This is a genomic window from Escherichia sp. KTE52 (genome assembly GCF_000408325.1).
GTDB lineage: Bacteria > Pseudomonadota > Gammaproteobacteria > Enterobacterales > Enterobacteriaceae > Escherichia > Escherichia marmotae.
Map to the genome: position 1 here is coordinate 15,566 of NZ_KE138679.1, position 53,806 is coordinate 69,371.

General features: G+C 47.1%; 73 protein-coding genes and 5 pseudogenes (1 of these 78 only partly in view). 40 read left to right on the top strand and 38 right to left on the bottom strand.

Features of this window, described 5'->3' with window-relative positions; all coding sequences use genetic code 11:
- The 7 genes and pseudogenes from A1SC_RS24630 to A1SC_RS11935 form a co-directional block, all read right to left on the bottom strand.
- A pseudogene (locus A1SC_RS24630) lies at window positions 1-1,854 on the bottom strand (phage tail protein); the annotation flags it as partial.
- A gap of 2 nt (window positions 1,855-1,856) precedes the next feature.
- Window positions 1,857-2,303: a hypothetical protein gene (locus A1SC_RS25865; RefSeq protein WP_016262351.1), complete on the bottom strand. Its 447-nt coding sequence runs from the start codon at window positions 2,301-2,303 to the stop codon at window positions 1,857-1,859.
- Window positions 2,304-2,419: 116 nt separating this feature from the next.
- Window positions 2,420-3,262: a hypothetical protein gene (locus tag A1SC_RS11955; RefSeq protein WP_016262352.1), complete on the bottom strand. Its 843-nt coding sequence runs from the start codon at window positions 3,260-3,262 to the stop codon at window positions 2,420-2,422.
- A gap of 9 nt (window positions 3,263-3,271) precedes the next feature.
- Window positions 3,272-4,702, bottom strand: coding sequence for a baseplate J/gp47 family protein (locus A1SC_RS11950; protein WP_016262353.1), 1,431 nt, complete (start codon window positions 4,700-4,702; stop codon window positions 3,272-3,274).
- Window positions 4,699-5,073, bottom strand: coding sequence for a hypothetical protein (locus A1SC_RS11945; protein WP_016262354.1), 375 nt, complete (start codon window positions 5,071-5,073; stop codon window positions 4,699-4,701). Before A1SC_RS11945 ends, A1SC_RS11950 begins: the two co-directional genes overlap by 4 nt.
- Window positions 5,074-5,078: 5 nt before the next feature.
- Window positions 5,079-8,873, bottom strand: coding sequence for a transglycosylase (locus A1SC_RS11940; protein ID WP_262353648.1), 3,795 nt, complete (start codon window positions 8,871-8,873; stop codon window positions 5,079-5,081).
- Window positions 8,874-8,990: 117 nt separating this feature from the next.
- Window positions 8,991-9,815 (bottom strand): hypothetical protein, encoded by an 825-nt coding sequence (locus tag A1SC_RS11935; protein ID WP_016262356.1) that lies wholly within the window; start codon window positions 9,813-9,815, stop codon window positions 8,991-8,993.
- 362 nt (window positions 9,816-10,177) lie between these two features.
- Between A1SC_RS11935 and A1SC_RS11930 the strand changes: the two genes are divergently transcribed.
- Window positions 10,178-11,062, top strand: coding sequence for a RepB family plasmid replication initiator protein (locus tag A1SC_RS11930; protein ID WP_016262357.1), 885 nt, complete (start codon window positions 10,178-10,180; stop codon window positions 11,060-11,062).
- Window positions 11,063-11,543: 481 nt separating this feature from the next.
- Here A1SC_RS11930 and A1SC_RS11925 read toward each other — a convergent pair whose 3' ends face one another.
- The 8 genes from A1SC_RS11925 to A1SC_RS11890 form a co-directional block, all read right to left on the bottom strand.
- Window positions 11,544-12,251, bottom strand: coding sequence for a hypothetical protein (locus A1SC_RS11925; RefSeq protein ID WP_016262358.1), 708 nt, complete (start codon window positions 12,249-12,251; stop codon window positions 11,544-11,546).
- A gap of 13 nt (window positions 12,252-12,264) precedes the next feature.
- Window positions 12,265-12,816: a hypothetical protein gene (locus A1SC_RS11920; protein WP_016262359.1), complete on the bottom strand. Its 552-nt coding sequence runs from the start codon at window positions 12,814-12,816 to the stop codon at window positions 12,265-12,267.
- A 51-nt stretch (window positions 12,817-12,867) separates the two neighbouring features.
- A complete protein-coding gene (locus tag A1SC_RS11915) occupies window positions 12,868-13,359 on the bottom strand; it encodes a hypothetical protein (protein WP_016262360.1) in 492 nt (163 codons plus the stop codon).
- A gap of 8 nt (window positions 13,360-13,367) precedes the next feature.
- Entirely contained in the window at window positions 13,368-13,940 is a 573-nt protein-coding gene (locus A1SC_RS11910) for a hypothetical protein (RefSeq protein ID WP_032141425.1), read from the bottom strand.
- Between the two features lie 63 nt (window positions 13,941-14,003).
- Window positions 14,004-14,750, bottom strand: coding sequence for a hypothetical protein (locus A1SC_RS11905; RefSeq protein ID WP_016262362.1), 747 nt, complete (start codon window positions 14,748-14,750; stop codon window positions 14,004-14,006).
- A 43-nt stretch (window positions 14,751-14,793) separates the two neighbouring features.
- A complete protein-coding gene (locus tag A1SC_RS11900; RefSeq protein ID WP_016262363.1) occupies window positions 14,794-16,449 on the bottom strand; it encodes a hypothetical protein in 1,656 nt (551 codons plus the stop codon).
- A 65-nt stretch (window positions 16,450-16,514) separates the two neighbouring features.
- On the bottom strand, window positions 16,515-16,793 hold the full coding sequence (locus A1SC_RS11895) for an Ig-like domain-containing protein (RefSeq protein WP_016262364.1): 279 nt from the start codon (window positions 16,791-16,793) through the stop codon (window positions 16,515-16,517).
- 141 nt (window positions 16,794-16,934) lie between these two features.
- Complete coding sequence (locus tag A1SC_RS11890; RefSeq protein ID WP_016262365.1) at window positions 16,935-18,632, bottom strand: hypothetical protein; 1,698 nt, start codon at window positions 18,630-18,632, stop codon at window positions 16,935-16,937.
- A 159-nt stretch (window positions 18,633-18,791) separates the two neighbouring features.
- Between A1SC_RS11890 and A1SC_RS25870 the strand changes: the two genes are divergently transcribed.
- Both A1SC_RS25870 and A1SC_RS11885 read left to right on the top strand, forming a co-directional pair.
- On the top strand, window positions 18,792-19,184 hold the full coding sequence (locus A1SC_RS25870; protein ID WP_024191213.1) for a hypothetical protein: 393 nt from the start codon (window positions 18,792-18,794) through the stop codon (window positions 19,182-19,184).
- An 11-nt stretch (window positions 19,185-19,195) separates the two neighbouring features.
- Window positions 19,196-19,654, top strand: coding sequence for a hypothetical protein (locus A1SC_RS11885; RefSeq protein ID WP_024214619.1), 459 nt, complete (start codon window positions 19,196-19,198; stop codon window positions 19,652-19,654).
- A gap of 153 nt (window positions 19,655-19,807) precedes the next feature.
- Here A1SC_RS11885 and A1SC_RS11880 read toward each other — a convergent pair whose 3' ends face one another.
- Together A1SC_RS11880 and A1SC_RS11875 are read right to left on the bottom strand one after the other, a co-directional pair.
- Window positions 19,808-20,266 (bottom strand): hypothetical protein, encoded by a 459-nt coding sequence (locus A1SC_RS11880; RefSeq protein ID WP_032141419.1) that lies wholly within the window; start codon window positions 20,264-20,266, stop codon window positions 19,808-19,810.
- 70 nt (window positions 20,267-20,336) lie between these two features.
- The gene (locus A1SC_RS11875; protein ID WP_016262368.1) at window positions 20,337-21,131 is read right to left on the bottom strand and encodes a hypothetical protein; all 795 of its coding nucleotides are present in this window, start codon (window positions 21,129-21,131) and stop codon (window positions 20,337-20,339) included.
- A 536-nt stretch (window positions 21,132-21,667) separates the two neighbouring features.
- On the opposite strand from A1SC_RS11875, the gene parM reads away from it, so the two are divergent.
- The 4 genes from parM to A1SC_RS11855 all read left to right on the top strand — a co-directional run bounded on the left by parM (window position 21,668) and on the right by A1SC_RS11855 (window position 24,207).
- Window positions 21,668-22,624, top strand: a complete 957-nt coding sequence (parM, locus tag A1SC_RS11870; protein WP_016262370.1) for a plasmid segregation protein ParM domain-containing protein — start codon at window positions 21,668-21,670, stop codon at window positions 22,622-22,624.
- A gap of 10 nt (window positions 22,625-22,634) precedes the next feature.
- Complete coding sequence (locus A1SC_RS11865) at window positions 22,635-23,000, top strand: plasmid partitioning/stability family protein (RefSeq protein WP_016262371.1); 366 nt, start codon at window positions 22,635-22,637, stop codon at window positions 22,998-23,000.
- A 285-nt stretch (window positions 23,001-23,285) separates the two neighbouring features.
- The gene (locus A1SC_RS11860) at window positions 23,286-23,927 is read left to right on the top strand and encodes an AAA family ATPase (RefSeq protein ID WP_016262372.1); all 642 of its coding nucleotides are present in this window, start codon (window positions 23,286-23,288) and stop codon (window positions 23,925-23,927) included.
- Window positions 23,920-24,207 (top strand): hypothetical protein, encoded by a 288-nt coding sequence (locus A1SC_RS11855; RefSeq protein WP_016262373.1) that lies wholly within the window; start codon window positions 23,920-23,922, stop codon window positions 24,205-24,207. The genes A1SC_RS11860 and A1SC_RS11855 overlap by 8 nt, the downstream gene beginning before the upstream one ends.
- Before the next feature lie 135 nt (window positions 24,208-24,342).
- Here A1SC_RS11855 and A1SC_RS11850 read toward each other — a convergent pair.
- From A1SC_RS11850 to A1SC_RS11820, 7 genes and pseudogenes are all read right to left on the bottom strand, one after another.
- Window positions 24,343-25,161 (bottom strand): annotated as a pseudogene (locus A1SC_RS11850) (DNA adenine methylase); the annotation flags it as partial.
- Window positions 25,162-25,252: 91 nt separating this feature from the next.
- Window positions 25,253-25,873: a hypothetical protein gene (locus tag A1SC_RS11845; protein WP_068981782.1), complete on the bottom strand. Its 621-nt coding sequence runs from the start codon at window positions 25,871-25,873 to the stop codon at window positions 25,253-25,255.
- A 43-nt stretch (window positions 25,874-25,916) separates the two neighbouring features.
- Window positions 25,917-26,822 (bottom strand): recombination-associated protein RdgC, encoded by a 906-nt coding sequence (gene rdgC, locus A1SC_RS11840; RefSeq protein WP_016262376.1) that lies wholly within the window; start codon window positions 26,820-26,822, stop codon window positions 25,917-25,919.
- 59 nt (window positions 26,823-26,881) lie between these two features.
- Window positions 26,882-27,436, bottom strand: a complete 555-nt coding sequence (locus A1SC_RS11835) for a head GIN domain-containing protein (RefSeq protein ID WP_369759144.1) — start codon at window positions 27,434-27,436, stop codon at window positions 26,882-26,884.
- A gap of 119 nt (window positions 27,437-27,555) precedes the next feature.
- On the bottom strand, window positions 27,556-28,536 hold the full coding sequence (locus A1SC_RS11830; RefSeq protein WP_016262378.1) for a hypothetical protein: 981 nt from the start codon (window positions 28,534-28,536) through the stop codon (window positions 27,556-27,558).
- Between the two features lie 3 nt (window positions 28,537-28,539).
- Window positions 28,540-29,307 carry a hypothetical protein gene (locus tag A1SC_RS11825; protein WP_016262379.1) on the bottom strand — a complete coding sequence of 256 codons (768 nt, stop codon included), beginning with the start codon at window positions 29,305-29,307 and terminating at the stop codon, window positions 28,540-28,542.
- A complete protein-coding gene (locus tag A1SC_RS11820; protein ID WP_016262380.1) occupies window positions 29,304-30,095 on the bottom strand; it encodes a hypothetical protein in 792 nt (263 codons plus the stop codon). Before A1SC_RS11820 ends, A1SC_RS11825 begins: the two co-directional genes overlap by 4 nt.
- A 163-nt stretch (window positions 30,096-30,258) precedes the next feature.
- On the opposite strand from A1SC_RS11820, the gene A1SC_RS11815 reads away from it, so the two are divergent.
- The 5 genes and pseudogenes from A1SC_RS11815 (at window position 30,259) to A1SC_RS0121905 (ending at window position 32,760) form a co-directional block, all read left to right on the top strand.
- Window positions 30,259-30,561, top strand: a complete 303-nt coding sequence (locus tag A1SC_RS11815; protein WP_016262381.1) for a type II toxin-antitoxin system RelE/ParE family toxin — start codon at window positions 30,259-30,261, stop codon at window positions 30,559-30,561.
- A gap of 71 nt (window positions 30,562-30,632) precedes the next feature.
- A complete protein-coding gene (locus A1SC_RS11810; RefSeq protein ID WP_000806445.1) occupies window positions 30,633-30,971 on the top strand; it encodes a HigA family addiction module antitoxin in 339 nt (112 codons plus the stop codon).
- Between the two features lie 56 nt (window positions 30,972-31,027).
- Window positions 31,028-31,388, top strand: a pseudogene (locus tag A1SC_RS0121895) (type II toxin-antitoxin system HigA family antitoxin).
- 61 nt (window positions 31,389-31,449) lie between these two features.
- On the top strand, window positions 31,450-32,187 hold the full coding sequence (locus A1SC_RS25465; RefSeq protein WP_016262383.1) for a hypothetical protein: 738 nt from the start codon (window positions 31,450-31,452) through the stop codon (window positions 32,185-32,187).
- Window positions 32,188-32,271: 84 nt separating this feature from the next.
- Entirely contained in the window at window positions 32,272-32,760 is a 489-nt protein-coding gene (locus tag A1SC_RS0121905; RefSeq protein ID WP_050571717.1) for a stationary phase growth adaptation protein, read from the top strand.
- 225 nt (window positions 32,761-32,985) lie between these two features.
- Here the strand turns inward: A1SC_RS0121905 and A1SC_RS11805 are convergent, their stop codons facing one another.
- From A1SC_RS11805 to A1SC_RS0121910, 6 genes are all read right to left on the bottom strand, one after another.
- Entirely contained in the window at window positions 32,986-34,191 is a 1,206-nt protein-coding gene (locus A1SC_RS11805; protein WP_016262384.1) for a hypothetical protein, read from the bottom strand.
- Window positions 34,184-34,513, bottom strand: a complete 330-nt coding sequence (locus A1SC_RS11800; protein ID WP_016262385.1) for a hypothetical protein — start codon at window positions 34,511-34,513, stop codon at window positions 34,184-34,186. The genes A1SC_RS11805 and A1SC_RS11800 overlap by 8 nt, the downstream gene beginning before the upstream one ends.
- 92 nt (window positions 34,514-34,605) lie before the next feature.
- Window positions 34,606-34,887, bottom strand: coding sequence for a HigA family addiction module antitoxin (locus A1SC_RS11795; protein ID WP_016262386.1), 282 nt, complete (start codon window positions 34,885-34,887; stop codon window positions 34,606-34,608).
- Window positions 34,884-35,183, bottom strand: a complete 300-nt coding sequence (locus A1SC_RS11790; protein ID WP_016262387.1) for a helix-turn-helix domain-containing protein — start codon at window positions 35,181-35,183, stop codon at window positions 34,884-34,886. The genes A1SC_RS11795 and A1SC_RS11790 overlap by 4 nt, the downstream gene beginning before the upstream one ends.
- Window positions 35,183-35,530 carry a type II toxin-antitoxin system RelE/ParE family toxin gene (locus A1SC_RS11785; protein WP_016262388.1) on the bottom strand — a complete coding sequence of 116 codons (348 nt, stop codon included), beginning with the start codon at window positions 35,528-35,530 and terminating at the stop codon, window positions 35,183-35,185. The genes A1SC_RS11790 and A1SC_RS11785 overlap by 1 nt, the downstream gene beginning before the upstream one ends.
- 105 nt (window positions 35,531-35,635) lie before the next feature.
- Window positions 35,636-36,289 carry a hypothetical protein gene (locus A1SC_RS0121910; protein ID WP_016262389.1) on the bottom strand — a complete coding sequence of 218 codons (654 nt, stop codon included), beginning with the start codon at window positions 36,287-36,289 and terminating at the stop codon, window positions 35,636-35,638.
- 124 nt (window positions 36,290-36,413) lie between these two features.
- On the opposite strand from A1SC_RS0121910, the gene A1SC_RS11780 reads away from it, so the two are divergent.
- Window positions 36,414-37,184: a hypothetical protein gene (locus A1SC_RS11780; protein WP_072770501.1), complete on the top strand. Its 771-nt coding sequence runs from the start codon at window positions 36,414-36,416 to the stop codon at window positions 37,182-37,184.
- Between the two features lie 43 nt (window positions 37,185-37,227).
- Window positions 37,228-38,049, top strand: coding sequence for a hypothetical protein (locus tag A1SC_RS11775; protein ID WP_016262391.1), 822 nt, complete (start codon window positions 37,228-37,230; stop codon window positions 38,047-38,049).
- Between the two features lie 39 nt (window positions 38,050-38,088).
- On the opposite strand, the gene A1SC_RS11770 is transcribed toward A1SC_RS11775, so the two are convergent.
- The 7 genes from A1SC_RS11770 to A1SC_RS0121920 form a co-directional block, all read right to left on the bottom strand.
- Window positions 38,089-38,439, bottom strand: coding sequence for a hypothetical protein (locus A1SC_RS11770; protein WP_016262392.1), 351 nt, complete (start codon window positions 38,437-38,439; stop codon window positions 38,089-38,091).
- Between the two features lie 131 nt (window positions 38,440-38,570).
- Complete coding sequence (locus A1SC_RS11765; protein ID WP_016262393.1) at window positions 38,571-38,891, bottom strand: hypothetical protein; 321 nt, start codon at window positions 38,889-38,891, stop codon at window positions 38,571-38,573.
- Between the two features lie 56 nt (window positions 38,892-38,947).
- Window positions 38,948-39,889 carry a Rha family transcriptional regulator gene (locus A1SC_RS0121915; RefSeq protein ID WP_016262394.1) on the bottom strand — a complete coding sequence of 314 codons (942 nt, stop codon included), beginning with the start codon at window positions 39,887-39,889 and terminating at the stop codon, window positions 38,948-38,950.
- Window positions 39,889-40,104 (bottom strand): host cell division inhibitor Icd-like protein, encoded by a 216-nt coding sequence (locus A1SC_RS11760; RefSeq protein WP_000201263.1) that lies wholly within the window; start codon window positions 40,102-40,104, stop codon window positions 39,889-39,891. The genes A1SC_RS0121915 and A1SC_RS11760 overlap by 1 nt, the downstream gene beginning before the upstream one ends.
- A gap of 18 nt (window positions 40,105-40,122) precedes the next feature.
- Entirely contained in the window at window positions 40,123-40,242 is a 120-nt protein-coding gene (locus tag A1SC_RS26240) for an ash family protein (protein ID WP_071587538.1), read from the bottom strand.
- Window positions 40,243-40,416: 174 nt separating this feature from the next.
- Window positions 40,417-40,584, bottom strand: a complete 168-nt coding sequence (locus A1SC_RS25470; RefSeq protein ID WP_000218500.1) for a hypothetical protein — start codon at window positions 40,582-40,584, stop codon at window positions 40,417-40,419.
- 331 nt (window positions 40,585-40,915) lie between these two features.
- Window positions 40,916-41,491, bottom strand: a complete 576-nt coding sequence (locus A1SC_RS0121920; protein ID WP_024214621.1) for a Ref family recombination enhancement nuclease — start codon at window positions 41,489-41,491, stop codon at window positions 40,916-40,918.
- A gap of 117 nt (window positions 41,492-41,608) precedes the next feature.
- On the opposite strand from A1SC_RS0121920, the gene A1SC_RS25475 reads away from it, so the two are divergent.
- From A1SC_RS25475 to A1SC_RS25880, 20 genes and pseudogenes are all read left to right on the top strand, one after another.
- Window positions 41,609-41,764 carry a hypothetical protein gene (locus A1SC_RS25475; protein ID WP_157209371.1) on the top strand — a complete coding sequence of 52 codons (156 nt, stop codon included), beginning with the start codon at window positions 41,609-41,611 and terminating at the stop codon, window positions 41,762-41,764.
- Complete coding sequence (locus A1SC_RS22895; RefSeq protein ID WP_016262397.1) at window positions 41,764-42,375, top strand: DUF4406 domain-containing protein; 612 nt, start codon at window positions 41,764-41,766, stop codon at window positions 42,373-42,375. The genes A1SC_RS25475 and A1SC_RS22895 overlap by 1 nt, the downstream gene beginning before the upstream one ends.
- 29 nt (window positions 42,376-42,404) lie before the next feature.
- Window positions 42,405-42,689: a DNA-binding protein gene (locus A1SC_RS11750; RefSeq protein ID WP_050571723.1), complete on the top strand. Its 285-nt coding sequence runs from the start codon at window positions 42,405-42,407 to the stop codon at window positions 42,687-42,689.
- Window positions 42,679-43,245 (top strand): hypothetical protein, encoded by a 567-nt coding sequence (locus A1SC_RS25650; RefSeq protein WP_016262399.1) that lies wholly within the window; start codon window positions 42,679-42,681, stop codon window positions 43,243-43,245. Before A1SC_RS11750 ends, A1SC_RS25650 begins: the two co-directional genes overlap by 11 nt.
- Window positions 43,242-43,517: a DUF4752 family protein gene (locus tag A1SC_RS11740; protein WP_016262400.1), complete on the top strand. Its 276-nt coding sequence runs from the start codon at window positions 43,242-43,244 to the stop codon at window positions 43,515-43,517. Before A1SC_RS25650 ends, A1SC_RS11740 begins: the two co-directional genes overlap by 4 nt.
- Complete coding sequence (locus A1SC_RS11735) at window positions 43,514-43,738, top strand: hypothetical protein (RefSeq protein ID WP_016262401.1); 225 nt, start codon at window positions 43,514-43,516, stop codon at window positions 43,736-43,738. Before A1SC_RS11740 ends, A1SC_RS11735 begins: the two co-directional genes overlap by 4 nt.
- Window positions 43,735-44,046, top strand: a complete 312-nt coding sequence (locus A1SC_RS11730) for a hypothetical protein (RefSeq protein ID WP_016262402.1) — start codon at window positions 43,735-43,737, stop codon at window positions 44,044-44,046. The genes A1SC_RS11735 and A1SC_RS11730 overlap by 4 nt, the downstream gene beginning before the upstream one ends.
- Window positions 44,043-44,729, top strand: a complete 687-nt coding sequence (locus A1SC_RS11725) for a metallophosphoesterase (RefSeq protein ID WP_016262403.1) — start codon at window positions 44,043-44,045, stop codon at window positions 44,727-44,729. Before A1SC_RS11730 ends, A1SC_RS11725 begins: the two co-directional genes overlap by 4 nt.
- Window positions 44,730-44,875: 146 nt before the next feature.
- A complete protein-coding gene (locus tag A1SC_RS11720; protein WP_016262404.1) occupies window positions 44,876-45,829 on the top strand; it encodes a DUF968 domain-containing protein in 954 nt (317 codons plus the stop codon).
- A 16-nt stretch (window positions 45,830-45,845) separates the two neighbouring features.
- Entirely contained in the window at window positions 45,846-46,412 is a 567-nt protein-coding gene (locus A1SC_RS11715) for an ASCH domain-containing protein (RefSeq protein ID WP_016262405.1), read from the top strand.
- A gap of 9 nt (window positions 46,413-46,421) precedes the next feature.
- Window positions 46,422-47,294, top strand: a complete 873-nt coding sequence (locus tag A1SC_RS11710) for a phosphoadenosine phosphosulfate reductase domain-containing protein (RefSeq protein ID WP_032141421.1) — start codon at window positions 46,422-46,424, stop codon at window positions 47,292-47,294.
- Window positions 47,291-47,494 (top strand): hypothetical protein, encoded by a 204-nt coding sequence (locus A1SC_RS11705; RefSeq protein ID WP_016262407.1) that lies wholly within the window; start codon window positions 47,291-47,293, stop codon window positions 47,492-47,494. The genes A1SC_RS11710 and A1SC_RS11705 overlap by 4 nt, the downstream gene beginning before the upstream one ends.
- Window positions 47,487-47,726: a hypothetical protein gene (locus A1SC_RS11700; RefSeq protein ID WP_016262408.1), complete on the top strand. Its 240-nt coding sequence runs from the start codon at window positions 47,487-47,489 to the stop codon at window positions 47,724-47,726. The genes A1SC_RS11705 and A1SC_RS11700 overlap by 8 nt, the downstream gene beginning before the upstream one ends.
- Window positions 47,723-47,989: a hypothetical protein gene (locus A1SC_RS11695; protein WP_016262409.1), complete on the top strand. Its 267-nt coding sequence runs from the start codon at window positions 47,723-47,725 to the stop codon at window positions 47,987-47,989. The genes A1SC_RS11700 and A1SC_RS11695 overlap by 4 nt, the downstream gene beginning before the upstream one ends.
- Window positions 47,979-48,707: an ead/Ea22-like family protein gene (locus tag A1SC_RS11690; protein WP_050571724.1), complete on the top strand. Its 729-nt coding sequence runs from the start codon at window positions 47,979-47,981 to the stop codon at window positions 48,705-48,707. Before A1SC_RS11695 ends, A1SC_RS11690 begins: the two co-directional genes overlap by 11 nt.
- A 74-nt stretch (window positions 48,708-48,781) precedes the next feature.
- A pseudogene (locus A1SC_RS25875) lies at window positions 48,782-48,994 on the top strand (DUF4014 family protein); the annotation flags it as partial.
- A gap of 253 nt (window positions 48,995-49,247) precedes the next feature.
- Window positions 49,248-49,376, top strand: a pseudogene (locus A1SC_RS26245) (hypothetical protein); the annotation flags it as partial.
- 453 nt (window positions 49,377-49,829) lie between these two features.
- Window positions 49,830-49,994, top strand: a complete 165-nt coding sequence (locus A1SC_RS26250; protein ID WP_410054397.1) for a hypothetical protein — start codon at window positions 49,830-49,832, stop codon at window positions 49,992-49,994.
- Window positions 49,995-50,266: 272 nt separating this feature from the next.
- Window positions 50,267-50,566, top strand: a complete 300-nt coding sequence (locus tag A1SC_RS11675; RefSeq protein ID WP_016262413.1) for a PerC family transcriptional regulator — start codon at window positions 50,267-50,269, stop codon at window positions 50,564-50,566.
- A gap of 249 nt (window positions 50,567-50,815) precedes the next feature.
- Complete coding sequence (locus tag A1SC_RS25880; protein ID WP_016262414.1) at window positions 50,816-51,226, top strand: hypothetical protein; 411 nt, start codon at window positions 50,816-50,818, stop codon at window positions 51,224-51,226.
- 48 nt (window positions 51,227-51,274) lie between these two features.
- Here A1SC_RS25880 and A1SC_RS25885 read toward each other — a convergent pair whose 3' ends face one another.
- Complete coding sequence (locus tag A1SC_RS25885) at window positions 51,275-51,625, bottom strand: hypothetical protein (protein ID WP_016262415.1); 351 nt, start codon at window positions 51,623-51,625, stop codon at window positions 51,275-51,277.
- A 32-nt stretch (window positions 51,626-51,657) separates the two neighbouring features.
- Between A1SC_RS25885 and A1SC_RS11670 the strand changes: the two genes are divergently transcribed.
- The 6 genes from A1SC_RS11670 to A1SC_RS11645 all read left to right on the top strand — a co-directional run.
- The gene (locus A1SC_RS11670) at window positions 51,658-51,909 is read left to right on the top strand and encodes a DNA polymerase III subunit theta (protein ID WP_001283837.1); all 252 of its coding nucleotides are present in this window, start codon (window positions 51,658-51,660) and stop codon (window positions 51,907-51,909) included.
- 25 nt (window positions 51,910-51,934) lie between these two features.
- Entirely contained in the window at window positions 51,935-52,285 is a 351-nt protein-coding gene (locus A1SC_RS11665; RefSeq protein ID WP_016262416.1) for a hypothetical protein, read from the top strand.
- 99 nt (window positions 52,286-52,384) lie between these two features.
- Window positions 52,385-52,774 carry a HumD family translesion DNA polymerase gene (locus tag A1SC_RS11660; RefSeq protein ID WP_016262417.1) on the top strand — a complete coding sequence of 130 codons (390 nt, stop codon included), beginning with the start codon at window positions 52,385-52,387 and terminating at the stop codon, window positions 52,772-52,774.
- Between the two features lie 134 nt (window positions 52,775-52,908).
- Window positions 52,909-53,331: a hypothetical protein gene (locus A1SC_RS11655; protein WP_016262418.1), complete on the top strand. Its 423-nt coding sequence runs from the start codon at window positions 52,909-52,911 to the stop codon at window positions 53,329-53,331.
- Window positions 53,332-53,439: 108 nt separating this feature from the next.
- Window positions 53,440-53,661: a type II toxin-antitoxin system Phd/YefM family antitoxin gene (locus tag A1SC_RS11650; protein WP_001190712.1), complete on the top strand. Its 222-nt coding sequence runs from the start codon at window positions 53,440-53,442 to the stop codon at window positions 53,659-53,661.
- Window positions 53,661-53,806 carry the 5' portion of a type II toxin-antitoxin system death-on-curing family toxin gene (locus A1SC_RS11645; RefSeq protein WP_016262419.1) on the top strand. It continues 235 nt past the right edge of the window, so only the first 146 of its 381 coding nucleotides appear in the window; its start codon is at window positions 53,661-53,663; its stop codon lies off the right edge, out of view. Before A1SC_RS11650 ends, A1SC_RS11645 begins: the two co-directional genes overlap by 1 nt.

A 53,806-nucleotide genomic window follows, 5' to 3' on the forward strand; every position in this document is an offset into this window, starting at 1 on the left:
CTGAAGTTTCGTTGCGGTTGCAGCATTGCCGGTAGTGCTCTGATTACCTGTTTTATTCACGCCTGGCAGGTCGATATTGGCGCTGCCATCAAATGATACTCCGCCGATCGTTCGAGCTGTCTTGAGCTTTGTGGCAGTATCTGCGTTTCCCGTCAAATTACCAGTAATACCACCGCCAACTTTTACGCCGTTACCGATGGACACCAACCCAGTTCTTAAGTTTATAGAAAATGGTCTTAATGGCCCGATGTCACCATTTTCACCCTCCCCTTCATTTGTCGGAATAAGATGAAGATATTCCTCGGATCTCCTGAAGATAAGGCCAAAGGCCTGGTTAAATATTCGAAGGGCATTTATTGTGCCAATTTTTAGCTGCCCCCCCATTGTGTCGCCAGAACGCTGAACTGCGTTACCTGCTTGAGAAGCAATATCCGTTAAGCCAAGATCTTCAGGGGTCAGAGTAATATCTGCCGACCCATCAAATGCCACACCGTTAATCTTTCTGGCTGTTTTTAATTTCGTCGCAGTATCGGCGTTCCCGGTCAGCGTACCAGTGATCCCCGCGCTGAAAGTCTGGCGTGCACTCCAGGTATTAGCTGTGCTCAACAGGGGGATCTTTTCTCCGCTGGTTCCGAGTTCTCTTAAACCAAGGTATTGGATAACAGCCAGAGTGCTTGTTTTAGCCAGAATATCGCGACCGACTGACGTTAAATCAGTCTGGGCTACAGTGTCTGTTCCGGTAAAGTACGGTAATTTATTTGCACCCGTCGCCAGGCCAGCGAGCGCGGTTAAGGTTGCGTCGAGAGGCTGCTTACCTGCAAGGGCATTTGTCATTGTAGTCGCAAAGTTCGGGTCATTGCCCAGCGCCGCAGCAAGCTCATTAAGAGTATCAAGAGCTTCTGGTGATGAGCCGACCAATGCAGAAATAGCGGCACGAACATAAGCGGTTGTTGCAATCTGAGTGTTGTTCGTACCTTGTGACGCTGTAGGCGCTGTTGGCACCCCTGTAAATGCCGGGCTTAATAACGGTGCTTTAAGAGCTAAAGCAGCATTAATCGTCTGGCTAAACTGAGGATCATTGTTAATTGCATCTGCAATTTTTTTCAGCGTATCCAACGCAGAAGGAGAACCATCAATAAGGGCGGTTATTGCGGCCTGAACAAAGGCAGTGTTTGCGATTTGTGTACTGTTTGTACCTTGTTCCGGAGTTGGAGATTTAGGTATACCAATAAACTCCGGGCTATCAACCGGAGCTTTTAGTTTGTTTAACGTGCTGATAGCAAGAGGCGTTGCGGCTTTATATTCTTCGTCACTATCCAAAGCACTGGAGAACTCAACACCAACAGCACGATTAGCGCGATATTTAGTGCTAATCATATCTGCGGTAACGGCTTGAGCATTGTCAGGCACGATCACGCGGCATAGCTCAATCTGGTTAGATGCTATTTCCTCATCAACGAGAGCAATAATTCTCGCTGCGCTAATATCCGATGAACTATCTACCTGGCTGGTTTTCACTCCATGTTCGTAATTAGCTTCAAGAACGATGATTGTCGTTACACCAGCTTCTACAGGAACAAGAACATCACTGACTTGCTGCACGGATATCTGACATTTACCCACATCAATTGAAGCCGCCCCTCTTCCCTCTGTTTTCTCGGATGTAATCCGCACAAACAGGCCATCCCCTGGCATCGGTTCAAACCCACAGTACACACCGGGGAGAACGATATTTTTCATCTTCCTGTTTAGAGCTTCGGTGCTATACAGCTCAAAGTATTGCATGTCTGCAATTAGTGGCGCGGAAATGTCCGAAGATAAGGTGACAATGTTCTTTACTTTATCTGCGCACATAATTATCCCTCGACCTGTTCAATGGTCATGAGCAAGCTGTATCGCTTACCTTTGAATAAGGTGTCCTGTTGAGTACAAACAACCCCAAAAGCCTGATCCTCTGCATCTACGAGAACCAGCGTATTGAAATCGTAAGGTGTATCGTCCGGCATCGTTTCTTGTGGAAAAGCGGCATTAATCGTAATGACACCATCGAGGCTGGAAAGAATGAGATTGGATTCAGCAAAATGCTGTGCATCACTTAACTTGAAGTCGAGCGGAATATCAGAAATAGTCCAGCCACCAGCACTATTTACCGTCACAAGCTCGGACTTGCACCAATAAGCCTTTGTCATAACAAAACGCTCACCTCTGCCGATTGCAGACTCTGCACGGCGAGAGTAGTAGTAAGAAAGGAGTTGCGCCTTGTAAATACTTGAATCGCTTTGAGATTTTAAAGTTTCAGCCATAAGAACATAGCCCCTTTAACAAGCAATAAATCGAAGGGCAGTATGTTCAGTTTGTGATTTCTGGTGGTCTTTTGTTTTGAGAAATGGCCCCACCCAGGTTGGCGGGGCCTGGTTTGCTAAGGTGCAAAATTATAATCCAGCGCCCAGGCGTCGAGCGGGAGTTCATCGAGATGAAGCACTCTTTCCGTCGTCCGGCCTGGCCTTCCTGCGAACTGGATGCCGTCTAATTGAATGATCGTATCGCTAATAGATAGTTCATCGACCATCTCTTGCGTCGTGTACACCCCCTCAATAAAGGACACTTCCGCAGATAAGCAATTCAGGATCTCCGCCATTTCCGGCAATGTTGCGCTCAACTGGAAAGAAACACCATCAAACACGATATGCAATGGCAATAGCGGCGCTATAACCGTATCAAAATCAGCAAGTAGCTTCTGTACAGCAACGTCTCTGTCATCGCTATCATAAGCTCGATACAGCTTATTTTGGTTGACGACAACCAGCCCTCTGGATGTCAGGAAAAACTCACCATATTGTGCCTGAGCGGTCGGTATTTCATTTGCGGTCGCGAAGAATGAACCATAGGGATGTTTTTCTGTATCGACAGGCGCATACAAAGGTTCCCATGAGACGGGGATTGTGCCAAATTCACGCCAGAACGTTTGCTCTATCGGCCTTACTGTTCCTTTGAAGTGCACCTCATCCAGTCGTTGAGCTAATAGCATTGGCCTGCGTGTTTTGTCCGTTTCTGTGATAACAAAGAAACGACCATATTCAGCAATGCGAGTGTCCATATCCTCGCTTGCCATTGTGAAAAACGATTTACGGTTGCTTATTCGCGTGAGAATAGGTTCAACCGATTCATTCCACACGTCCTGAATCGTATCAACAAAGGCGGCCCACAATTTAGAATCCTGTTTAAATTGCGTCAGACGCTCTTTTAGCCAGTTATTCTGCATTGTGACCTCTTACGGATAAGTTATGCTGAACGTTGATGATTTCACGTCCAGAAAAACAAAATCATTAAAGTACACAGCTTCTTTCATGTTCTGCGTAGCCACGTCATAAGACAGGAACATATCCAGCGATTCGATTACTCGCCAGATATCTTTCACTTTGACCTGTGCATAACATTGCTGTGAGTCGTCATCACTCTGCAATAGCTGGCTAAATGACATGGAGTCTTTACCGAAGTTCTCCTCCAGTGCCGCTTTAATTGCAGTTAGCGCGTCATCCACCAGCACACTCTTTTTTACGATACCGGTAAATTTGATGTTGAACGGCTGTTCATTGGTGGCGACGTATTCAAACTTCTTATTCAGCTCATTAGGGATACTCTCAAGGGCTGATAATATCTCTGTTTTCAGAGCTTCCTGTGTTACGCCGGGCTTATGCCCACAAAAGAAAATTTTGTTGATATTACGCACATCAAAGCCCGTTATTTTCTCCTGTAGCGCCTCCCCCCACACGTTAAGCCATGACGTGCCACTGACCACGTTCTGAATGAACTGGCGGTAATCACCGCCCCAAACAACCTGCTCATCGTAGGCCACATAATACTGCGCCCTGTTTCGGGTTTCCTCGGTAGTTTCCATGCCACCACCGCCAGAAATGATCGAATCGGTTTTTACTTCCAGTGATTCGACATACCCGGAGATGTTCCCTGCTGGTTCAAGTTTCTGGCCTTCAGCCAGCGTGTAATCACCGAGGCTTGCCATAATATCAATGCGTACCTGACTCCCTGCCGCTGGCATCATCCCCATTGATCCATCACCGAAGCGCACGCCGATCTGTTCTGTCGGCTTATAAACCAACACATAATGTTTACTGTTATCCCTGGACATGCGGAACAGGGGGTTATGTGTCCATTTTTCCTCGACACCATTAGTTATCACGACAACTTCCAGGCTGGCGACTTCTGCTGTTAACTCACGGGATAGTAACAGCGTCAGGAATGGTGTTTCTTGCACCACGTCGAACGTTACGCTGACTGCTTCATGCTGTTTTACTTCTATGCCGGATACTTTTTTACCAGCAGGGATAACAACACTACTGCTGGTTGCAATTGGTGTCTGGTCACTTGTCAGTAATTCAGCCCCGCCGGGTAGCGTAATATCCCTGTCGGTTTTGTTGGTGATGGAAACAGTGCCGTATGACGCATCGACCAAACGACCGACATAGCCACGGTCTTCCGCTGCCGCGAGAATACTTGCTCTACGCGTCGCGGTGGAAATGAATCCTTCTGTAAGTGCACGGCTTGCAAATGTACGCGCAATATAAACAATCTGCGCGCCCAAAACGGACTGCATTTGAATAAACTGGCTGTTTACAAATCGCGCCCACCAGGGGTTTTCGTTCAGCTTGGCATTAAACTTGTCCAGTAATTCGGTAATACTCACGCTGTATCTCCGCTATCTTTCTGCATAACAACATTCACAGTGCCTCCTTTTGCCTGGAAGCTAATTAGTAACTGGTCTTCCGAGACAGCCGAGCAGCGGATCGCCTGGAGTCCAAGTCCTGGCAAGTCCTGCTGTAGCTTTGTCATCATTCGCGCTTCAATTGCCACTTCAACAATGTGTGACGTATCAGAACCGAAGGGTTCGTGTTTGAACTCCTCCATCGGATTCCCCCATGACGGCAATCCGTAAACGCTGCCATTTGGTGTCCGTAGCCATTCATCGAGTCGGGCTATCCAGGCGTTTGTGTCGCCTTCAGCGATCACCACCCCGCTCTCGTTTGTCTGAAGGCGGGCATCAATCTCATAAAGCATCGGTCTTAATCCTCCAGTAATTTGTCAAGAGATGGGTCATTGATAGTCGTGCTGGCACGCTGACGAGGTTGTGGTTGTGATGTGTTCACAACTTTGTCCTGATCGCCTTTGCGGTTGTCTTTGCTTACGCCAAGAATCTCTTTAAGAACGGAATAAACGTTCTCCAGTGCTTTCAACATAGCCGGATCGTTATTTGCGGTATCTGTTGTTAGCATCTGCCTTATTCCGCTTCGTGCGAGGTCCGTGACGGTTGGTAGCTGAGGAGGCATTGCAAGGAACGGTTCTTTAGCAGCCACGCCCGAAGCAAACAGGCTTTGATTGATTGCGCCAGTCGTGTCCCTGATCGTATCCGCCGTTTTCTGTATGCCACCATTCAGCCAACCGCCAACACTCCTTGTTAACGGACTAATAGCGCGAGCAACATCGGTATTCTGTCCAGAGGACTGCAATACAAAGTCATTTAACATTCCGGTGCTATCAATACCGCCCACAAGTCGCGAGAGGTTATCTCCAACGGCGGGGAGGACGGCGGAGCCTACCTGGTTAAGCCCTGACACAGTTGAATCAAATAGCGAGCCAAAGAAGCCCCTGTCCTCACCTTCAACCACCTTGTAGCCGTTGTCGTAAATCTGCACACCCGCCGGTGTCGATGTGGCACGCTTCTCGCTGATGGTTGCCGGACTCTCCGGAAGCAGGTCAATGGTTTCTGTATCGCGGTTAACTTTGCGCTTTTGCTGTATAGCCGTAGTGATATCGGCGATCTGTTCCGCCTTCTGGAAACTAAAGTTTTTGCCCGTTGCTCTGGATGTTTTTTCAACAAGGAACTTATCCAATTGCTTGGCTTTTGCTGCTAACGAGGACATCTCTTCCGGAGAACTGACAGGGCCGAGATTTAGCCCCATATTCGGATCTCCCCCAACTATCCCGGCGATGACGCCCCCAACACCGGCTGCACTCATTAACCGCTCCGTCAATCCGGCTGCGGCGGAAGAATTGCCACTAGCTTTCGCGTGGCTGATCGCTTGGGCATTTTCCTGTTGAGCTGCCTTCGGTTTTTTAGCTGCCTGTGCGTGTTGAACCACGTCAGTAGGGCTAGGCATTACAGCCTGGGCTACGCTTGACGCAGGAATAGCAGAAGATGAGCCGTTGGCGTATTTGACTTTGCTACCGACACTATATTGGGAGTTGCGAGCGATTAGAGGACCGCCCTTTTCCTTCTGGATTTTATTAATGTGTTCCAGCGTTTCATCATTGAATTGCCCTTCCCAACGCCCAGTTTTAGCGTTGAATGAACCAAGAGCTGTTTTGATGAAATTGTTGTTAACCGCCGGGTTACCCCCCTCCTTCGTCGCAATAGCGCGAACAAGGTGCGTCATAACTTCAGGGTTGCTAACGTCTATTTTATCGTTGGGGGACACCCCTAGATATTTGCTGACGTTTTCAATGTACTGATTGGTGTTGTTCTCTGTTGGTGGTGCCCATTTTGAAATGATGCTGGATACTGTTTGCAGCTTCTGATACCCGGCGGCAGCACTTGTACCGTTGTAATAACTCGATACCTGGTTTGCCAATGCCCGAATCCCTTCTTCGGGCGTATTAAACCGCGCAAAACGCTGTTCGCCTTTCGCGTTCGGCGCTTCCAGTACCGCCCCCTCCTGATTTGCAAAAACCAGGTTCCCCAGGTTGTTATTCCGGTAATTCCTGTTCTTGGCGTTGCTTCCGCCTATATTCAGATCAGCCGTTATTGTATTTTTTTCAGGCGCTTTAAATTCGTCTGGCGATTTGTAGCCGTGTTCACCCACGCCATCCTCACCTCTGCGCCCGCCCTGTAGCTGTCGGGCCAGATCATTAATTGCGGCTACCGTTTGCTTGGTGCCATCTTCAACGGCTTTCTTAACCTGCGCAGTGCCTTCGCTGCTTGATGAGAACGATTCTTTTAGGCTGCTGAATGCGTTCTTCGACGCGTCGATAGAACTATTTATGCCGCGAGCGATATTGCTGGTATCAAGACTCTGAAGTTTTTGTCCGACACCTTCAAAGCCTAGCGCGGACATCCCCTCGCCAATGAGGTTAGCCGCTCCCGTCACCAGACCGCCCATATCCAGGACGTTAGCAGCGGCGTAGGCGCTCTTTTGCTGTGTTGTAACGTCCTGCCCTTCCTTCAGGTTATAAGTCGCCCTCTGCGCTTCTGTGTCGCTGTAGCCGTCTACGGCATCATAACCAACCATAGCCACCTGGCCGATGACTGGAATCGCCCTGAATCCGGCCCTTGCGGCAACACCTCCGGCAGCTTTGAGAGCCACTTTTCCAGCTTCTTTTTTCGCGATGTTTTCACCAGTGGCAACGGCAACCTTACCCGCCTCTTTCCTGGTAAGGCTTTCCCCAGCGGAAGTTGCCGCTTTACCAGCGTCTTTCCCTGCCGCTCCACCAGCCGCCGTTTTGGCTACGCTTTCTTCAGTGACCTTACCTGCTCTGGTTTTAACTGAAGATTTATCACCCGATGATTTTGGTGAGGTACTACCCTCGTTCCCACCAGCTTTTTTTGTCCGATTTTTTTCCTCGCCCGCACTGTTGTTTTTGCCTGGCTGATTTTTTTTCCCCTCTTTGCCTTCCTGACTCCTGCCCGTCTCAGTAGGTTTGCTGGTGTTTTTTCCCTTCTTGCCCTTGTTTTCTTTACTGTCTCCAGTGCGGCCCGTGTTGCCACCACGTGCACTGCTACGACCGCGTGTAGGGGATATTTTGGTACGTAATCTGCCACCGCCGAGGAGGTCGCTCAGTTTTAGCCCACTCTCCTGCGACTTTCGTAGCTTCCGGATCTCTTCGGATACAGTTTCCAGCTCATCAATTATCTGGCTGTCGTTGCGTTGAAGAACTTTCGTTTGTTCTTCGATCGCACGCACAGATTTTTCTTTAACGGCTTCAGTAAATGCCTTTGCTGAACCGGGCGCGTTATCTGGAGTCTTCCTTTCATTGTCAGGTGCCGGGTAAGTAATGGCGGGGGCTTTTGCGACCACCGGTGCGCCAGCCGCCTTGTCGTTGCCATTATCTATCCATTCTTTCAGTGATTTAGCCTTACCAGTAATCTCGCGGCTGATATCAAATACGCCCCGTGCTGCCATCCATAGTGGACCACCAGCCCCTACCCCGGCAGCATCGGTTACAGCTCCATCGTCAGCTTTCCCTGAACCATCAACCCCCATAATGGAACCGAGTTTTCGCAGGAACCCAACCTGTAGTTTTGCCTGTGCGCGTAGCTCATTCTGGCGTGCGAGATCCTCGTTTTTTTTCCGAGAGGCAAATCGTCCGTTGCTATCCCGTAACGGTGCACCAGCGATGCTCTGGTTTTCTCTAACTGGTTGTTCTTGCCTTGCAGGCTGAATGTCAGAAGTGAGCGACTGAATGCGCTCAGGTGATGACTTCGTGGCTTTGCCTTCAGCCAGCGGTGCTGTTTTTGATTCCGAATGAGCGGTGCGGTGATCTGCTGCTTTTTGCGGATTATCTATCTCGCTAGTGTTGTTTATACGTAATCTCTGTTTCTTGGCAGGGAGCCGGTCTTTATACGGCCCCTGTGTGAAACTGTTGCGTTGCGCCCCTGCTTTCCCTGTTCGGGCCAGGCGACGACTTACGCGTCCTTGTGGTGCGTCGCTGGTATCAGGATTGTGTCCGTAAGACTCAAGTGCTTTTTTTATTTCTGAAAGCGCAGCTAGCTCTTTCGCGTTTGCCGTTTGTATTGCGTCGATTATCGCTATTCGGTCTTTTTTATCGTTCAAAATAACCTCACTTACATCGGCGGTGATCACCCTGTTTTTTTGGCGTGGGCTTTGTATTTCTCTTCCAGTGCTTTTTCCATATGGAGTGCCCGCCACTGCGGTAATTGTTCAACGTCACTAACTGGCTGGTAGCCGTATAACGTCAGGTTATTGATAATGGTTAGCCATCCATTCAGATCTAATTGATGGGATAAACTCTCTATTGAGAAATGGGGCGTACAGCGTGGTAGTCACGTCTGCACCCTCCTTAGCGTTTTTGCAACGTTGTGGCGGTAGGATCAGGCGGCTTGTGCCTCGTTCAATAGCCATTTTTAAGCCGTGGCGAAGGTCTTTCTGCATGAGCTGAATGCGAGCTACCAGAGGGGTAAACTCTGTTTCCAGTGCCATGTTTTCAATGATATCGAATCGTCTGTTTGCAGCTTGTGTGAAGTCTTCTGGATCGTCGTTCAGAGATGTACACAAGGCCAACTCAGCTATGCGGAGACGAGCAACCTCAGCACTGTACTCTGGAGTTTTCATATCAGGCAGAGTGGCGCGCATACGCTCAAGCAATTCAGCACCTTTCCCTGTTAGTGGTTTAAGCGTCCACTCGGTTGGTACTCCGTTTATTGGGACCATAGTTTTAATAAACGGCGGGACAGTCAGGATTTCTACCGTTTCGGCAAGGTCGGAAAGGTTAATATCTGCGTGATGAACGCTTCCACAGTGACCACACTCGTATGAGTAAGTCATTACGGCATCAGGTCTGGAATTGACAAAGATCCACCAAAGTGCGGTTCTGCGATCCTGAACTGTCCAGTTTGAGCTGTCGTTAATTTCACCGTCTTGCATGGCATTGAGGTATTCTGTTGTGGTTGCCTCGTCTTCTGCCGGATTGATGTCTGAATATTTCAGGGCATCTTTCACAGTAGGTGCATGAAACTGAATTTCTATTTCAGGCTGTGAAGGCAATGGGAATTTGGGAATGTTCAAGGATTCCTCCAGAAAAGTCGGTACTCGTTTGGCTGGAGGATAGGGAGTGTGTGATTTTGACTTTAACCTATTTATCCACAGGGTAGATCCAATAAATAGATCCCAAAGAGAACCAGTAAGATCCAAAGAAGATCCCGGATCGCTGCGAGCCGCGCCATCACTGGCCTAAATGGCGATCAACATTGACTATGTGCGATTTAATGTTGACTATGTGCGATTTAATGTTGACTGTACGCGATTTAATGTTGACTATATGCGATATAAACATTGACTGTATGCGATAATTCTCTCAGCCGTCAGACGGCTGTGGATAAGTATCTTTCATTTGGCTATAAAGCCCCGTCAATCAAGGAAATAACAGGATGGTAGATGACAAAAAAGGCTTTCTGAACGTTGAGGAAATATCAGGGAATACCGGAGAAATCCACAGCTTAAAGCCTAACAATAATAGTACTATTCAGCCGATAGCTTTGTTGCGGCTTGGGGTGTTTGTTCCCACATTGAAATCTACCAGTGTTGCTTTACGTCGCAAGAACGCCGGTTTAACTAACTCAACTGATGCGACAGAAGAACTGTCCAGCCTGAAGATTGTAGAGCAGGAAGGGTATCAGGGTATTGAGATTCATGGGCCACGCCTGGATATGGATACTGATTTTAAGGTGTGGATAGGCATTACATCTGCATTGTTTGACTATAAACCAGACAATGATGGTGTGATCACCCTGACATTCTCTGAATTTGTGGATCGTTGCGGTTATCCAAGGAAGCGGCTGTCCAAGGCTTTTCGCAAGAGCATTGGCGACTCTCTAACGCGTATTCAGCAGACGTTGCTGAAGTTCAACTTGCCCACCAGCAAAGAACATGTTCGTTATATCCAGATGAATTTATTGGCATTTAGTGAACTTGATACTGAAAATGACATTATAAGAATCCAACCGCAGAAGCAGTTGTCTGAGTTGTACTACGTTGACTATAAGCGAATATTGAAGCTCAAAATGCTCGATAAACTTGGCAGGAAAGAGACAGCCAAGGTGCTTTATACGTTTTTCGAAGCGTTACCTTCAAACCCTGCGCCAGTGAGTATTGAGCGCCTTCGCGCCAGATTGAACCTCAAGTCCTCGGTTAGCGTTCAGAACAGTGTGATTCGTAAAGCCATGAAAGACTTAGAAGCTGTTGAATATCTTAAATTTTCAGAGATAAAGAATGGTCGGAAAATAGGTTTCCAGATCCATAAACGAAATCCATAACATTGACTGTGTGCGATTCTAAGCGTTGACTATACGCGACAAACATTGACGCTGGCGGATTTAGTTATTAGCTTTTTCACATGATCAATGGATAAACCAGCTATTTCATTGAGTATTTGTCGCTTATAGTCAATCTTTTCTCATTTCTTGTCGCGTGTAGTCAATGTTTTGTGATCGGGATCGAGTACAGTCAACATTAGTTGTAAGCCATTTCGCCTATAGTCAACATTTCTCCATCAGCAGTCTTAAGGGCAATTTCTACACCTCTCTGTAGGTGTAGGATTTGCCCTTAAAGATGAGAGATTGAGGGCAATTCTTACACCATTAGTGAGTTGGTTGGATCTTTAACGGCTAACATTATTAGTAATTTATTGATTAATAAGGAATGTGTAAAAAATGCCATCACTGGTGTAAATAGCTGGTGTAAAAATTGCCCTCAAGTTTGTCCTTTCCTCTCCTTCTCGCACTTTAATATTGCATTTCAAAACTTGATCACGTTGCTGGCGGCGCTTTTAAGTGCGCTTGTTGCTAAACCAGCAGCTCCATTGACTAATGCGGACAGGCCGGAACCAGCAGATGTGTATCGCTGGAACGTGATCGGATAGGACAAGAATTCGGACACCTGATCACGTGAGCGGCTGATCTCTCCTATCTGAGTCGGAAATACACGCATTTCCTCTTCCAGCTCTTTCCCGCCTTCCTGTGTAACGCGGTATAGCCTGATATTCATGAGATAATCTGGCGGCAGGTTTAGCGTACCATCGCTATTGGTTACACGGGCGCGGCGCTCCTTGAACCAATTCATTATTTTGCCGTCTTCTGTGTCTCTGACCGTCATTGTTACCGGTCCGGCGGTTACGTGCGTTGGCTTATTGAACTCGACGCTACCAATGATTTTGCTTTCTGTTTCAATATTCCCGCTACTGTAAGTGATGTCCTTAACGAACATATCAAAGCCGTTTAATCCGTCTACGTCTACCGTCCACTGCCAGCCCTGGGCATAGCGGATACGCATAGCCGTAGCAACTACGTTCTTTCCGTAAGCGATGTCATTGCCGTAGCTCCCGCTAACGCCACTGCCAGACAACGCTCTATCCAGAATGTCGCTGATAAGGTTGCTGGTGAACGATTTCGCGCTAAACGATACCGCACTGGCTAGCGTTTGCGTTGTAGCACTAAAAATACTCACGTAGCCCTCCGTGTTAAAAAATGGTAGCACCAGGGATAATGGCCCGGTTGGCTGCCATTTTTTCTTCTATCTCCTGAACACGCGCGTAGAGCGTCGCCTCATCAGGAAGATCGGAGTAATCAAACTTGCCATCAATCGACGCCCTTCGCTGCCGGGCAACGTTGCGGACATTGATAAGTGCTTCAAGATATTCCTCAAGCATTCCGATAATAGCAGGTGGCACTTGCCACTCATCCAGGTTGCGATCGCGGAGATTTACAAGGTATTGCATCTTGAAAGGCCAGCGTTCAGAACCGGTAAGCTCAAGTTCGACAAAACCGGCAATCTCGTCGGCGTAAACCAGAAGCCCGTTGTGGTCAGTGACGTGGACCAGAGACAGATAATCATCCGGAACAGGGATCGCCGTGCCGTCTGCTTTCTCCAGCTTTAACGCCTTAACTACTCCCGCTCTGTCCTGGTAAGTAGTCAACGCTTTGAGCAGGAATGCTTTCAGTGTCTCTTCCTCCCGTACAAGAAGAGGATTGAATCGCGCTTTAACGCTTTCTAATAGTTCAGAAGGTGTCATAAATACTCCGGACGGAGGGGGATAATCCCGCTCTTTTGAGCGGGATCGGTATTACTCAACCCAGTTGTACACAATACGCAGGGTCGGTCTGACAACCGCCGTTACATCTTCTGACGAGAAATCAACGGCATCGGAATACACTTTGCAGTGTGAGTAAGTGCGTGACAGACCTTTGCTGTCACCGCTGTTAGATTCAGCGGCAGCCTGGAAAGAGATATCCAGATATTTCTTCTCATAAACCATCTCTTTGACGGCAGCGAGTACAACACCTTCAATCGTCTCCGCACAGGTAACCTGAAATTCACCTGAGTTACGCAGTGGGCCGTGTTGGTTGAACTTCATACCGCCTGGAGCGTAATCTTCTACGTCTTCACGCGTCATTTCCGGTAACTGCGCGGTGCGGATCAGCACTGACAGATTTTCGTATCCCTTAATGGTCATCCAATATTCAGTGCCAATTAATTTTTCGCCTGCTGCCAGGTTCTTGTTGAATCTGGCTTTCAGGAAGGCGAGATCGGCTTTTGTGTTTGAAAAACCGGCCATAATTACTCCTAAACAAAAACAGATGAGATATTGCTGCGGTTAATAGATGTGTTACCACTGCATTGCAGAGTGACCGTGTTGTGGGTGAAATAGCCTTCCGATGTGCGCGGGGCGTCAAGCTGATAGCTGACGCTTTTGATCACAACGTTCGTTAACATCACGTTCCTGCCGATATTTATCGTTACGGCCTCCGGGACTCGACCAAAAGGCGTAATGTCGTTTAGTTCTGGAGATGCCATTTTCAGCAACGTCGTGATGGCGTCATTCACCTCAATTTTTGCGCTGGATGTAGCTAAAAAATCCAGGACAAGGGTAAATTCCGGCGGTTGTTGCCCTTCCCACACGAGGGTGGAGTTGAACCGGCTTTTACTCGTGTACCCTGATGATGTCTGCACGATGCCTGCAAGAGATGATGCCGCCTCGCTAATAGCGCCTAACATGCTGCCCATCGCTTTATCTTCAAATGGCGACTGCCACAGAGACGATAGTTCGGCAGAGGAACCTTCGCCGATATATCCGACTACCATATCCTCGCTTGACTTGATGTAGGCTTTCATTAGCGGGCTTATGCCGTCTGCCATGATCGCGCCGCAAATCACTGCTATTTCTCCCAAACAGGCCACCATTACAGGTGGCTTACATAATTACAGGCCGCGTTTTTTGCGAATGCGGATAGACTTCCGGCGGCGAGTGTTAGCTATCGACGTATGCGCCTTAAGGCGCGCTTTTTTCAGCGCCTGCTTTTGTAAGGACGTCATGCGACGCGGGCGCGGGCGTTTGCGGATGATAGTAACCTTGCCATCACGGACGACTTTTTTGCTTACAGCTTCGAGCATTGCTGTATTGCCACCAGCAACGGTGTAAATTGCAATGGCTTCTTCCATCATTTCGCTATCGCTTTCTGACAGTGCGTCAAATACGCGTTCTGCTGCCGCGTCATCTTCGTCATCGATCATCTCGGTGACGTCGTCCTGATCAGCGCCCAGGGCCACAGCCGCGTTAGCCAACGCCGCGAGTGCGTCGTTATATGCGTCAACCTGTTCGTCGGTCAGTTCTGTGTCTTCGTCAATGTCGGCCAGGCCAGCCATTGTGATTGCCAGCGCATCAAATGAATCCGCTTCAGGGTCGCCATCTTCTACCCAGCTCGCCAGCATTGAAGCTGCCAGACTGCGGATGTCACTTTGTGCACGGGATTCCACCGCTTCCATCATTGCGGCTTCGATATCCGCGCCATCGGTTCCATTCTTGGCACTTTCCAGGATGGCGTTATCGCCACTTTCAAAACAACCAGAATCTTTGGCGCTTTCCAGTATGGCTGTATCTGCGTTATCGGCTGTTTTGCCTGCAAATAGCGCGCGCATGAATGGATCAACAACAGAATAGTTTTTCATTAGGAAACCTCATTCATCCCCACGTTTCAGCGGGGAAGATAAATCAACGCATCAGGATTGGTTTGCCGAGGATTCGACGAGCAGTGCCTGTTGGGCACACGGACCATTCCACTTCCCACAAGTCGATGTCTTTTTGAGTTACCTTGACCACATAAGGGTCAGAACCTTGAGATTCATCGCGTGGTGTAACCAGCGCACCAGCCGCATAAAAACGGTCCAGAAGATCTGTCAGTGCGTTAGTCAGACTTTCCTGCGTTACGCCATCAGGTTCATGCTTGATTGCCTGAGCAACTTCATAGAAATTGCGGGCAATTGCATTCATCAGTGATGAAACGTGCTGGAATCGCAGATAGTTATTTTTGCTGTATGTCGTCAGGGAGTCGTCGATGTAGACAGAACCATCCGCTGCAACGCTTACAGGGTTAATACGAGCGGTCACATACGCTTCACGATCGATTGTGCCAATCCCGGAGAGTCTGGTGATGTTCTGGCGATCAATGATTGCGCGAGACAGACCAGCCGGGGCGTAATGCCAGCCGCCTACATCAGACACAAGCGCAACGCCTTTCGCTTTTGCCACGAACGCATCACAACTGATTCCGTAAACCACATTCATACCGCTGAAAGTGTCACGGCATGAGTACGGGAAGTGATAACGTGCAGCCTGGTGGGATTTGCCGAAACCATGTGATTTAGCTTCCGCGATAGCGTTATCACCAGTCTGAGCACATTTCAGGTCGTAGAACATATCCACGCGAACGTCTTCTGCCAGCGAATTAATTTTTGCCAGCACGGATGCGTCGTAGCAGCCCATAGAAAGCAGTGCGGTATAATTAACTTCTGATGCTTCGAGAACCTCTAACGCTTTCAGATAATCATCAGTGTCAATTGAGGACAGATCGCCATCTGTACCGCCTTCAAACGCTACATCTTCGAAAGTCAGCAAGTGAGCGGAGTCTTCGGCACCATCAGCCAGTACAGCTCCAAGCCTGGTGGACTGACTTTCTAACAACGCAGGAATCCATGCTGGCTGGCCCATATCGTTCGTTGCATCCGGATCGAAAGAAACCTGGTAGCTTTCCAAAGTTTCTACAGAACCATCGGTCTGTGTCTCTTTCAGTTCCAGAGTGAACAGGTCATTTTCTTCATCCTCACGGATCAGTGATAACGTGCGGTTGGTCGAAGCATCACCGTCCTTAATGTAAAAAATAGCCAGTTCATCCCCGGAAATTTCAGGTGTTTCGCTTGCAGCGAAAGTTACCGGAGAAGTGGCACCAGAAACGGCACGAACGGTCAGTGTATCGCCGATGTTTACCGTTGCTTCGGTCGGAGCAATTTGCAGAGTTTTTGCAGACTTAGTGCTTTTCGACCTGGCCTGAACAGAAACGGCAATGCCCGGTACTTTCATGTCTTTTGCGCATACGCGAACCACATAACCGGTGCCGCCTTTTACTGCGCGTTCAACGTGGCGATATGGTTCAAATGCGGCCCCAGTGCGCGGGTGAAGAGGTGAACCTAACACGCTCTGATAGTTGGCTGCTGTAACCTGCAAAACCTTGCCTGGTGCCCCTCTGCGGGAAATAACCAACCCGGCAAAGACGGAAGCACCGCCAGATGTGTTGGACAGACTAGCATCGGCATTTACGTCCGCTACCGCAACGCCCGCCGCCTGACCAACAGAAAAACCAATTTTATTCATGCTGCTCTTTTCCTCTTTATCGAGCGGATTAGAGAAGCCTCCCCATTTGCATGGGGAGACTTTTATCAGGCTTCGCCGACCGTGAAGCTGTCACCTACCGTCACTTCTTTGGTTGACGGTTCAACGCTGACGGCGCTTACGCTCTTTGGGGCTTCATTAACCGTTACGGTGCATGTTGCCGTTTTATTGCCATCGGTGGTCTTGATAGTGAGCACAGCCTGACCTGCTTTAAGTGCGGTACAGGTTTTGCCATCTACGCTCACAATTTCCGGATGATCTGACTCGATAGTGAAAGATTTATCTGTCGCATCGGAAGGTGTAATAGTTACCTGAATATCAGCCATTTTTTCCTCCATATAGCCCCCTATTCAGGGGCTGGTCTTACTTCTTTTTGGGTGTTTTTCGTGTCTTTGAAGTGCTCGCGGCGATAGTTTCACCTTCGTTTACTTCAATTGCCGTTGGTGAAACTGACACGTTCGCCACTGCTACTTTTTTTCGTTGATTTGCCCGCTCAACATGTCAATCGCACCTTCTTTCGAACGTGTCAGGCGAAGGCGAGTGAAATAGTTCTCACCGTTGCGCGGATGCACATCGTTGATTGCTGTACCCCAAAGAGTGGTGCGGTTTACCAGGGCTGGATTTGTTTCGTGGACATACGGAATAGCAGGCACAGCATCACCAGCGACCAGGCCAGCTTTACCAATGCCTTCGCCACGACCATAGAAGTAGATGTCGTCCAGGCCAAAGTCGTAGCCATGTTCCTGGAATTGTTTGCAGATAGGCTTCGGCACTTCGTAGATACGAATGGAACCAAACAGGGTGCCGATGTATTGAATGTACGGCGACTGTACATAGCCCGGTGCCAACTGGAAGTGCTGCGGCGGTAAGGAACGCAGGAAGTTAGCAGCATCGCCACCAGCAAAGCCACCACGGATACCGGTGGTCAGGGTGCGGTCAGCCATATCCTGTGACAGCGCGTTCACAACATGGCGAATTAAACCAACCCACGACTCGTAGTTCTGCGCTTCTGGCAGTGCCACATCAAATTCACGACCGTAAACTGTGTGGAATACCAGAGTGCGTAGGCGCATCATATCGATTTCGTGGGAAATCCAGTTGCGCATTGCGGAAAATTGCAATGCTGCCAGTTCGAGTCCGTGTTCACGGCTCAGGTCAGATGCTGTCATAACCGTATGTTCGGATGCGATCACGTACTGCGACGGGCGCAGGGCGTAATTGCGCATGGACTGGTTAATGACTGGTATCAGGTTCGGATTGCGTTCAATGTTGATTTCAACCTGAACAGCGATTTCTGTACCCTCTGCTGGTGCTGTACCAAATGTGATATCGATAACGCCGGTATCGTATTTAACTTTTGCTGTAACAGAGAAAGAGTTGCCGTTGACGTCTTTGTCGTTGAAATACAGGTTGCCGTCACCATCATCTACTTTGGACGGTTTGCGGTTAATCAGCAGTTTGTTGTAGCCCTGGCGTAGCGGGCAGGCCTGGCCTTCGAAGTTCTGGATATCAAACTGGAAGGTGGTTTTGCTGCCATCGCCTTTTTCGGTCAGGATGTACAGGCGTTTCATCTGCGAATACACGCCAGCAGACTGCATGTTCAGTTCATCGCCCTGCTCGAATGTACCGAATTTTGTACCAGCAACGTTGGTCAGCTCGTAAATATTGGTTTCATCACGATCACAAGGGATAAACGTACATGCGTCGCTGGTGGCTGCACCGAGAGAAGCAGGCAGGATCAGTGCGGCATATTGTGCAACCTTCATTACACCATCGGAGGTGCGCATGTCCTTGGCTACTGATTCAAACATGGCTTTGCCAGCGCCTTCATGCGTCTCTTTAGCGGACTCCATCATCAGGCGCTCAAGTGCTACATGGGCGTTGGCTAATACATCGCTTGCCGGATAATGCCCATGCTGGCGTTTGTATTCATGAATAGACATGGCCCAGCTACCAATGATCTGGCGAGCTGCTTCTGGTCCAACGCCTTCAAACATTGGCTCTTTCTGGATAGCTTTTTCCAGGTTAGCCATCATCACTTCGTTGTCGGTAATCATGTTACCGGCAGCATCAGTGGTTGGATCGACGGTCATAGCCATGACGCTTGCCGCCCGATTCATAATCTCGCGCTCGCGCTTACGAGCTGGCTCAATGTTCTTGTTCACGGTTAAACCCTAAATTCGGGCGCGGCGTGAAGATTCTTTTGACGAGGTGACAATACTCACTTTGTTATTTAGTCAATAGCATTAGAAAAATAATTTTCGTTAACAATCTTGTGTTAGTATGGTTTAATCTTAATTTTCTAACATAAAGCATTAGAACAAATGGCGTACAAGATCTTCGTTTCATACAAAAATGGTGCTAAAAGCCATTCTCTGAATACAAGCAGCAGATGCCTTGTAGAAGCTCAACTGTCATCAATCCTTACTGAAAGAGACATTCTTTCCCTGGCTGAACGGATCGTGATTCTCCATTCAGGAAAGGCTATTCTTAATGTTCCCGCGCTTACCCCGCCTTCTGACGTTTTGGCATCTGTTAAGTGGCCTCAAATTGGCACGCCTGTAAGAGTGGAAGATCCTGTAACGACCACTCTTTATATGCCGAAGTCAGTAAGGGATTGGCTTGCTGCGGTTGGTAATGGGAAGGTCAGCGCGGGGCTTAGGAAGCTGGTTGAAATGGCTGATATTCCGGAGCTGAAAAATGCATGGAGACAGTGAGTAGAGGAAACATGAGTCACGCGAACCCATCGAAAACACAATATCGTTTAATGCTGGCTATCGCGTCAGCTATACCAACCAGCCTGAATCCACCCGCTGGCTATCCCGCTATTGTTGATGATTGTTTTCAGTATTACGGTGAAGACATCCTGAGTCAGTCTAAGGCACTCAAACAGTTATGCAAGGCAGGCATTCTTCACTGCATAGGCGATCCAGATGATTTTGTAGTCATGCTGGCAGATCGTGACTCTTTTCTGCTGTCCTGGAAAGCCGGGGCGCGCGAAGCGCGTTTGGGTAATGGTATTGGCTACATCGACTATAGCGATTGTCCGCTGGCATTTGCTGGTGGATATATGCATTGGCATGAGCGAAATAGAGGCCGTCAGCGCCAGTATCGCTTGAGTGACTTTAACGTCTGTCACGGTTTCGAAGAAGCTGACAGCCAGGACATCTGGCTTCAGGAGCCTTAACCCCCCTTCCCTTCCCAAATCTCCCTATTCCTTTGGTTATTCAGTGCGTTTCGTTGGTTGCATTCATCGATAGTGCTGAATAACTGTTCAGCGTATGCCGGATACTTGTTTAACAGCACAGGCGTGTCCTCTGGCACTATGCAAGGGGTATAATCAATCAGATTTCCCTGCGGTTTGCTGGTGGCTTCTACGGTAATTTGCATTGGCACGCTGATTGATTTCTTTTGCCCGTTCCCGCTGCATCCTGATAACGTCATCAGGCACACGCACATCATTAACCCCGGCATTGCGTAACGCAGTTTCAAGACGATTGATTTCATTCTGGCTTTCCTCCCGTTGTTTGATCAGGCTGGTATTCAGTTCTGCTGTTTTGCGCTGGTACTCCTTCTCCAGTGTTTTAATTCTTTCGTTTTCAGCCATCATGGCAGATCGCGATTTTTCACTTAACTGCAATGCGGTAGAAAGCGTGTTGTTCTCGCTTTCAAGTTGTGATTTTGAGTCTTCCAGGGAACGGATATACCTGATGTGATCGATAACTGCCGCCGTAGTACGGTAAATTCCATAAATGGCTAAAAGCGCAACTACTATCAAAATTATCTTTTTCAAAACCATCCTCTTCAGATTTTTTGTTGGTGTGATATGTGTACCAATTTGTAACCATTTATGGGCTTAAATGGTGTGTTTATGGTTCCTTTTTAGTGTTGCTTTGGAGCGCATCGATCACACCTTGTGGCATGATCAAACTGATTGCCGGACTCATTACTTCATCGCCCAGTAGAGAACCGGTTAACGTAATAGCTACAGCATTCTCCAGTCCCTGTTTGGCTTTTCCGGTAGAGTCCTTAACTTGCTGTACAAGTGTTGAGAGACTACTGCTCGTGTTGTTTATTGCATTTATTTGTTCTGTTGCTGCTTCCACAGCGTCTTTTAGTGCTTTGATCTCTTCTTCTGTTAGTGCTGGTTGCTGTGTTGTTCCGGTGGAACTTCCGTTGCCTGAAGCCTCCCCGCTTGACGCCTGAACTTTTGCATTTATAGCGGTCATGGCTGAAGTGATTGGCACCAGTTCAAATGCTGCCAACGCGTCAATAAGCGATTGCGGATGCAGGGTATCTCCCATAACTGTTACGAGAGCAAATTCTGGCGCAGGAGATAACTCATTACCTTTGACGTAACATTCCCAGCCAATTTTCATCTGAAGTAATTCAGTTGGCGAAGTATACGGAGACAGCGAGTCGGCTAAATTGGTTGCTTCTGCACTGACAGTTTTCAGTTGTTCTGAAAAGACAGAAAGCTGATTGACCCATGAAACCACCGACGCCGGGTATGCTTTATCCTTCAGGATAAGAGCCTGGATATTCTCTTCCAGAGAACTGGCATTGGATGACGCTGTTTTACTTAGCGTGATAGATGCAGGCGTAGTTGTGCCTGATGCATTTAGAATTTTGAATGCATTAACTTCAGCGATTGAATCAAGCATTATGACACCTGAAAAATTGCCTCACCATTGGCGATGACTGAGCCACAAGAAAGGGGATCTCCCACACAAACAACTCCTTTCCCGCCTATTGCAAACCATGAGCGTGTCGATACGGCTGATCCGGGGTGCGCGCTATTTCCGTCTGTATGGCTGGGGAACGCTCCCCCATCTACAACCACTGGCTTTCCATTTACGGTAAACCAGGAAACTGTTTCTGCTACAGGTCGCGGAGGGAATCCTCCATGACCAGAACAAACTGTGTCACTGGTCGCTATTGCACTCATCTAACACCTCCTTTTTCTTAAATCTTCTCCACTTTGTGATTTTCACTCTTCAGATTTCTTACTTCTCATATTTGTCTCTGATTTGTCTCAAACTGGTATCGTGGGCACATCATGTATCATCTAAGTCTCTTTTGTGTCTCTCTTGCGTCTCTAGTTTGATGCTTTTTACGCTATCTAACTTCTGGTCTTATTTTGTTTTCTCATATAAAATTCAATTCTTTCTCAAATGTGTCTCAGAAGTGGAGCAATATGATGCGCATTTTTATCGACGATGGTTCTACCAATATCAAAATGCTGTGGGAACAAGACGGGGAAACTCGAACCCATATCTGTCCGAACAGTTTTAAACGTGGATGGTCCGCCACATTTGGCGCAGGAAAGCCGTTTAACTACATCATTGATGACGAAAAATATTCATATGACTTGATCTCGCCGGATGTGCTGCCGACGAATAACGTTGAATGGCAATACAGCCCGCTTAATGTGCTTGCTGTTCATCATGCCCTGCTTACAAGTGGCATTGAGCCTCAAGAAGTGGAAATAGTTGTCACGTTGCCACTGGCAGAGTTTTATGACGACGACGCACAATACAACATGAAAAATATTGAGCGGAAAAAGGCCAGCCTGATGCGACCAGTCACCCTTAACAAAGGTCAGGTTTTTACTATCAAAAAAGTGACTGTGCGCCCGGAGTCAATACCCGCAGGGATCGGTCTGTGCGACAGCCTTGTGCCAGCGCATTCTGTGCTTATTGTTGATCTTGGTGGGACTACTCTGGATGTGTCGATGGTCGCCGGGCAAATGACCGCCGTTTCTCGCGTATTTGGCGATTCTAATCTCGGCGTTTCGCTGGTAACTAAAGAGGTCAGACAGGCACTTGCAAAAGCGAATACCGAAACCTCTAATTATAATGTCGATCAATTAATCATTAATCGTGATGATGAGGATTATTTGACCGACAATATTAACGATCCGTCTGCTATTGATGATGTTAAGAAAGCCATTTCGTCAAGCATAGAACGACTCCGTACACGCGTACTGGATGTGATCAGTGATTTCAAAGGATACACGCATGTTATGGTCATTGGTGGCGGCGCGCCGCTTGTTGCTGATGCTATCCGTGAGCAGGTAAACATTCGTGACGATAGGTTTTTCGTTGCTGATGATCCACAACTTGCTCTTGTCTATGGTCTAAAATCTATCGGTTGATGAGGTTGCCATGTCTCAGGAACGTCGAAAAGTATTGTTTTATCTTCGTCCTGGTCTTAACGCCAGTGAGCAATATGCTGATGCAAAACTTGAGGGCCATCCATTAAGAGATCGCAATGATATGGCGCGCACAGCGATGCTTGCAGGTATCGCTCTTGGCGAGGTTGATAGCAGATTACCTCCCATGTTGGCATCGCTTTTATCCGGTGATAATAGCCCTGAAGTGATCAGAAAAATGCTGGTTTCATTTCTTGAAATTTCGCCTGAAGTTCGGGAAAACCCTGAAGGAAACCCCTCTGCCTCAGCGGATGTTAAAAAACCTGGCGTTTCGAAAAGCCGCTCTGCACAGAATTTGGCAAACTCACTCCCTGATTAACAAATCTACATCTTCAAAGGCTGCAATTTGCAGCCTTTTTTATACTGTTATGGTTCTAATTTGGTGCTGTTTTAGTACCAAAACGGTGTTGTTGTGGTGCTGTTTTGTGTCTGGTTCCACTTTGAGGCTGATTTCGTGTTAAACAGGATGCAACAGAGGGCAAATTTCGAGTGTTTAGTGTTATACTTTTGCAAAGCATAGTGACTCCACTATAGAGCCAAAACCGCATCAATAAGGCTTCTGTTTGGAGCCATTTTGATACCAAAATAACACCGAGGGACGGATATGATTATATTGGTAGCCAGCCAAAAAGGTGGCTGTGGCAAATCAACCACCAGCGTAAACATTTGTGCGGAGCTTGCCCGCGCAAATAAGGACGTAGTTCTACTTGATGCAGATAAGCAAGGAACATCTGCCCGTTGGGCATCGGACCGTAATGCGGCAGAGGTTTCTCCAGTAATTCATTGCGTCCAGAAGTTTGGGAATATTCGTGAAACACTTCTTGATCTGGACAAGCGTTATGAATTTGTGGTTGTTGATACCGCTGGTCGTGATAGCAAAGAGATGCGCACCGGTATTACTGCGGCGGATGTTTTGCTTGTTCCATTCAGGCCATCTCAGCCAGATTTAGACACGCTGGCGCATTTTGTTGAAGTCTTTGAAGAGGCTTTGGATCTGATGCCTAATCCTAGCATTAAGGCGTGCGCAGTTTTAACAATGGCCCCATCCAATCCGGTTGTGAATGAAGCCAATGAGGCCAAAGAGTACCTGGCTGAATATCCGCAACTGAAGTTGCTGAAAACCATCATTCGCGATCGCAAGGTTTACCGCGATTGTATGGCTGAAGGGAAGGGCGTTGTTGAGATGGACAACGGGAAAGCTAAAGGTGAAATCCAGATGTTGGTTAAGGAGTTATTAAGTGATTAAGCCTCGTAAATCGGTAAAAGCCCCCGAAGTAAAAGACCTCGATCTTGAACGCCGAATTGAGGCTTTTGCCAGCAAAGCTGATTTGGTGCCGGGTGAGCAACCAGAAGACAACAAAGTGCTCGATAAGGACGCCCCACGTGATTTTAAATCCATTCGTGTTGGCTTCAATGAATACGAGTACCAGGTACTTGATGCGTTAAGCAAAAAGCATAATCGCAGCAAATTGAATATGATCCGCCATGCTATCCTCATGCTTGCAGAGTCTGAGGATACAAAATGACGCCGGAATGACACCGTTTTGGTTCCATGTGTTATTTTGAGGCTACTTTGATTCCTTTTTAGTACCAGAATGGTGTTGTTAGTGTACCGTAACGGTGCTTGTTTGATGTTATAAAAGCCCCATATGGGGCTTTTCTTAATTAAGTGTGGCTATAATGTCGTTAGCTATCATTCGCGTTGATGCTTTACAGGATACAGAGCGACGGGATGGCATAGGATACACCTTGAAGCCATTGCCAACGTAAAGTTCGCGAATGTTAGGCGCACCACTGTTTGTTATCACAATTTTCGCTCCGCGTCTGTGGGCATCCACCAGCAGTGACACCAGCCGTTGTTGATCTTCAAACCTAAAGCTATGCCCTGAGTAATTTGTAAATCCGGTAGTGTCGGGCAATGGTTCATAGGGGGGATCGCAGAAAATCACATCATCATTCCCGGCAGCCTCAATTACACCAGCAAAATCGCCGGACACAAATTCCGAATACTTTGAAATATCGTCAGCCAGGAACGCCTCCATTTCCGCGAGAGGGAAGTGGGGTGATTTCTGCTTTCCATATCCGACGTTGAACTCTCCTTTACGGTTATAGCGAGTGACGCCATTAAAACAATGACGATTGAGATACAGGAACGCCGCTGCATGGTGAAGGGAATCATAAGCACCATTGTTGAATGCATTGCGAACATTCAAAAATGCATCAGCAGAGTTGTAATCCTGAAAAAAACGATATGCCAGTGTGATAAGAGAATGCCCTTCACGCTGCAATGTCTGATAGAAGTTAATCAGGTCATTATTGATATCGTTCAGCAGGTTGCTTTTAAATCCGGCATTAGTGAAAACAGCGCCACCTCCAACGAAAGGTTCTATCAACCGTTTTCCGTGGGGCAGGTGTTCGAAGATAATGGGCAGTGCAGAAAATTTGCCGCCGACCCACTTAAAGACTGGGCGATCAAATTCGTCCTCCGAGCGAATACGTCGCATATGGCTGATAGTGGCTTCCGCCGCAGGACGATGATTGTCGCTATAAGAAATAAATTTAGCACCAATATCAGCCACGGATTCCCTCCTTATTTGCTTCAAATACAGCTCTTGCAAAACCGTAAGGTGTCGCGCTACGAAAATTCGCTCTTTCAGGCCCTGGCGGTGCCTTGTGTATTCGGTTATCTGGATCACCTAACGACTTGTCGATTCGCGGAGTTGGCATGATGAATCCTTGTCCGCTCCACAGGCATGTTTTTTTGGTGTAATTGTCTTCCTTGCAATATGCAGTGAAGTGATAAGGATGGAATATGTGATCAGGTTTACGCCAGAATGTCGATATTTGGCTGACCGGGTTTTCAATCATGTACGGGCAACCAATCATCTTTGCAATGTCGTAACACTGCCAGACAACCTGCATTGCTTTGAACTGGAAAACCGGATCTTTTTTTGCTTTATCTGCGAACCAGCGTGCGCCAGATACAGCCAGGTCAGTACATGGAGGGAAACCGGCTAAAAATACAACTCTGTGCAAATTTTTCCGAAGGAAATTGTAGACCTCATCACTGTCAATAATTGCGCTGATACGTGTGAGTACAGCACCTGACTCCATCAATTGGCTGCCGGACTCCTGGTGTTGCGGATCGACAATGACTGCATCAATGCCGTGTTCCAGCCAGGGGGAAACCATATTCCCTGTATAATCACAAAGACTCACCGCCAGCGGTCGGTTATTAATGCTCTGCTTCACCGCCAATGGCCTCCACCAGCGAGCTAAACATCGCGGATAATTCGCTTGTGAACAGAATGAAGTCAGCATCAAATCGCTGGGCAACATCTTCACGGTCGATGTCATCGTTCTGGTCATAGAGATCATCGCAAAACGTCAGTGCTTTGATGCTCATATCATCGTTTAACCTGAAGGTCGCGCGGTCCTGCCAGTTGATTGCAACTGTTGTTGCAACTTTTCCGGCTTCAATATGAGTCATTATTTCCTCTGACTGTAGGTCTACTTTCTTGCAACGAACTGCGCTGCCGTCATCGAACAGAGATTTCAATATGGCTTCTTCACCTGCTTTAAAGCCTTGAGGAAATGTTGACTTGAACCATTCGGTCATAGTCATTTCGAGCGGTTCTATCGGCGTGAATGGAATCACCGGAAGGCTGCCAAGTGATTTACGTAAGAGCGCCAGCATTTCTTCTGCTTTTCTGGCGCTGGAAGCTTCCACGAAGACCAGATAGTTGTCGCGATCAATAAGGATTCGCGACAATGATTTGCGAGTGAATGCGCGAGGTAACAAAGAGTGGAGAACTTCATCCTTCAGGGTGTTTTTTTCCGACTTCTTCAGCTTACGAGATTGCTCATTTTCGAGCTTTTCCACTTTTTTCTGCACTTCCTCCTTAATGACATGAGAGGGCAGGAGCTTAATTTCTCGCTGTTGCTGGAGAAGTAGAAAACCGTGGTATTCATGGATCAGGTTGTCAGCCAGAACCGGCACCCATCCGACTTTTGCCATTTCTTGTGATGCGCATGGAGTGAATGTGAATTGGCTTAAGGCATCACTAACGGTGGTTGAGTCCAGTTTAATTTCGCGGGCAAGGCGATAGACGTATATGTTTTTAAAGGCGACTAATCTCATGTTTCGCAAAACTGTGTTAGAAAATGAAACTAAATTATCTAACACAGTTTTGCATTTTGCTATCCCTTCACAAAGGAGAAATTGCTCGCTGTTGCTTTTAGCGCGCCACCAGCTTTCAGGGCTATATCACCATCAGCGGCGACGGTTACATTGCTGCCTTTTACATTAACGTCTCCATCAGAGGATACATTGGTTTTGCTGCTTGATTTGACGTTAACCTCACCTCCAGCATTAAGCACTATATTCGCCGGGCCGATTATGTAAATCTGGCCGGATTCGTTCATCCCTATCCTTGATCCTGCGGCGGTGTTTGCTATTTCATAGCCACCGCCAGCCGTTCTTACCTCAAGGATATTGTTTCGGTGAATAACAAAATCTTCAGTCGCCGAAAACTGGGGGCGGGCAGGAGCACCATCAACTTCTTCTGGCGACCATCCACTTCCTTGTCCGGAGGCTTCCGGAGGCACATTTGGTACGCCTCCTGGGGCATCCTGCGCCGCGCCAACGATTAAAGGTCGGCGCGTGTCTATCCTGCCTTTAGCATCCAGATAAGGAAATTCGACCCAGACTAAATCGCCGCTGACTGTAGGTGTAAAGGCGTTACCGATAGGCATTTGATACTCTGCCCATGGGAGGTCTTCATCCGGTACACCGTTCCAGTCAGGCAGTATGCGGACCTGCGCTCGCATAAGTCCGGCAGGGTGTTTGGTCCCTACGATTTGCGCTCTGCGTTTCACTGGTTGGGTACTCCTAATATCATTCGTGTTGTATAGCCGATCCGGTCTTCAAAATGGGCTACGTTTTTCACCAGCAGCTTACGAGGCAACGATTCGTCCAGCTTATTTTCCTGGTCGTAACGATACACGAGGATCTCAATAACCATTCCCGGCGTGATGTCGGGATTACCCGCGACCTCAATATCCATTTTGGGTACGAGCGACAATTGCATATTGCGCAGAGTTTCCATATCCGGATCGGATATATAGCGTATTGGAAGTGAGCTATCGCCATATTCGACATAGCCTTCAGTCATTGAATAGCCGGTAAATCGATACTGAGTATTTGCCGTAACGGCATACTCTTGCTGTATAAGCCTCATTTTTGAAATCGTGTATTCCGCCCTGGGGTTGTTCCCTTCATAGGTGAATGATGGTTTGGCTTTCATAAGGTCAGCTAATGTATAAAAGTTAAACTGACCACGGCAGGCCCAGCATAAAGCGCCTTTGTCGCGGGCCATTTCAGATAGCATTTTGGAGGGTTTTTCCCCGGCGGAAAGATGGTACGTACAGCTTCGTTTCAATGCGCTGGAGGCGATTTTCAGTGTACCGGTATACGTCTTGAAGATGGTATCAGGCGTTTTATTTGTATGCAGGTTAGCCCGTAGAGCGGGGATCTTAAATATCCGAACGTCTTCACTGACTGCAATGACCGTAATGACATCACCAGCCAGCACCGCAGATGTTACGAAAAAAGTTGTTTTAAACGTACCTGAATTGCCTTGTGGATCACCCATCTCTGCAACCAGTGCTGCGCCGTATTTTGTTTTCCAGTCATCAATTATGGTGCCGGTAATGTCGTGAATTTCCAGTTTCAGCAATGGTGCACGCAGGTTTGCCTTTTCCACATATACGGCAGTGAATATCCACTCCCTGGGCACTTTGTTTCCGTTGATGGTAATGGACTGTAGAAAGTATTGCTGTAGCTCCTGGGACATGGCTTACCCCATTCTCAGAGAGGTTTCAGTAATAATTCGTTTCGCGTCCAGCTCCCAGGCGGTGATCACGTCTGCTATAACACTAATTGCCGTTTGTGCAGCATAAATACGCTCTTCCCCAATTGGGGCTGAAACATCAGTAAAACTGATGTCTTTAGCATCCTGAATCGCGCAGATTAGCGGGACGGGTACTCGTACCAGCGGGGTTGTTGCTTCAAACTGCGTTCCTGCCATCAAGCGAAGACGTGCTCCTAGCGAATTACACATCAGACTCATGGTCGCCTTATCCGTCGCCATTAACGTAACGTCATACGTCAGATTTGCCTGGGTGTATTCCAGGGCTACTAAAGGCATACCGCTGCCAGGTTCGCAGAAGTGATCACAGCTTTTGCGGTCTATCTGCTGGTCATTGTTGATATAGCTGATATCCATTGAGCGCGAGATATTAATCAGAGGGAGCGCATCGCGATTAATGTTCGGATTCTCTGGCTTTCTCCCTTGCCCGGCATTAGCACGGCGAACCGCTTTAAGGAACTCGACCGCGTTATCAAAACGGGCAACATAAACACGCTCCGCTGGTGGGCGACTCAGGAATGATGCAAAGCGCCTTTCTTCTTTTGCTGGTTCCACCAGCGTTACGTCAGAAAAAATGTCGCTGATTAGCGTAGCAAAAGCGTTATCCACTCTTTCCAGACCAGTTGTCTGGAATTTTCCGGTACGCGTTGTCTGCCACTCGCCAATGCGGGACAGGAGAGTTTTGTTGGGTGTCATTCGATCACTCCGTTTTGAGTGGTATCAAAGTTCCTGGCCGGGATGCAGTAATACAGGGAGCCGACGTGTTGTGTTCCGTAGCTGAAGATTCGATGCACGTACCACCAGCGGCGGGCGAGGCCATTCGCCATTTCTTCGTTCCATTCCAGGATTGAACCAACAGGTACGTTGTTTGCAGCAATACGCAGGATTAGCACTTCATCAGCAAGACCATCCTGTTCTCCATCGGCATCAATGGCATGAAACGAATCCCTTCCGTCCGGGTTATCCAGGACGTATACGATTTCCGGTTCCAGATAGGTAAGCTCACGCTGGTTGTTGTCCAGTTGCGTGAAAGACTCTTCACCTGTTTCATCGTTTACGACGCCATAGGTGCCATCAGCCGGGCGGTATAAAAGCGCCTCGAACGCGTCAGGGCTTGATTCAATAATGAGCATCCAATCGGCGCGGATCTGGTCGTTGAACGCTTTATGTCCGTTATATCGGGTTTTAAGCTGCTGGTTTGGTTCTCTGTTAGCGAGCGATGCCGGTAGGGGAGCGATGTCAGGTTCAATCACTTCCGTAACAGAGTCACCAGCATTATCAGGCCAATTATCATGGCTATTAGATTGGGTGGCGGCGTGCTCTTCCAGAATACTGAATGGCCCTGCACTGACATTCCCATTTTCCGTTGTGCTTCCTTCATTCGCTTCAACCGTCGTTGTCTCTTCTCTCTGCGTGCTGTCATGTTCTGTTCCCTTTCTCATCAGGCTTGCATCATCAGCAAGCCATTCATCAAAACGGCCCATAAGCGTCCTCAAAGGTCGATTTATCAGGTATCGAAAGGAAGATTTTCGGGAGATTGTGATTTTGGATGGAGGAGGGGAATTGTTGCAATATGCACTTGCGCACGGTGCAACGGTGCGCTATCATTATGACATTCATTAATAATCATGGAGGATAAGATGATCGATGAGCAAAAAGATTAACATAAAGAATTTCAGGGATGAGTGGCTTGATGATTTTTTTGAATTTTCAATACCACACAAAAAGATACCTTCTGATATTCAGATTACATTGTTGCGGAAGCTGGATATTATCAATGCTGCAACTACTTGGAAGGACTTGAGATCACCACCAGGTAATCGGTATGAGGAATTGTCAGGGAAGCTAAACGGCTATTCATCAATAAGGGTGAATAAGCAATACAGGTTAATTTTTAAGTGGGTTAACGGAAAGGCCGAGGACTTGTATCTCGACCCTCACAAATACTAAAACAAATACCCGGCGGATGGGCCGGGTACTGACCAGAGTCCACTTAATACGCACGCTAGTAAGGGCAAAAAATGAAACAGGCAACCAGAAAACCGACGACTGTAGGTGATATCCTGCTGTACGAATACCTGGAGCCGTTAGAGCTTAAGATCAACGAGTTAGCAGAAATACTTCATGTTCATCGTAACACCGTAAGTGCTCTTGTTAATAATAATCGTAAGCTAACGATGGATATGGCATATCGCCTGGCAAAAGCATTCGATACTTCTGTAGATTTTTGGATTAATCTTCAGACCGCAGTAGACCTGTGGGAAGTCGAAAATGATATGCGCGTTCAGGAAGAGTTAAGTCGTATCAATACTGCTGAAAAATTTATTTCTCAGCGGAACCTGAATAAAAAAGCAGCCTGATATAGTAAAACACATACAAAAAGCCCACTTAACAAGTGGGCTTTCCTTTGGAATTAATGAACATTAAACCTATCCGTACAGAACAAGATTATGAGGCCGCACTGCGTGAAGTCGAACCGATGTTCGATAACGAACCGGAAATGAATACCCCGGAAGGTGATTTCTTTGAGGTCATGTGTCTTCTCATTGAGGAGTACGAGAAAAAACATTATTCCAATTGAGCCACCATCACCTATTGAAGCCATTAAGTTCCGTATGGAACAGCAAGGGCTGACCGTGAAGGATCTGGAACCGGCTATTGGTAAATCAAATCGTGTTTACGAGGTGCTAAATGGGACACGAAATTTGACGTTACCTATGATTCGCCGTTTACATTCCCAGTTTGGCATTCCTCTTGAAAGCCTAGTTGGTGTTTAAGTTTGGCGGTCTGGATGACCGCTTTTACCAAAAGTAAAGTTAAGAAGGTTTGATTGTTTATATGAGCAAAGATTCATCATTAGAAAATAAAGATGAAAATATCACTGTCAAGAATACAATCGAAGAAGCCATTAGAGACAAGTTATTTAATAAGTTGTTTGCATATGTTGTGGTTTCTTTTTTTGTCGTTAACTGGCAGGATATTTTCATTTTATTTAAATCAAAGTACGATATATATACGACATTATCTATAGTATGGGTAGGTGATGAGTATAATATCCCCTTTTTGCCATCATTCATTTTGCCACCATTTGTAGCTCATTTTGTCATGCCATTTATATATGGCACTGTTGCGTCTGTTATTATACCTTATGTTACGTTGTTTATATCGAAAGCCACAGGTAGAAATTATGCAAGGATACGATATCTTGATTATGAATTTGATTTGAAAGAGAAAGCCAAAATAGAAGATTTAATGTTTGATCTGCGTAGCAAAGAAAGCGCCAGATTAGATTTGGATGCAGCAATAGAGGAGAGAATAAAATCATTAAGTGCAATCGACTCTAAGAACAAAGAGCTTCTGGACGACAGAGTTGCTTTGTTCGAAGGCATAAAAGCGATAGTGGATGTATATACAGAAAAAAATAAAAGAATCTCCTCGCCTGAAGATTTTGTTGATTTATTAAAGGCTGTGGAAAGAACTGATTTTTATAAGGATATTGGTTTGTCTGGCATAAATGATTTAATAGCTGATTTAAAGAATACTTACGAAGACATACTTAAACCCATGTCCGACTAACGCTTAAAAGGCGGATTTTCCGCCTTGCTTTGATGACTTTGATGTAAAACATTTTTTCAGCTATTTGAACACCATGATGGTGTTATTCGTGATTTGTCATTTCTTGATGCTCATCAGGCTGTGTTTGTTCAGCAACAAGAAGGAAAGCAACCGATAGAGTATCGCTTTTGGGTTACGTACTCTTTTCACTGCTTCACAAAAGACTATGCACACCAGACTGAGGAAGAGAAACTGGCGTTAATGTACCACGCCCCTAAAGAGTCTCGTCCATTTTGTGAGCGTCGCTATAATCTTGCCAAACTTCACTTAAAAGAGGCAATTCTGTCATTGTCGGAAGGTAAGGTGATCCATGCCGGATACGGAAGCTATGCCGTTATTGAGGTAAATATTGGGGAGGGTAACAAGGAGTATTATTTTGTTGCGTTTAAGGCTTTCAGGGAAAAGAAAAAGTTGCGGTTACACATCACTAGCGCCTACCCGGTATCAGAAAAACCAAATGGCAGGTCAGTGAAGTTTTTCGCAATCGCATACAATCTGTTAAGGAACAAACCGCTTCCTAAGCCACCAAAATAACAAAGCCCACCTTAAGGTGGGCTTCGCCAGAAATTATTTTCTGGTATTCAGAACGCCATTACCGGACTTTGCCTTGACCAAGTATCACAACAGGCTTGACCTGTTATGATAGCTGGTTGCGGGATGTCTGAATTTCTTCAGTCTGCTGCATCCTCGAAGGTTTGGTTCAACATGTACCATTCCTTCACCGTCATAATAGTGAACTATTCACGTCCTTACAAACACTTATACATTTTTTACGTTGTTCTTCACATACGCCATGAACATCTTTTCGGCTTGTGCTGGTGGTGTTCCTGCCATAACAAGCGCGTCAATGAACGCCTGCTTCTTCAGTGCGAACTGGTCAGCAAGACGTTGCTGAAGTTCCTTGTTTTTCTGCTTCTCCCGTTGCAAAGCAGCTTCTTTTGCCGCTGCCCGTTTTTTCTGTGCGTCGGATAACTTTCTGGCCCTCGTCAGTTGGTCGCGCAGCTTGTCGATCTTACCGTTGTCCTTTGCCAGTTTTGAGCTTAAAGCGGCCTGGCGTTTCTGATAGAGCTTCCATTCACGTTTAGCTGCCTCAACATTCGTTTTGCTGCTACGGTTTCGATTGAACGCCTTCTCGTCTTCTTTTGTGAAGTGTTTTGTCGTGCGGCGGCGATCGTCACCAAAGGCAACTTGCGTTGCAGCTTTTTGCAGGGCGCGAGCAATACTCATCTGCCAACTGGCAGACTGTAGTCGTGTCATTGAGTGGATCACATGTTTACAGGCGACGCCTTGCAGCTTAGGGTTGCGAACTTTTGGATAGGCGTATTCTTTTGGCGGGGCCAGGGCAAAGTTACCCGCAGTGGCGATGTAGCGATACCAGTATTGATGGCGACCGCAGTCACAATCGAAAGACACTCGCCCGGCACACAGTGATTTTGTGACTTTCAGGGCTGATTTATCGTCTTCTGCGATGTCATCGACCATCTGATCCCATTCTTCAAAACGTACCCGGACAATGTGGTGCTGGTGAACGGATATATCGGACGCTTCCACGCGGATATTAATCACATTGTGACGAAGAGATACGGGCGTAGCTCTTTTGATACCAGAACCGTCGTCTACGGCGTTATTTGCTCGCTTAATATCGATAGCCTGGCTGGACGCTACCAGTTGTGCGTATGTAATGCCAGCCGTCTTGCTGTCGTATTTTTCGCGTGCTTTGCTTCGCAGCTTTTCGAAGCCTTTCAGATCGTCACGCGTAAAGAACGTGCCGCCTTTCTTTTTCCCCAGCTTAAGAATGTCTTCGGCTGATTTATTCCTAAGCCTGCCCGGCGTGAGTGTCCTGTGCGCCTGGCGGCGTTTGCGGTTTTGCTCTTTCCTGATGAGTTCAAATACGCGTGTGAAATCCTTAGAGGACAGGCCGTCAGTGATATATCGCCCGTCCTGATTTTTCAGGAAGTCAGGCATTTTCTATCTCCGGTGCCGAGCCAGCGTAATCGCGAATCTTGTTTCTTAGCCATGCTGCGTCAGGAAGAGTTAACGTTGTCCCTACCGGCATTTCTTCCATTTCTGACTCATGGCCCACCAGCACGCGAAATACCCAGCGCAAATCAGCGTTGCCATAGGCGCGATAGGCCGCCAGGTCTGAGCGATAAACCTCATCAATTTTTATCGTGTACTGGAAATTATCGGAGTGATACTCCGATACCCGCTTGATCATCTCCTGATGGAATAGTGCGCGCAGCACATCGTCTTCAATGCATCGATCGTCGAGCCTGCTGTAACTCATAACAGTTCCTCACAGTCATAACCTGGGGGGAACTGTATGCAGGGTGTGAAATGCGAGAAAGCAGCGTCACCTTGCCTGGTGACGCTGTGAAATTATGCGTGTGAAAATAATGGACGGATGTTTGGGCGAGCGGTTTGCGAAGCAACCCAAAGCTCATACTGGGATTGCATACCGGTCCACATTTCGGCACTGGTTCCAAGAGCGGACTCCAGACGAAGTGCCATATCAGCGGAAATACCTGTTTTTTCGTTCAAAATTCGGGAAAGTGCCGTGCGAGTAATGCCTAATGCAGCAGCGGTGTCTGTGACTGATATGTCTCCCAAATATTCACGAAGAACCGCGCCTGGATGCGCGGGATTATGCATACGACTCATATGTGGAAAGCAACCCGTTTACCGGTTGGCAATTCAACGTCCAGACTCAACTTCCCACCCATAGCCTCAACGTAACGTTTAAGCGTTGCCACTTTCAAGTCATTGCCTCGTTGTTCAAGTTTTGTGATGGCTGGTTGACTAATTCCCATCGCATCGGCAACTGTTTTTTGTGATAACTGAAGCTCCTCTCTCAACATCTGCAATCCGACTTCCAGAATCATTTCATCAGCCTGCTCTTTGATACGAGCTTGGCTTTCAGGGGATTGCGCAGCAATAACTTCTCTTAGAGTTCTCATTATTTTTTCTCAAGTTCTGCAAGATGGTTGGAAAATTCGTCGTCTGCAATCCGTATCATTCTTTCGTAGAACTTTTTATCGTTACTTTTATCTCCGGCGCACAGGATTATGGCTTGCCTTACCGGATCAAATGCGAAGAATGCTCTGATAGGGCGACCAGCGTACTGAATCCGTAACTCCTTCATGTTTTTATGGCGTGAGCCTTTAACTGTGTCGGCATATGGCCTTGATAATGAAGGGCCATATGTTTCCAGATTGATCAGGTCAACCAGGATTTTTTCTTTTAATGCAGGTTCCTGTTCCTGGAACCATTCATCAAAAATTTTTCCAAAATAAATTTGCCACATAGTTATTCAAAATCCTTTTTAATAAACTACATGTTATAAACTACAGGTTATAGCATATAACCTGTAGTTTATATTTTCAAGACCGTTTTTTATTCGATTTAGCATTTAAAGTATCACGGTATCCTCATCAACTTCTGTCCCTGCCAGTGACTTTGGCTGGGAGGCGGCTGCTTTAACCTTCTCATGCCCAATAATGGACAGGAACGAGGCCATTATCCCTGCTTTGTTTTCTTTCTCTACCGATCCAGTCATTTGCTTCAGGTAATCCGCGCTGGCAACATTGTGGTATACCGTTGCATAGCAGCACAGAATCATCAGGATGTGCTCTGGTCGGATATCTTGCCAGTTAACTCGATAAACCTCTTCACCGTTGCCGTTGTATTCGGTATCGACGATAGAGTCGGGGATCTCGAATGCCCCTTTGTTCTTGTCAGGCAGGGATAGCAGCCTTTGTAGTTTCAGCTCTCGGTATCTCTCCATGCCGACAATGATCGCCGCTCTGCCGTCGGCGTGCCGTGTTTTTAATGTTACCTGGCTGGCACCTGTACCGGCTGAAATGGTTGGCGTGATTTCGTCAACCAGCACCTTAAATTCACTTTTACGCAGCTCGGCAATTGCTGGTGGAATTTTTCGTTTTTGTTCAATAGCAGATGCTGGGAGGGGCTTTACTTTGTCAATTACAAGCGCACCGTCTTTCAGGACTGCCGTAGCCATCAGCGGCTTGTTAGTCGAAAGGCTGAATATTGCGATCTTTTGCATGGCTTTTACTCCACGATAGCAGGCACAAAAAAAGGCCGCACATGGCGGCCTGCTTTGGCGTTATGACTCCCTACCGCGCATCGGCTGAAAGTTAGTCGTCAAAAGAACCTTCAACGGGAGCCGTTTGCGCAATGGATTTTGTCCAGATTGTGATTTCCAGAATAGTGTCAACAATTTTTTTGAATTTTTTATTCGCGCTGAATTTGGCCTAAGTCATTTTGGCGTAGATGTTTGCTTTTGTAACATAAAACTTCAGTTTGTTTACATGAAGGATGGTTTTGTGAAGTTAAGGGTTTTGGGAGCAGTGCTCGCGGTTATATTGGGGGGAGTTTCTCTTAATGCTGCCTATGCAGGCGCGTTACCTGCAAAGTATGAGGCTGGGCTGAAGGTGTTGCGAAACGCCAAAACAAACTATACGCCTGATGAAGTTTCAAACTATTGCCAGAAAGAAAATATCCCGCTGAAACCTGTAGAGCCATTCTTTAAAAGCAACATTGAGTTCTGTGTATTTGCATATGCAGCAGATGAAACAGGCAAAGCCATACAAAAGACAGGGTATTCCACCAAAGACACAATGTCGGTGTTAAGTAACGGCGTGTTGCAGTTTGAGCTTTATCGTCAGCAAGGAATGGGAGATCTATTGCAGCCTTTGTATATGCTGGCTTGGGTGCCTGAAGGGCAGCAGTTTCTTATCCGGAAAGGGATGCTTCGGCAAAGTGATGTGGCAGGATTCAATAACATGATGGAACTTGAACGAGCCGCGAAGCAAAAACAAGCACCTAAGCAACCTACAGCGGAATGCATTCGTAGTGAGATCCAAAAGATATTAAGTGAGCAGCCTTACATTGATCGTGGGGTAGCCGAAGTCGCTGCAAAAATGAAATGTACTAATTAAAGTCAAATAGAATAACAAAATGGTAACATCTGGAGTTTGTGAAATGTTTTTAAAGAAATGCGGAAACATATTTTGTTCAACAGCGTTTACTGCTGTTATTGCTCTTTCGGTTCCCAGCATATCTTTTGCTGAAGATTTTAGCAAAATTGACTGTAACGCCACAAAAACAAGGCAGATGTTGATCGATGATTATAACGAACTTTTAAAAGATGAACCGGAAAAAGTAACAGTAATTGATGCTTACGATCAGGTTAATGAAATAAGCGAAAAAAATAAACTCCAATGCTTGGGAACGTATGAGTTCTCTGATGGAAGCACGCTTAGAGTTAGGTATAATTTATACCTAAACAGCCTAGGTACACCTATATATAAATTTGTCCCAGTTGAGGATTTAACGCAATATGACGTAAGCGCATCTATTCATAATGCTCCTGCAACCATTACGAGTGCGCCTGAAAATAATGGAAAAACATACGCCTGTAAGGTCGCTGTAACCTACAATGGAAAACGCTCTAACTACATGGGGGATTCTGGTACATGGGATCGTGTGATTACTGATTATGGATCTTACTTCTCATGGGATTTGCCACGCGGAAACAGAGGTAACAGCACTGGGCAGGATGCTTTTAGTGGTATAGACGAATCAAAGCCTGTATTAGAAAATCAGTTGGTGAGAAAGGAAGTCGAAAAAGATGGTAGTGTGGTTGATGAGTTCAGGACTGAAGTAAGCTATGGTGAGAGACAATCAGCACATAAGTTTGTATATGCCCGTAGAATAAAACCTACAGGGACGAGAGAATATTATGTCACAGATCTGACTGATAAACGGGCATTTATGTTTCTGAATTGTCAGCAAGATTCGTAGTTGATATAGCAGGCTTAAAGATTAAGCCTGCTATTTGTTTTACTCGGTAATTGTTTTACAGTTGTTTTTATTTAAGGCCAACCCAAGTTTACTTGAGGCCAACTCATTTTCGGTGTGAGTGCCAGCAAACACAAAGCCTTGTTTTATCTTGTTTATGGTGAAATATTTGTTGTACATGAAAGCCCAAATAAAAGAGGCGATCCAGGGGCCAATTCCGGCAGTGAGGAATGCCAGTATCAGCATCACCACGAACACCCCAATGAAGGTTATAAAGTCTTTCCTGAACAAAGCAGGAAAAGCACCAAACAAGAATGTAGTCCAAGAAAAACCATAAAAACCGGTTATTGACTCGCCAGTTTGAGGATTTTCAAGTTTAATTTTAGTAGCCAAAACTATTCATCCTTTAACATAAAAAACAAATACTTATAAAGCTGTGTGAGTCCGCAATACTACTAATTTACACTTTGTAATGCAATGAGTTGATGTATGTCTTGTGACGCTGTTATTCATATCTGTAGGAGTTAAGATTTTTCGGTAATGGTGATTTCATCTCCTAGCCGATAACGGCGGGGAACGGAATTCTCCATCAGGTCGCGAATTGCTCCCGCCTCACGCAGTTCCTCTGTCTCCCAGTATCTGTTTGTCACCAGGTCAAGGCTGGCAATGACTTTATGCCGGTCATTCGGCATGGCTTCTTTTTCAGCCATTATCATCAGTGAGAACTCTTCATCCAGTAGAATTTGATACCAGACTTTTGACAGTTCCAACTCTCTAATGAGGGTGAAGCGCCGCTCAATTGTGGCGGAAGAATAAGTGAAATCAATTTTTTTCGTGGCATACATTTTGCTGTGTCCGGTCACTTAGTAGTTAAAGCCCCGGCATGACCGGGGCAAATCTATTAACTAACAATCCAGTCGGTCGCTGCTACATCTTCTGGCTGTAAATCAATCGCATAGATCTTGCCGTCGCGAATGGTGCGCCAGTTTTTCCGTGAGCCTCTTTCGGGCCATACCCAGACACTTTCAGGCCAGGATGCTCGACGGCATACGGTTGCATACCCTGTTTTAATCTTCTCTCTGGCGGTATGCAACGACAGGTTTGCCTTTGGACTTTCAGGCACAGGATGGTGAATGGCCTGAAATAGCCCCATCTTGGGATGATACCAGCGTTTGTTGCGTGGTTCTGCCTCCGACATAACCTGCTTAAAGGCTTTCCGGAAGGGGGCCAGGGCCACAATGGAGCGCCGCGCAAGCAAACCGTCGGGAGTTAAAAACTCATGCGTATCAGTGGGTATCCGGTAAGCGTTGACCAGGTTACGGCATTTGGCTTCAGTCAGGCCACATTTCGCCGCCAACTGGCGGTAGCCAATGTAGCCTTCCGGAATATTACCTTTCTTGATCTGCTCGACGGTTTCAGCGACTTTGGACACTTGTGCCGATACTTCGGCTACCTGGGCATTAACGGCGTTGATCCGGCGTTCATGCTCAAGATGCATTTGCGCCATTTCAGCCAGAATTTCGGCTTTTGATTTTAACTGTACCCGGGCATTCTCCAGTTCGCGCCAGCGGTCCACCAGCCGGGCGGTGAATTCGGGAGAGAGCTGCGCGACGACGACAATACTATCGCGCTTGCCTTGCTCGCCTTCGAAGACATAGACCGGATCTTTGACAACCTTCCCTAAGTTATTGATTCTTTCGACGAACTCATTTTGAGTTTCTCGGATGACACCGCTAGCCATCATATTGCGAATGGTACGTAAAACATTGCCGTGACGACTACCAACTAACTCTGCAATATCTAGGCTACTCATTGTCGCTTTTTGAGAGATGGACAGATTCATCAGTGCACCTCCACGCAGTTCATCGGCAGATTCCAGTAATTGAGGATCTCCATCGCATCAAGAGTGAAGCGAGCAGCAAAAATGCAGGGTTCTTCGGGAAGGTATGAGCGCGCTTCTGCTTCGGTTGCAGCCATGACGCAGATATACAGGTGTTTTTGGCAGGAATAGAAACGCCAGATAAATTCAGAATGAGTTGGGGTAGGGATAGTAGCCATATTGGCAGCCTCCTTTTGCTAATTTAAGGAGCTACCGCGTGAGGTCTCAATCTCAATGGCGGTAGCACTGGCTGGGTTGAGACTACCGGCGCAAAAGGGAACCGGCCTGCCTTTCGGCAGCCCAGCCAGCACTACCATTGATCTTGGAGCTATACGCTACGTATGGCTGTGCGATGGCATGACACAAAAAAAGACGCTTTCGGCGTCTGTGTCGCCTTTTGCATTATCCGGGGTCTCAATCCCGGCACCCGTTTTTCTAAGGTGCCGTAGAAATATACCTCACGATAATGCCAGGGCGCAACAGTCAGTATTTTATGCTTTGGCGGATTTCTTCCGGGCTTGCTTGCAGGCGTAGGCCATTGCTTTAGCTTTCACTTCATCCAGCTTTCCGGTGATCACTTCTTTTCCGAGAGTGACAAACCAGTCATAGCAACCGCCAGTGATGTTCTGGATTTGAAAGTTGAGGTAGCGAACGGTCATTTTGACACCCCCAGCGCGAGTAAAGAATGCAGATTATCGCGTGAGTGGCGGACAACGAGTGATGGGAAAGGACAGTAGCTGTTCATAGTGTAGTGACTCCTTGCTTTCGGAGCCGCCATCGACTGTTCCACGGTCTGGTGGCGGCGCAATAAAGGTTGGAACACCGTGAGTCAACGGGGGCTTTTCAGCCACCTATATTGCACCGCCATTGGTATGGCGGCGGCAATCATACGAAAAACCAAACGGTTTGTCTCAAAAAGTTGACCGGTGTACCAATCGGTTGTGAATGTACAACGGCGAATCTCACAATTCAACTTAAAATGTTAGAAAATTAATTCATTAATTCAGTCACCATCTGATACAACGTCATTTCATCAGCATTGTGCCGCCTGAAATCTGCTTTGCCGCCTATTTTTCCATCAGCATGAACAGGAACCAACCAGGGGTATTGCTCGCGGATCTCTGCTGGCGCTGCGTGTTGATGGTGCCATTTACACAAAGGGAGGACGTATTTATGCGCGTTCTCTGCTGTTCTCCCAAAGATGTGGTGCAGGGATACCACAGGGCTATGCTGTCCGTGCATATGGCAGGCAATGCAGGGGAGAGCACCGATGGCAGTTTGTATCCGGCGCTCATCTGCTGTGAGTGTTCTGCCTTTCAGGCCGCGTGACGCGCGCGTTTTTTTGACAGGAGCAGAAGCGGCCTTCTCTTTTCTTCGCTGTTCATATTGCTTCGCTTTTTCAATTTTCTTTTGCCGATATTCAGGCGATGCGGCTTTTTCTCGCGCACGCTGCTGCTGGCGTTGAGCTTGCTGAAGACGCTTTGCCCTTTGTTCCTCCCGCCATTTCGGATCAGCCAGTTTTTGCAGGGCTTTTTGTGTCTGTTTCTCCCAATAGCTTTGCTTCATAGAAATACCCGGTTTGTCTACATAGCCGCTATGGTTGATCAAACGTGTTAGAAAATCAAAATTGATTTTCTAACACAAAATGAAGATACTTTTTTTCAGACGCTATATCAGGAGGTCATGATGCTTGTCGCAATAAGTGCAATCCACCAGCAATCCGGTACAGAAATTGGGTTGCTATATGCCCTGTTTTTCACTGTCCTGGCGTTGTTTGAGCTGGGCATTGAACTCTTTGCTCTCATCAACTTTTGCGTAACGTTCCTGGGGAAACTTTGATGTCAAAACGCATTATGAAAATTTACATCGCGGGTCCGATGACTGGTTATCCCGACTACAACCGCACAGCGTTTTTTTCGAAAGCAAAAGAGCTGATGGAGGTAGGGCATATTGTTCTGAATCCGGCGCTGTTACCTGCTGGCCTCTGCCAGAGCGAATACATGGATATTTGCCTTGCAATGGTGCGTTCGGCTAATGCGGTCTATTTGCTCAAGGGGTGGGAGGAATCAGTTGGCGCTCGTGCAGAGCACGAGCTGGCTCAAAAGCTGGGGCTGAATGTAATTTATGAGTCACCAACCAACATTGAATGCCAGGTTGCTCCGCATATTTACCGGGAACTGGTCAATGCACTGCGTGATATCGCTGCTGTATATCACGGCACAGAACAGCTTCGTGAGCGTTTAGCCCATACCATTTCCTATTACCTGTCTGCATCTCATGAGCACAAGCTCCGTCAGAAGGTAATGATCAAATTTATCATGAGGTTATCGAAATCCCTGGCAAACGCCGATCCAAAGAATCCATTACCGAAAGTGGCAATGAATTACCTGAAGTCCTGCAACATTGTTTCTGAAGATGGCGTTCTTTTGGTTAGAAGGAGTTCTGCGTGAGCTGGCGGGGATGGGGAAGGGCAGAAATCATGATACTCCGCCAGTGCGCCGGGACTATGACAGTCGAGGGTATTGGGAGACTGATCGGGCGTACCGGTGGTGCTGTCAGGACTAAAGCGCGGCAATTGCGGATCAGCATGATTCTGAAAGGTGACTTTCACCAGTCAGCCAAATACCGGCAGAGCGATATAGAGCTGGCGCGGCAGCTTCATCAGTGTGGCGTTCCCCGCCGTGAGATCGCAGAAAAACTCGAAATGCCCCTGGGAATGATTAATCAGTACGTTTATTTCGAAAGGAGAGTGCATGAAGTCTGAAGGTTTAACGCCCGCACAACTGGCAGAGCGTAACGCTGAGTATGTAACGGAAATTTCCCGACTTGAGAAAGAGCGCGCGGCGCTGGCGGCGGAGAATGCAAGACTGAAGGCCGGGGCTATGTATTTCTCATATGGCTCTGAATTTAGTTTCGAGTGTCACAAAACTGCTGAGGAGGCTATCGCTGCTGCTGAGGCTGCAATTGACGACTATAGAGGCGATGCTTGCGATGGATGGAGCGAAGAGGTCGAAAGCATTTGCTGGGGGGTAATTATTCAGCAGGCAACCAAGGTCGGTGAACGCAAGAAGAGGAAATGCGACAGAGTATCACCATGGATTGAAAGAGTTTGTGATTATGAGCTTCGACCTAATGTCGAAACCCCAGCCACCGACGCTTTCCTGGCTGAAGTCCGGGCGCAGGGATTGGAGATGTTTGCACAGAAATGTAACTCAAAATCCGAACAGTCGCTTGCATCTGATATACGCGATAACTGGAAACTACTCGGTGAACATGCAACTGACTTTGCCGATGAGCTTCGAAGAGGAATCAGCAAGTGAATATCGACACGACAATAACGATCGATACGCTCCTAAATACCGGTCTGGCACTTCTCGGTTGGCTTTACATCATGTCCCGTACATGGCGATGGCTGGGTTCCATTTTCCTGAAACAGTGGAAAAAACGGCGCAAACAGGAACTACGCCAGAAGGCATTAGAAGCGTTCTATGACGCATTTGAGCTTAGCCGCATTGAACCAGGTACAACAGCCAGGATAGCGACAAAAGGCGACCTGATGATAGTGATGTTCAGACAGGAGAAAACAAAATGACAGAACAGACGATGACAAATCGCGAACTTGTTGATGCCGCGATTGAACTTGCTGGCGATTTTTATTCCATGTTGGGTTACGAGCATCGACCTGGTTTTAAGTATTGGGAGTCACCGCATCCGCAAGAACAACAGGTGTTTGAAATGGCCTGCCGTGCTTTTGAGGTTATTCGCGGTTCTGATGTGATGGAGGCCGTTGCCGACTTGGAGGATGAAGAGTGAGCATCATTAAAGAAATGCCGGTAGAACGTGATGAATATGGCTGCTGGACACATCCGGAGTATGAAAAGTTTTGCGCAGGTCGTGAATATATATCCACTGAGGAATTTGACGCCTGGATGAAGGAAAATAATCTTCAGTGGACTATTCGCAGTATGGATGAAGATCATTTTAATCTGGACGCAGATGGTCCCGATATTGCCGCCTGGGAACCAGAGCGACCAGAGGGCGAAGGATGGTTTGTTGGCTCTATTCATGACACTGAAGATGGCCCGGTTTGTATCTGGCTGCGGGAGAAGGTTGCCGCATGACCCAGGCGCTGCATGAAGTGAATTTATATAGCCGTATTGATGGTTCAGGCTACAGAAACATATGGGTTGTTGGTGATCTGCATGGTTGCTACACCAGATTGATGTCTGAACTTCATCGTGTGGACTTTGACCCGACACAGGATTTACTGATATCGGTTGGCGACCTTATCGATCGCGGCACCGAAAATGTTGAATGCCTGGAGCTATTGCAGATGCCCTGGTTTCGGTCGGTTATGGGAAACCACGAGCGATTAATGATCGATGCGTTAAGCCCCGCAGGCAACGTGAATAACTGGCTAATGAATGGCGGCCAATGGTTCTTCATGCTGGACGCTGATCGGGAAATATTAGCCAGGGCGCTGGTGGAACTGGTAAGACGTTTACCCTATATCATTGAGTTGAACACCGGGCATGAAACTATCGTTATAGCCCATGCCGACTATCCTGATAACGAATACCAGTTTGGTAAACCTGTTAGCGATCTCAATGTTACCTGGCGGCGTGAGCGATTTTATGACGCGGTTGATGGTGTTGGTGGAATGATCACTGGTGCAGATAGCTTTATTTTCGGGCATACGCCAGTAAACAGCCCGAAATCTTTCTGGAACCAGCACTACATAGACACTGGCGCGGTTTTTTGCGGAAATCTGACGCTAAAGCAGGTGAAGGGAGGACAGCCGTAATCCTGAACACATCGTTTATGCACTCAAAACCGTGTTAGAATATTGATTTTAATTTTCTAACATATTATTTTACCGCTCGGAACAAAACAGAGTCGGTATACATTATGAGTGCAATAATCACACCTCATTTCGTAAACGGAGCTGGTGTGGCTGTCTTTCCGGTAGACAAGCCCACCAGCAACTACATTGGCGCAGGTCGCCGTTTCATTATCTCTCCACTTCCGCGCGAACAGGCTGAAAACACGCCAGATGGCGTAGTGGATCTGAACTATTCGCTGGTTGCCAACCAGTCTCTGAAAGCATTTTTTCAAAGCGAGCGCGTATTTAACGCATTAGGCGGTGAAGATTCGCTTGTTCATTGGGTAAGTTCCAATATCCACGATTGCCAGGCGCACGATAAGCGCGATTGCAGCCACCAGCTAACCACTCATTTCTATAACGGCTCTGCCGTTCGCCTGTGCTGGAAGCATGATGCGGAATACATGATGAAGGGGTACGGCAAGCTGGATGACCAGTTATCCCTGAATCGTGCCAACTGGGTTATGAACTGGGCTGCGAGCGAGTTAAAACTACCGCCAGAACGCGATCTGAGCATGGTTGAACTCACTTTTTGGGCCATTCGCCGGAATCTGAAAGACGAGCTGCCAGATGAAGCCGGTCGCATTGCATTTTGTCAGCCAAAACAGGAAATCCCTACCGGCACACTGAAAGAATCGGATATCACCTGGGAGCACAGCACCCGTGAGCTGGTGGACATAACCGCAGAGCAGATCGTCAACCTGTCTGTAGATGAGGATTCCGGCCTGCTGTATATGCGCCGACCAAAAGCGGTTCTCGGTAAAAGCCCGGCTTATCTCCGGTTTGTGATTTCTCGTCCGTGCATCGGATGCGGAGGCAAAGTTAATCACCCGTTCATGTACCGCGCCCGCTCGTTAAACGAACACGATCGCTGGGCCGTTCCTCTTTGCGATGAATGCGCCAGAAGCGCAGAAAACGATGTCCGGGCATGGGAAAAAACACATGGCATACGCCTTTACGTAGCCGCCAACCAGCTTTTCGACTTCGCCATCGAGCGCGGAGTGATCACGTTCAATAACTGATGGAGTGGATCAAAAAATGAAAGAACGCGGGATGATTTTTAACGATGAGATGGTCCGGGCAATTCTTGGCGGGAATAAAACACAGACTCGCAGGATTGTTGAAGAAAAATTCTATGGACGAGCAGTTGCCGCAGAGTTGCTTGCTAAGCATTGTCCATATGGTCAACCGGGCGATCGTATTTGGGTTCGCGAAACCTACCGGGTACATGGCAAAGCGACGGACGTCGCAACGCTGGTTTATCGCGCAAGCGTGCGTAACTCCTGGACAGAACAAACGCACCGGGTTCCGGTCGAGGTTTGTAATAAACCAGTATCAGAAAAGTGGACGCCATCAATTCACATGCCGCGCTGGGCATCGCGCATTCTTCTGGAAATTACCGACGTGCGTGTGGAACGGCTGCATGACATGAGCGAGGCGGATGCTAAAGCAGAAGGCGCAGCTCCGGCGACGTACAAGATTACGCCACCTGAAGCTGTTTATCGCGTTGGTTTTGGTGATATCTGGCGCAGTATTTACGGGCAGGATAACTGGCTATCTAACCCGTGGGTATGGGTAATCGAGTTTAAGCGCATTCAGGAATAAACCGTGAGTATGCATCAAGTCGTCAGCTTTTCAGGTGGACGAACATCGGCTTATCTCGTTCATCTGATGGAAGCACAGCGAAAAGCTGGCGCTAGCGTCCATTTCATTTTTATGGATACCGGCTGTGAACATCCTCTGACGTATCGCTTTATTCGTGAGGTTGTGAAGTTCTGGAACGTACCGCTAACGGTGTTGCAGGTCGATATAAATCCAGAACTTGGGCAGCCAAATGGTTATACGGTATGGGAACCAAAGGATATTCAGACTCGACTGCCGGTGCTTAAACCGTTTATGGACATGGTTAAAAAGTACGGTACGCCATACATCGGCGGCGCGTTCTGTACCGACAGGCTAAAACTCACCCCTTTCACGAAATATTGCGATGACCATTTTGGGCGAGGGAACTACATCACGTGGCTGGGTATTCGTGCAGACGAACCCCGTAGGCTGAAACCGAAACCGGGCGTCCGGTATCTTGCCGAGCTGTCAGATTTTGATAAGTCGGATGTTATCCGGTGGTGGCGAAAACAACCTTTTGATTTGCAAATCCCGGAGCACCTCGGGAACTGTGTTTTTTGCATCAAAAAGTCAACGCAAAAGCTGGGGCTTGCATGTAAAGACGAACCAGGTCTGATGCGGGTTTTTAATGAACTGGTTACAGGCAAACACGTCAGGGATGGTCATCGCAGAACAGGTAAAGACGTTATGTACCGTGGTCACCTGACGCTTGACGGGATTACCAGAATGTATGCCGACAGCGACTACAGAAATTTGTATCAGGCGATGGTGCAGGCCAAGCGGTTTGATACTGGTTCGTGTTCCGAATCATGTGAAATCTGGGGTGACCAATTGGAGTTGAAATTCGAAGAGGTAGTGGAATGACAATCGTAAAAACCCATACCGGTACCGTGATCACCAAAGATGGCCCGCAGGTAAAAAAACTGCACCAAACAGAGCGGATGTGGGGCGTTGGCAAAAACGAGTTTTACCACAAAGAAACTGGACGCCGCCATTTTGCAGAAAATACGCGCCGCCGACTGCTGTTAGACACCATCAAGCCTATCGAGGTGAAGCATGTTTAAACAGAACGAAAAAGCTATCGCTCAAATTGCTGATTATATCCCGCGTGCGTGCCGGGGTATGCAGTTGCAGGAAGCCAAAGCGCGCCTGGAGAAAAAAATTGCGCTCTATATTGATGACGGCTGTGATGCCGCCGTTCTTAACGCGGCGTTCGCACCAGCTCTTAACTGTCATACTCGGGAGTCTTTTTTTTCGTGCATCGCAGCGCAACTCCGCAAAGGAGGCAACCAGTGAGTGAGTCAAAATGCCAAATTAATGGCAACAAGATAGAACCGTGCGCGGCGTTGACGCAATCCCTGGAACATGACGCTGAATACACGACGCGAAAAGGTCTGCTGAAATACAAAATCTATAACCATGCATTAATTCATTCACAAGACCTGATCATGCTGCGGTCAGGCGAGTTTTCTAAATCGCCGATTCGAATTTCATTTTGCCCGTTCTGTGGTGAAAGTCTGAAAACGTGGGAAGCGGAGGCAACCAGTGATCAAAATTAACTATCAAGAACTGCGCGAGGCGGCGGAACAGGCAACGCAAGATGAATGGGTAGCATATATTTTGCCGGGTCATAACGGCATTTATCCTGCGCGCACGTCTGAGGGTAGGCATTGCGGATACTTTATTGACTGGCCTGGCATTGATGGGCAAAGGAATGCTGGTGCTAATGCCCGTTATATCGCGGCTATCCCACCAAAAGTTGCGCTGGCACTACTGGATGAGATCAACGCATTAGAGGAAACGCGTATCAACGATGTTTGCCGTATTGTGGAACTAACAAAACAACTGGAGTCGGCAAAATCAAAACTCAACGAGCAGCGCGAGCATTACGAGGGAGTAATCGCGGATGGAGGTAAGCGCATAGCAGAACTGGAAAAACAATGCGCTGAATCGGAGCGAAAAGCATTAAGCAACTTTGAAGAGTGTGCTGCGATGGCTGAACGTATCGAAGAGTTGGAGCAGGCCAACACAAGACAGGACGCCAATATAAACCACCAGCAGGAGGGCGTGACTCAATCAGTCACCCGATACATATATCACTACAACGCAGTGAATGGTTCTGACTCTATGTCTGGAATTGCGCGGTTAACTTTCATGATCAAATCACAATCTGACCTTGACGCACTTAAAAGCGCACTTAGCAAGGTTGGTGGTTTCCGTGCAAAAGCAATTACATCTCTTTCATATCTTGGGTGTGAGGAAGATAGCAAACGATGAAAGAAGGATTTAAAGATAATTCAGGTGCAGCGCAAAACACTGGAGAAATCATTGAGGCATTTAATGGGGAGGAAATGCCCACTTTATTCAGAAAAGAATATCCGCGAAAGAGTAGAGCAATAGAATTGCTGTTTATCATTCTGTTTTTCGTGTTGCTGATACCAATAGCCTCAATATTAGTGACTGTTCTAATGGGGAAAGTATTTGAACCGTTAGTTGAACTGTATATCGATATAGTGTGGACCCCATTCAGGAAGCTACACAATAAAATTAACCCACATAAGGAAACAGATATGGCAACTTTGAAAAAAGAAGATCGTTTTACCAAAAAACAAATCGCCGAGGCAAAAATCCTCGATAACAACGGAACCTACTTCATCAACGGTTCCATTCTTCCAGTTTATATCAATGAGGATGGAGACACTTACCTTATTGAAGAGTACGAAAAAGGCGAGCCGAGCGAACACCTCATTAAAGATTTGTTCGCGGATGGCGTTATTGTTGCGGTTAATCCAATCGGATACAACTGAGGCATAATTTATGACCACTTTAACCGACAAAGAACTGATTAAAGAAATCAAAGAGCGCATAGGCAGTCTGGACGTGCGAGACAATATTGAGCGCCGTGCTTATGAAATTGCGCTGGCATCTCTGGAAGCAGAGCCAGTTGGTGATTTTTATGAATACAAACCGGGTGACTGGTATCAGCGTTCGGTCGGGGATAAAGCACCAAAGTGGGTGCCGTTATATGCCACTCCGCCAGTTCCGGAATTGCAGGCTGATGTCGCACAAGCAATTGAAAATCTCAAGCAGAAGTTAGTGGAATGCAATCGCTATAACTACTGCGCAGATGCAGTTAAAGGCGTAGAGGATGCCTGCCGTGCTGTTAGCTATAGCCAAGCCGACAATCAACCAGCATCTGGCAACCAGGCTGCCGAATCCAATCGCGGTAATGAGTGGACCGGCAATCCTGATATTGATAACGCCATCATCATGCTCGACCGCATAGATACGCTGGAAAATTGCGATGATGACCGTATTGAGGGTGTTAAGGCTGTTTTGCGCAGACTGGCTGTCAACTATCCGGTAACTCCGGATGGTTGGATAAGCTGTAGTGAGCGAATGCCAGCTCAAGATGATTGGATTTTAATTTATTCAAAGCACGGTGAGTATATGGCAGGCCAGGTGCAAGGGGAATACGTGGAGTTGAGCGACGGCACTTTATCGTGGTTAGGGAACGCCTTGTTCTGGATGCTGCTACCAGAACCGCCCCAGGAGGCTGGTTAATGAGCTGGCCTGAAGCATTCGCAACGGTAGGAATTGCAATGGCGGTAGCACTGGTGGTGTATTCAATTTGCCGTTGGGGGTGATAAGTGAAATAGTGCGGGGTATCGTGCAGCCCCGCTGATTTGATTATTTTGTAGAGTTGCATAACAGCATCTGGCTTGAGTTTCTCCTCCATCTTGGATTATTATTACCGCCCCTATACTTAACTGTAATAATAACTATCTGTTAAACCTGATAGTTATTATTTAATATTTAGTGTGATAGGAGGTTGTATGGTTAAAGATAAAAAAGCTGAAGAACTTGAAAATAAAGGGCTTTGGCGCAGAGCCGCGGCTCGCTGGCAAGATGTGCTGATGGATTATCTCCAGGATAATCAGACAGACCAGCGGATGTATATTCAGAGGCAAATTCAACGTTGCATTAAATCAGCCACATCAAAAAATGTAAGTTCAAGAGAAGTCACGACCTCAAGAGCATTACGCAATTCAGCAATACGCGTAGAGAAAGAAATGGGAATACATCGCAATCGCAAGGCTGCACATGATGAATTATATACCTATCGGGGTAGGTGATTTAAATAATGTGATAGCGTTAAGAGAAATTTTATAAATTGTTTATATGTGACGGGTTAATAGGGGTATTACAGACACTCTTGATAAGATAATAAATATTTAAAAGTCATTAACATCACCTATCAAAAATATGCACGTTTTATTTCTACATCGTAATAGTGTACAGGTATATGATTCACCCATGCTGATGGAGCTTACCGTGGTGACTACACCTTGCAGCCAAAGGTGAATAAGATATAAGGATTCTTGATGCACTGGCTGCGAGTAGCCTATAAGGCCGATACTAAGCCGGTAATTAACACCATCCTTGAAAAATATCATCTTGAAGCGGCATTGATGACTAAGTCTGGCGATACTCTAGGCATGGTGAGCACAACGTTAGTTCATGAAATGGCTAAGGCTTTATTGCTGCTGGTGGCTGACAACATGAGGCGGACCATGCCAACGAAAGCTGAGTTACAGGCGCGCGTAGAGATTCTTGAAAAAGAGAATGCTAGCCTCAAAGGAATGCTGGCGCGGGCGGAAAGGGAAATTATCAGGCAAATTATTGCCAGAGGAGCGACCACCAGCAGATATACCCGACCGAGTGTCCCGGTGGATGAAGTCTTTTTGTTTGTCGTGGGAGACTTTTTGGTGCTACGACCATCGCAGATGGTGTGATGAACTTGATAGCAGTTTCCCCTACTTTGCGGAAGGTAACACCTGCCCTCAATGCAGGGGATGAGATTTAACGAAATCGATCACCCTATCTTGAACTTCAGAAAGAAGGTCTTTTTCACGCGCCAGGACGTCCGGATATTGACGTTCTGGCCTCACCAGATGCCGAAGCTTCCCATTAAGCAGGATGGCCTCAGAAAACACTTTTACGCTGTGCTTTATCCCCTCTGTTTCACTTTTCAGCGTCAAAATAAAGCGCAATTGCTTATTAGCCTGATTCAGATTCAATACACGAATTTGCAGTTCGTCTATGCTGTTTCGCAATGGGATTGATGCCACCACACTGGTGCAGTCTCTGATTGTCTGAATTGAACGGCTAACATTGAGAACGTTATTGTGCATGTGCCTGATCCACTAACTCCGGGAGGTTTCTTGTGTCAGATCGAAATATAGCAGCTAAAAGCCAGGAAGAGCGAGACAAGGTGAACGTAGACCTTGCCGCCAGCGGCGTTGCTTACAAAGAACGACTGAATATACCTGTGATTGCAGAGCAGGTGGCCCGTGAGCAACCGGAAAACCTGCGCGCCTATTTCATGGAACGGCTACGGCACTACCGGCAGTTAAGCCTCCAGTTGCCAAAAGGGAGCGATCCGGTGTATCAGAACGAGGATGCACCAAAAAAATAACGGCAAGATGGGGGAGACATTAAACATGCTTAACTATCACGACAACACGCGTTCTATGCAGACAATCCGCACCAATACAGCGGTGGTCGATAGCTTTCCTGTACATACTCAAGGCCGTGAAGATACCGTGGAAGTGCGACGCATGTTGTGTCGCCGGTCACCGGGCCACCAGCACTTCATCGTAACGTTTAAAAGCGATGTAGAGCGCGCCGAGAAAATCTCTAACTCCACATCTCTGGTTAAGCCGTTAGCGGAGGTTATTGTGCGCAACAATAAGGCGCGCTTTGTCCTTGAGGAGCATCATTCTGATTTTAATGAAAAAATCGAGTCAAGCATTTTGCAATATATGAATGGCACGTTCACGCCACCAATGTGATTAGCCCCCAGCGTGGCGCGCGTACAAACCCCGCTTTCACAAACTATGCCTTTTCAATGTATACTGTATGAATAAACAGTATTATTGAGGTAAAACGCTATGGGCTTCCCTTCTCCTGCGGCGGATTATGCAGAGAGCCGTATTTCTCTTGATCAGCAACTAATCAGACATCCTTCTGCGACCTACTTCATGCGGGCGGCAGACAGCCATCACCGTGAGGGAATATTGCAAGGTGCTTTGCTGGTGGTTGATTCCTCACTTACTCCGGTTGATGGTTCACTGCTTATATGCGCTATGGAGGGTGAATATCGCATAAAGAGATACAGGAAGTATCCGCGCCAGCACATGGAGGATTTAAGCACCGGGAAGAAAGAGGCGTTACCAGTGGATGACGATGGATACACGGGCAGTAATGCTGTTTTTGGTGTGATCACCCACATTATCAATGACGCCAGGGGCGGTGAATTTGATGATAGTCCTGCTATATGATTTGTTTTCAGAGAAACCATAGAGAGGCATGACTGGACCTATATCGCCCTGGCCATTTAAATGATTCCTCCCATTAGACGCGGTTACTCACTTGAAGATAAGATGAGGTTATAATTCTCTTTTTAGGTACGCGAATGAGTTCGTCTGCTTTTGTCACTGTTGTCACTGGAGTAAGCGTTTTTGTCCTAGGTCGACTCATCATCAAGGGGGTTGAGTCTTACATTTCATTCAAGGAACAGTTGGGGGAAATATCGCATCTGTTATTGTCTAACCAAGCAAAGCTATCGAATCCCCGCTCTGACTTAAAACAAGAAATCATCCATGATTTGAAAGATGCGGCAGCACAGTTACGGGTGAAGTACGAACTATTACCTTTCTATATCAAAATGTTACCCATCGGTTTTCGCCTTGTTCCATCAGAAACTGAAATTCGTAAAGCGGCGCAAGAATTGAATCTGATAGCCTCGATACATGATGGTAAAACCGGAGAGCTGCCATATGAGCACATAGCCAAGATTGGATTACTGCTCAGAATTCCAACCACTTATTCTGCTTAATCCCAGCAATTGCAAGACTGCATCTCGAGGATTTAAGGCACCAAGAAGTGGTATTCAGCATCATTAAAACCTATAATTGCGTACACATAACGAGTACACGAGGTGTTTATGCAATCCATTAACTTCCGTACCGCGCGCGGCAACCTTTCTGAAGTGCTCAACAATGTTGAAGCCGGGGAAGAGGTTGAAATCACCCGCAGAGGCCGTGAGCCAGCAGTAATTGTCAGCAAGGCTACTTTCGAAGCCTACAAAAAAGCGGCGCTGGATGCTGAATTTGCATCCCTGTTTGACACCCTGGACTCCACCAACAAGGAACTGGTTAACCGATAATGAGGCATATATCACCGGAAGAACTTATTGCGCTTCATGATGCGAATATAAACCGCTACGGCGGCCTGCCGGGAATGTCAGATCCGGGTAGGGCAGAGGCCATTATCGGGAGAGTTCAGGCCAGAGTTGCCTACGAAGAGATCAC

Coding starts and splice junctions, on each gene's coding strand:
- A1SC_RS25865 (WP_016262351.1), bottom strand. CDS start 2,303: ATGGCTGAAACTTTAAAATCTCAAAGCGATTCAAGTATTTACAAGGCG.
- A1SC_RS11955 (WP_016262352.1), bottom strand. CDS start 3,262: ATGCAGAATAACTGGCTAAAAGAGCGTCTGACGCAATTTAAACAGGAT.
- A1SC_RS11945 (WP_016262354.1), bottom strand. CDS start 5,073: ATGCTTTATGAGATTGATGCCCGCCTTCAGACAAACGAGAGCGGGGTG.
- A1SC_RS11930 (WP_016262357.1), top strand. CDS start 10,178: ATGGTAGATGACAAAAAAGGCTTTCTGAACGTTGAGGAAATATCAGGG.
- A1SC_RS11920 (WP_016262359.1), bottom strand. CDS start 12,816: ATGACACCTTCTGAACTATTAGAAAGCGTTAAAGCGCGATTCAATCCT.
- A1SC_RS11915 (WP_016262360.1), bottom strand. CDS start 13,359: ATGGCCGGTTTTTCAAACACAAAAGCCGATCTCGCCTTCCTGAAAGCC.
- A1SC_RS11910 (WP_032141425.1), bottom strand. CDS start 13,940: ATGGCAGACGGCATAAGCCCGCTAATGAAAGCCTACATCAAGTCAAGC.
- A1SC_RS11905 (WP_016262362.1), bottom strand. CDS start 14,750: ATGAAAAACTATTCTGTTGTTGATCCATTCATGCGCGCGCTATTTGCA.
- A1SC_RS11900 (WP_016262363.1), bottom strand. CDS start 16,449: ATGAATAAAATTGGTTTTTCTGTTGGTCAGGCGGCGGGCGTTGCGGTA.
- A1SC_RS11895 (WP_016262364.1), bottom strand. CDS start 16,793: ATGGCTGATATTCAGGTAACTATTACACCTTCCGATGCGACAGATAAA.
- A1SC_RS25870 (WP_024191213.1), top strand. CDS start 18,792: ATGGCGTACAAGATCTTCGTTTCATACAAAAATGGTGCTAAAAGCCAT.
- A1SC_RS11885 (WP_024214619.1), top strand. CDS start 19,196: ATGAGTCACGCGAACCCATCGAAAACACAATATCGTTTAATGCTGGCT.
- A1SC_RS11880 (WP_032141419.1), bottom strand. CDS start 20,266: ATGGTTTTGAAAAAGATAATTTTGATAGTAGTTGCGCTTTTAGCCATT.
- A1SC_RS11875 (WP_016262368.1), bottom strand. CDS start 21,131: ATGCTTGATTCAATCGCTGAAGTTAATGCATTCAAAATTCTAAATGCA.
- parM (WP_016262370.1), top strand. CDS start 21,668: ATGCGCATTTTTATCGACGATGGTTCTACCAATATCAAAATGCTGTGG.
- A1SC_RS11865 (WP_016262371.1), top strand. CDS start 22,635: ATGTCTCAGGAACGTCGAAAAGTATTGTTTTATCTTCGTCCTGGTCTT.
- A1SC_RS11860 (WP_016262372.1), top strand. CDS start 23,286: ATGATTATATTGGTAGCCAGCCAAAAAGGTGGCTGTGGCAAATCAACC.
- A1SC_RS11845 (WP_068981782.1), bottom strand. CDS start 25,873: ATGGTTTCCCCCTGGCTGGAACACGGCATTGATGCAGTCATTGTCGAT.
- rdgC (WP_016262376.1), bottom strand. CDS start 26,822: ATGAGATTAGTCGCCTTTAAAAACATATACGTCTATCGCCTTGCCCGC.
- A1SC_RS11835 (WP_369759144.1), bottom strand. CDS start 27,436: ATGCCTATCGGTAACGCCTTTACACCTACAGTCAGCGGCGATTTAGTC.
- A1SC_RS11830 (WP_016262378.1), bottom strand. CDS start 28,536: ATGTCCCAGGAGCTACAGCAATACTTTCTACAGTCCATTACCATCAAC.
- A1SC_RS11825 (WP_016262379.1), bottom strand. CDS start 29,307: ATGACACCCAACAAAACTCTCCTGTCCCGCATTGGCGAGTGGCAGACA.
- A1SC_RS11820 (WP_016262380.1), bottom strand. CDS start 30,095: ATGGGCCGTTTTGATGAATGGCTTGCTGATGATGCAAGCCTGATGAGA.
- A1SC_RS11815 (WP_016262381.1), top strand. CDS start 30,259: ATGAGCAAAAAGATTAACATAAAGAATTTCAGGGATGAGTGGCTTGAT.
- A1SC_RS11810 (WP_000806445.1), top strand. CDS start 30,633: ATGAAACAGGCAACCAGAAAACCGACGACTGTAGGTGATATCCTGCTG.
- A1SC_RS25465 (WP_016262383.1), top strand. CDS start 31,450: ATGAGCAAAGATTCATCATTAGAAAATAAAGATGAAAATATCACTGTC.
- A1SC_RS11805 (WP_016262384.1), bottom strand. CDS start 34,191: ATGCCTGACTTCCTGAAAAATCAGGACGGGCGATATATCACTGACGGC.
- A1SC_RS11800 (WP_016262385.1), bottom strand. CDS start 34,513: ATGAGTTACAGCAGGCTCGACGATCGATGCATTGAAGACGATGTGCTG.
- A1SC_RS11795 (WP_016262386.1), bottom strand. CDS start 34,887: ATGAGTCGTATGCATAATCCCGCGCATCCAGGCGCGGTTCTTCGTGAA.
- A1SC_RS11790 (WP_016262387.1), bottom strand. CDS start 35,183: ATGAGAACTCTAAGAGAAGTTATTGCTGCGCAATCCCCTGAAAGCCAA.
- A1SC_RS11785 (WP_016262388.1), bottom strand. CDS start 35,530: ATGTGGCAAATTTATTTTGGAAAAATTTTTGATGAATGGTTCCAGGAA.
- A1SC_RS0121910 (WP_016262389.1), bottom strand. CDS start 36,289: ATGCAAAAGATCGCAATATTCAGCCTTTCGACTAACAAGCCGCTGATG.
- A1SC_RS11775 (WP_016262391.1), top strand. CDS start 37,228: ATGTTTTTAAAGAAATGCGGAAACATATTTTGTTCAACAGCGTTTACT.
- A1SC_RS11765 (WP_016262393.1), bottom strand. CDS start 38,891: ATGTATGCCACGAAAAAAATTGATTTCACTTATTCTTCCGCCACAATT.
- A1SC_RS0121915 (WP_016262394.1), bottom strand. CDS start 39,889: ATGAATCTGTCCATCTCTCAAAAAGCGACAATGAGTAGCCTAGATATT.
- A1SC_RS11760 (WP_000201263.1), bottom strand. CDS start 40,104: ATGGCTACTATCCCTACCCCAACTCATTCTGAATTTATCTGGCGTTTC.
- A1SC_RS26240 (WP_071587538.1), bottom strand. CDS start 40,242: ATGGTAGTGCTGGCTGGGCTGCCGAAAGGCAGGCCGGTTCCCTTTTGC.
- A1SC_RS25470 (WP_000218500.1), bottom strand. CDS start 40,584: ATGACCGTTCGCTACCTCAACTTTCAAATCCAGAACATCACTGGCGGT.
- A1SC_RS0121920 (WP_024214621.1), bottom strand. CDS start 41,491: ATGAAGCAAAGCTATTGGGAGAAACAGACACAAAAAGCCCTGCAAAAA.
- A1SC_RS25475 (WP_157209371.1), top strand. CDS start 41,609: ATGATGCTTGTCGCAATAAGTGCAATCCACCAGCAATCCGGTACAGAA.
- A1SC_RS22895 (WP_016262397.1), top strand. CDS start 41,764: ATGTCAAAACGCATTATGAAAATTTACATCGCGGGTCCGATGACTGGT.
- A1SC_RS11750 (WP_050571723.1), top strand. CDS start 42,405: ATGATACTCCGCCAGTGCGCCGGGACTATGACAGTCGAGGGTATTGGG.
- A1SC_RS25650 (WP_016262399.1), top strand. CDS start 42,679: ATGAAGTCTGAAGGTTTAACGCCCGCACAACTGGCAGAGCGTAACGCT.
- A1SC_RS11735 (WP_016262401.1), top strand. CDS start 43,514: ATGACAGAACAGACGATGACAAATCGCGAACTTGTTGATGCCGCGATT.
- A1SC_RS11725 (WP_016262403.1), top strand. CDS start 44,043: ATGACCCAGGCGCTGCATGAAGTGAATTTATATAGCCGTATTGATGGT.
- A1SC_RS11715 (WP_016262405.1), top strand. CDS start 45,846: ATGAAAGAACGCGGGATGATTTTTAACGATGAGATGGTCCGGGCAATT.
- A1SC_RS11710 (WP_032141421.1), top strand. CDS start 46,422: ATGCATCAAGTCGTCAGCTTTTCAGGTGGACGAACATCGGCTTATCTC.
- A1SC_RS11705 (WP_016262407.1), top strand. CDS start 47,291: ATGACAATCGTAAAAACCCATACCGGTACCGTGATCACCAAAGATGGC.
- A1SC_RS11700 (WP_016262408.1), top strand. CDS start 47,487: ATGTTTAAACAGAACGAAAAAGCTATCGCTCAAATTGCTGATTATATC.
- A1SC_RS26250 (WP_410054397.1), top strand. CDS start 49,830: ATGCCAGCTCAAGATGATTGGATTTTAATTTATTCAAAGCACGGTGAG.
- A1SC_RS11675 (WP_016262413.1), top strand. CDS start 50,267: ATGGTTAAAGATAAAAAAGCTGAAGAACTTGAAAATAAAGGGCTTTGG.
- A1SC_RS25880 (WP_016262414.1), top strand. CDS start 50,816: ATGCACTGGCTGCGAGTAGCCTATAAGGCCGATACTAAGCCGGTAATT.
- A1SC_RS25885 (WP_016262415.1), bottom strand. CDS start 51,625: ATGCACAATAACGTTCTCAATGTTAGCCGTTCAATTCAGACAATCAGA.
- A1SC_RS11665 (WP_016262416.1), top strand. CDS start 51,935: ATGCTTAACTATCACGACAACACGCGTTCTATGCAGACAATCCGCACC.
- A1SC_RS11660 (WP_016262417.1), top strand. CDS start 52,385: ATGGGCTTCCCTTCTCCTGCGGCGGATTATGCAGAGAGCCGTATTTCT.
- A1SC_RS11655 (WP_016262418.1), top strand. CDS start 52,909: ATGAGTTCGTCTGCTTTTGTCACTGTTGTCACTGGAGTAAGCGTTTTT.
- A1SC_RS11650 (WP_001190712.1), top strand. CDS start 53,440: ATGCAATCCATTAACTTCCGTACCGCGCGCGGCAACCTTTCTGAAGTG.